57 protein-coding genes and 4 pseudogenes (2 of these 61 only partly in view) are annotated in these 57,671 nt (G+C 38.4%); 41 read left to right on the forward strand and 20 right to left on the reverse strand.

Annotation, left to right across the window (positions count from 1 at the left end; genetic code table 11):
* From KHA99_RS30920 to KHA99_RS20380, 3 genes and pseudogenes are all read right to left on the reverse strand, one after another.
* Window positions 1–1,189: pseudogene (locus KHA99_RS30920) on the reverse strand (IS1182 family transposase) (its annotated part extends 203 nt beyond the left edge of the window); the annotation flags it as partial.
* Window positions 1,186–1,491, reverse strand: coding sequence for a hypothetical protein (locus KHA99_RS20375; RefSeq protein WP_213119312.1), 306 nt, complete (start codon window positions 1,489–1,491; stop codon window positions 1,186–1,188). The pseudogene KHA99_RS30920 and the gene KHA99_RS20375, both read right to left, overlap by 4 nt.
* A 319-nt stretch (window positions 1,492–1,810) precedes the next feature.
* Window positions 1,811–3,046 (reverse strand): IS110 family RNA-guided transposase, encoded by a 1,236-nt coding sequence (locus tag KHA99_RS20380; RefSeq protein ID WP_213119313.1) that lies wholly within the window; start codon window positions 3,044–3,046, stop codon window positions 1,811–1,813.
* Window positions 3,047–3,496: 450 nt separating this feature from the next.
* Between KHA99_RS20380 and KHA99_RS20385 the strand changes: the two genes are divergently transcribed.
* From KHA99_RS20385 to KHA99_RS20395, 4 genes and pseudogenes are all read left to right on the forward strand, one after another.
* Window positions 3,497–4,009, forward strand: coding sequence for a GNAT family N-acetyltransferase (locus tag KHA99_RS20385; protein ID WP_213119315.1), 513 nt, complete (start codon window positions 3,497–3,499; stop codon window positions 4,007–4,009).
* 745 nt (window positions 4,010–4,754) lie between these two features.
* Window positions 4,755–5,248 (forward strand): annotated as a pseudogene (locus KHA99_RS30925) (MGDG synthase family glycosyltransferase); the annotation flags it as partial.
* A gap of 144 nt (window positions 5,249–5,392) precedes the next feature.
* Window positions 5,393–5,938, forward strand: coding sequence for a glycosyltransferase (locus KHA99_RS30930; RefSeq protein WP_249366847.1), 546 nt, complete (start codon window positions 5,393–5,395; stop codon window positions 5,936–5,938).
* 472 nt (window positions 5,939–6,410) lie between these two features.
* Window positions 6,411–6,884 (forward strand): divergent PAP2 family protein, encoded by a 474-nt coding sequence (locus KHA99_RS20395; protein WP_213119316.1) that lies wholly within the window; start codon window positions 6,411–6,413, stop codon window positions 6,882–6,884.
* 91 nt (window positions 6,885–6,975) lie between these two features.
* On the opposite strand, the pseudogene KHA99_RS31660 reads toward KHA99_RS20395, so the two are convergent.
* Window positions 6,976–7,047, reverse strand: a pseudogene (locus tag KHA99_RS31660) (DNA-binding response regulator); the annotation flags it as partial.
* 154 nt (window positions 7,048–7,201) lie between these two features.
* On the opposite strand from KHA99_RS31660, the gene KHA99_RS20400 reads away from it, so the two are divergent.
* From KHA99_RS20400 to KHA99_RS20460, 13 genes and pseudogenes are all read left to right on the forward strand, one after another.
* Window positions 7,202–7,786 (forward strand): undecaprenyl-diphosphatase, encoded by a 585-nt coding sequence (locus KHA99_RS20400; RefSeq protein ID WP_213119317.1) that lies wholly within the window; start codon window positions 7,202–7,204, stop codon window positions 7,784–7,786.
* A 382-nt stretch (window positions 7,787–8,168) separates the two neighbouring features.
* Complete coding sequence (locus KHA99_RS20405) at window positions 8,169–8,429, forward strand: hypothetical protein (protein ID WP_213119319.1); 261 nt, start codon at window positions 8,169–8,171, stop codon at window positions 8,427–8,429.
* 45 nt (window positions 8,430–8,474) lie between these two features.
* A pseudogene (locus tag KHA99_RS20410) lies at window positions 8,475–8,927 on the forward strand (GNAT family N-acetyltransferase).
* Window positions 8,928–9,458: 531 nt separating this feature from the next.
* A complete protein-coding gene (locus KHA99_RS20415; RefSeq protein ID WP_213119321.1) occupies window positions 9,459–9,695 on the forward strand; it encodes a heterocycloanthracin/sonorensin family bacteriocin in 237 nt (78 codons plus the stop codon).
* Between the two features lie 565 nt (window positions 9,696–10,260).
* Window positions 10,261–11,022 (forward strand): alpha/beta hydrolase, encoded by a 762-nt coding sequence (locus KHA99_RS20420; RefSeq protein WP_213119322.1) that lies wholly within the window; start codon window positions 10,261–10,263, stop codon window positions 11,020–11,022.
* A 233-nt stretch (window positions 11,023–11,255) separates the two neighbouring features.
* A complete protein-coding gene (locus KHA99_RS20425) occupies window positions 11,256–11,474 on the forward strand; it encodes a Fur-regulated basic protein FbpA (protein WP_213119323.1) in 219 nt (72 codons plus the stop codon).
* A gap of 71 nt (window positions 11,475–11,545) precedes the next feature.
* Window positions 11,546–12,082 (forward strand): NADPH-dependent FMN reductase, encoded by a 537-nt coding sequence (ssuE, locus tag KHA99_RS20430; RefSeq protein ID WP_213119324.1) that lies wholly within the window; start codon window positions 11,546–11,548, stop codon window positions 12,080–12,082.
* Window positions 12,083–12,127: 45 nt separating this feature from the next.
* The gene (locus tag KHA99_RS20435; protein ID WP_213119325.1) at window positions 12,128–12,286 is read left to right on the forward strand and encodes a hypothetical protein; all 159 of its coding nucleotides are present in this window, start codon (window positions 12,128–12,130) and stop codon (window positions 12,284–12,286) included.
* 31 nt (window positions 12,287–12,317) lie between these two features.
* On the forward strand, window positions 12,318–12,665 hold the full coding sequence (locus KHA99_RS20440; RefSeq protein WP_249366791.1) for a hypothetical protein: 348 nt from the start codon (window positions 12,318–12,320) through the stop codon (window positions 12,663–12,665).
* Window positions 12,666–13,273: 608 nt separating this feature from the next.
* Window positions 13,274–14,644, forward strand: a complete 1,371-nt coding sequence (locus KHA99_RS20445) for an LLM class flavin-dependent oxidoreductase (protein ID WP_213119326.1) — start codon at window positions 13,274–13,276, stop codon at window positions 14,642–14,644.
* The gene (locus tag KHA99_RS20450; protein WP_213119327.1) at window positions 14,625–15,395 is read left to right on the forward strand and encodes an ABC transporter ATP-binding protein; all 771 of its coding nucleotides are present in this window, start codon (window positions 14,625–14,627) and stop codon (window positions 15,393–15,395) included. The genes KHA99_RS20445 and KHA99_RS20450 overlap by 20 nt, the downstream gene beginning before the upstream one ends.
* Before the next feature lie 13 nt (window positions 15,396–15,408).
* Window positions 15,409–16,248, forward strand: coding sequence for an ABC transporter permease (locus tag KHA99_RS20455; RefSeq protein WP_213119328.1), 840 nt, complete (start codon window positions 15,409–15,411; stop codon window positions 16,246–16,248).
* A gap of 57 nt (window positions 16,249–16,305) precedes the next feature.
* On the forward strand, window positions 16,306–17,325 hold the full coding sequence (locus KHA99_RS20460) for an aliphatic sulfonate ABC transporter substrate-binding protein (RefSeq protein WP_213119329.1): 1,020 nt from the start codon (window positions 16,306–16,308) through the stop codon (window positions 17,323–17,325).
* A gap of 133 nt (window positions 17,326–17,458) precedes the next feature.
* Here KHA99_RS20460 and KHA99_RS20465 read toward each other — a convergent pair whose 3' ends face one another.
* The 3 genes from KHA99_RS20465 to KHA99_RS20475 are packed head-to-tail and all read right to left on the reverse strand — an operon-like array spanning window position 17,459 to window position 19,648.
* Window positions 17,459–18,292, reverse strand: a complete 834-nt coding sequence (locus KHA99_RS20465; protein WP_213119330.1) for an RnfABCDGE type electron transport complex subunit D — start codon at window positions 18,290–18,292, stop codon at window positions 17,459–17,461.
* Entirely contained in the window at window positions 18,270–19,184 is a 915-nt protein-coding gene (locus KHA99_RS20470) for an FAD:protein FMN transferase (RefSeq protein ID WP_213119331.1), read from the reverse strand. The genes KHA99_RS20465 and KHA99_RS20470 overlap by 23 nt, the downstream gene beginning before the upstream one ends.
* A gap of 8 nt (window positions 19,185–19,192) precedes the next feature.
* Entirely contained in the window at window positions 19,193–19,648 is a 456-nt protein-coding gene (locus KHA99_RS20475) for an FMN-binding protein (protein ID WP_213119332.1), read from the reverse strand.
* Between the two features lie 225 nt (window positions 19,649–19,873).
* Between KHA99_RS20475 and KHA99_RS20480 the strand changes: the two genes are divergently transcribed.
* Window positions 19,874–20,548 carry a response regulator transcription factor gene (locus KHA99_RS20480; protein ID WP_213119333.1) on the forward strand — a complete coding sequence of 225 codons (675 nt, stop codon included), beginning with the start codon at window positions 19,874–19,876 and terminating at the stop codon, window positions 20,546–20,548.
* A gap of 1 nt (window position 20,549) precedes the next feature.
* Window positions 20,550–21,821 (forward strand): sensor histidine kinase, encoded by a 1,272-nt coding sequence (locus KHA99_RS20485; RefSeq protein WP_213119334.1) that lies wholly within the window; start codon window positions 20,550–20,552, stop codon window positions 21,819–21,821.
* 161 nt (window positions 21,822–21,982) lie between these two features.
* On the opposite strand, the gene KHA99_RS20490 is transcribed toward KHA99_RS20485, so the two are convergent.
* Window positions 21,983–22,081, reverse strand: coding sequence for a YjcZ family sporulation protein (locus tag KHA99_RS20490; protein WP_213119335.1), 99 nt, complete (start codon window positions 22,079–22,081; stop codon window positions 21,983–21,985).
* Window positions 22,082–22,262: 181 nt separating this feature from the next.
* Here KHA99_RS20490 and KHA99_RS20495 point away from each other — a divergent pair, with 181 nt between their 5' ends.
* Window positions 22,263–22,694 carry a DUF2383 domain-containing protein gene (locus KHA99_RS20495; RefSeq protein ID WP_213119336.1) on the forward strand — a complete coding sequence of 144 codons (432 nt, stop codon included), beginning with the start codon at window positions 22,263–22,265 and terminating at the stop codon, window positions 22,692–22,694.
* A gap of 727 nt (window positions 22,695–23,421) precedes the next feature.
* Window positions 23,422–23,577: a hypothetical protein gene (locus tag KHA99_RS20500; protein ID WP_213119337.1), complete on the forward strand. Its 156-nt coding sequence runs from the start codon at window positions 23,422–23,424 to the stop codon at window positions 23,575–23,577.
* A gap of 236 nt (window positions 23,578–23,813) precedes the next feature.
* On the opposite strand, the gene KHA99_RS20505 is transcribed toward KHA99_RS20500, so the two are convergent.
* Window positions 23,814–24,026: a heterocycloanthracin/sonorensin family bacteriocin gene (locus KHA99_RS20505; RefSeq protein WP_213119338.1), complete on the reverse strand. Its 213-nt coding sequence runs from the start codon at window positions 24,024–24,026 to the stop codon at window positions 23,814–23,816.
* A gap of 335 nt (window positions 24,027–24,361) precedes the next feature.
* Here KHA99_RS20505 and KHA99_RS20510 point away from each other — a divergent pair, with 335 nt between their 5' ends.
* Window positions 24,362–24,706 carry an avidin-fold protein gene (locus KHA99_RS20510; protein ID WP_213119339.1) on the forward strand — a complete coding sequence of 115 codons (345 nt, stop codon included), beginning with the start codon at window positions 24,362–24,364 and terminating at the stop codon, window positions 24,704–24,706.
* 219 nt (window positions 24,707–24,925) lie between these two features.
* Here KHA99_RS20510 and KHA99_RS20515 read toward each other — a convergent pair whose 3' ends face one another.
* On the reverse strand, window positions 24,926–25,435 hold the full coding sequence (locus tag KHA99_RS20515; RefSeq protein WP_249366792.1) for a hypothetical protein: 510 nt from the start codon (window positions 25,433–25,435) through the stop codon (window positions 24,926–24,928).
* A gap of 216 nt (window positions 25,436–25,651) precedes the next feature.
* Here KHA99_RS20515 and KHA99_RS20520 point away from each other — a divergent pair, with 216 nt between their 5' ends.
* On the forward strand, window positions 25,652–26,146 hold the full coding sequence (locus tag KHA99_RS20520; protein ID WP_213119340.1) for a DinB family protein: 495 nt from the start codon (window positions 25,652–25,654) through the stop codon (window positions 26,144–26,146).
* Between the two features lie 277 nt (window positions 26,147–26,423).
* Here the strand turns inward: KHA99_RS20520 and KHA99_RS20525 are convergent, their stop codons facing one another.
* The 4 genes from KHA99_RS20525 to KHA99_RS20540 form a co-directional block, all read right to left on the reverse strand.
* The gene (locus KHA99_RS20525; RefSeq protein ID WP_213119779.1) at window positions 26,424–26,786 is read right to left on the reverse strand and encodes a VOC family protein; all 363 of its coding nucleotides are present in this window, start codon (window positions 26,784–26,786) and stop codon (window positions 26,424–26,426) included.
* A 666-nt stretch (window positions 26,787–27,452) separates the two neighbouring features.
* Window positions 27,453–27,668, reverse strand: a complete 216-nt coding sequence (locus KHA99_RS20530) for a helix-turn-helix domain-containing protein (RefSeq protein WP_213119341.1) — start codon at window positions 27,666–27,668, stop codon at window positions 27,453–27,455.
* 10 nt (window positions 27,669–27,678) lie between these two features.
* A complete protein-coding gene (locus tag KHA99_RS20535) occupies window positions 27,679–28,167 on the reverse strand; it encodes a DUF2975 domain-containing protein (protein ID WP_213119342.1) in 489 nt (162 codons plus the stop codon).
* 34 nt (window positions 28,168–28,201) lie between these two features.
* Window positions 28,202–28,684 (reverse strand): DUF2975 domain-containing protein, encoded by a 483-nt coding sequence (locus tag KHA99_RS20540; RefSeq protein WP_213119343.1) that lies wholly within the window; start codon window positions 28,682–28,684, stop codon window positions 28,202–28,204.
* Window positions 28,685–28,906: 222 nt separating this feature from the next.
* Here KHA99_RS20540 and KHA99_RS20545 point away from each other — a divergent pair, with 222 nt between their 5' ends.
* Together KHA99_RS20545 and KHA99_RS20550 are read left to right on the forward strand one after the other, a co-directional pair.
* Entirely contained in the window at window positions 28,907–30,319 is a 1,413-nt protein-coding gene (locus KHA99_RS20545) for an FMN-binding glutamate synthase family protein (protein WP_213119344.1), read from the forward strand.
* Between the two features lie 2 nt (window positions 30,320–30,321).
* Window positions 30,322–31,737, forward strand: coding sequence for an FMN-binding glutamate synthase family protein (locus KHA99_RS20550; RefSeq protein WP_213119345.1), 1,416 nt, complete (start codon window positions 30,322–30,324; stop codon window positions 31,735–31,737).
* Window positions 31,738–32,152: 415 nt separating this feature from the next.
* Here the strand turns inward: KHA99_RS20550 and KHA99_RS20555 are convergent, their stop codons facing one another.
* Genes KHA99_RS20555 through KHA99_RS20565 form a run of 3 tightly spaced genes read right to left on the reverse strand, consistent with a single transcriptional unit; the run spans window position 32,153 to window position 35,830 of the window.
* Window positions 32,153–33,316 carry a Ger(x)C family spore germination protein gene (locus KHA99_RS20555; protein ID WP_213119346.1) on the reverse strand — a complete coding sequence of 388 codons (1,164 nt, stop codon included), beginning with the start codon at window positions 33,314–33,316 and terminating at the stop codon, window positions 32,153–32,155.
* 1 nt (window position 33,317) lies between these two features.
* The gene (locus KHA99_RS20560; protein WP_213119347.1) at window positions 33,318–34,748 is read right to left on the reverse strand and encodes a spore germination protein; all 1,431 of its coding nucleotides are present in this window, start codon (window positions 34,746–34,748) and stop codon (window positions 33,318–33,320) included.
* The gene (locus KHA99_RS20565; RefSeq protein WP_213119348.1) at window positions 34,745–35,830 is read right to left on the reverse strand and encodes an endospore germination permease; all 1,086 of its coding nucleotides are present in this window, start codon (window positions 35,828–35,830) and stop codon (window positions 34,745–34,747) included. The genes KHA99_RS20560 and KHA99_RS20565 overlap by 4 nt, the downstream gene beginning before the upstream one ends.
* 424 nt (window positions 35,831–36,254) lie before the next feature.
* On the opposite strand from KHA99_RS20565, the gene KHA99_RS20570 reads away from it, so the two are divergent.
* Window positions 36,255–36,629 (forward strand): hypothetical protein, encoded by a 375-nt coding sequence (locus KHA99_RS20570; protein ID WP_213119349.1) that lies wholly within the window; start codon window positions 36,255–36,257, stop codon window positions 36,627–36,629.
* A gap of 63 nt (window positions 36,630–36,692) precedes the next feature.
* On the opposite strand, the gene KHA99_RS20575 is transcribed toward KHA99_RS20570, so the two are convergent.
* Window positions 36,693–37,268 (reverse strand): hypothetical protein, encoded by a 576-nt coding sequence (locus tag KHA99_RS20575; protein ID WP_213119350.1) that lies wholly within the window; start codon window positions 37,266–37,268, stop codon window positions 36,693–36,695.
* Window positions 37,269–38,125: 857 nt separating this feature from the next.
* On the opposite strand from KHA99_RS20575, the gene KHA99_RS20580 reads away from it, so the two are divergent.
* The 5 genes from KHA99_RS20580 to cshA all read left to right on the forward strand — a co-directional run bounded on the left by KHA99_RS20580 (window position 38,126) and on the right by cshA (window position 42,610).
* Window positions 38,126–38,722 (forward strand): hypothetical protein, encoded by a 597-nt coding sequence (locus KHA99_RS20580; RefSeq protein WP_213119351.1) that lies wholly within the window; start codon window positions 38,126–38,128, stop codon window positions 38,720–38,722.
* Window positions 38,723–38,738: 16 nt separating this feature from the next.
* Window positions 38,739–39,368: a hypothetical protein gene (locus tag KHA99_RS20585; RefSeq protein WP_213119352.1), complete on the forward strand. Its 630-nt coding sequence runs from the start codon at window positions 38,739–38,741 to the stop codon at window positions 39,366–39,368.
* Window positions 39,369–40,068: 700 nt separating this feature from the next.
* Window positions 40,069–40,338, forward strand: a complete 270-nt coding sequence (locus tag KHA99_RS20590) for an HU family DNA-binding protein (RefSeq protein ID WP_213119353.1) — start codon at window positions 40,069–40,071, stop codon at window positions 40,336–40,338.
* Window positions 40,339–40,564: 226 nt separating this feature from the next.
* A complete protein-coding gene (locus KHA99_RS20595; protein ID WP_213119354.1) occupies window positions 40,565–40,765 on the forward strand; it encodes a cold-shock protein in 201 nt (66 codons plus the stop codon).
* Between the two features lie 393 nt (window positions 40,766–41,158).
* Window positions 41,159–42,610: a degradosome RNA helicase CshA gene (gene cshA / locus KHA99_RS20600; RefSeq protein WP_213119355.1), complete on the forward strand. Its 1,452-nt coding sequence runs from the start codon at window positions 41,159–41,161 to the stop codon at window positions 42,608–42,610.
* Window positions 42,611–42,688: 78 nt separating this feature from the next.
* On the opposite strand, the gene KHA99_RS20605 is transcribed toward cshA, so the two are convergent.
* A complete protein-coding gene (locus KHA99_RS20605) occupies window positions 42,689–43,594 on the reverse strand; it encodes a LysR substrate-binding domain-containing protein (RefSeq protein WP_213119356.1) in 906 nt (301 codons plus the stop codon).
* Window positions 43,595–43,731: 137 nt separating this feature from the next.
* Between KHA99_RS20605 and KHA99_RS20610 the strand changes: the two genes are divergently transcribed.
* The 4 genes from KHA99_RS20610 (at window position 43,732) to allB (ending at window position 48,656) form a co-directional block, all read left to right on the forward strand.
* A complete protein-coding gene (locus KHA99_RS20610) occupies window positions 43,732–44,784 on the forward strand; it encodes a carcinine hydrolase/isopenicillin-N N-acyltransferase family protein (RefSeq protein ID WP_213119357.1) in 1,053 nt (350 codons plus the stop codon).
* Between the two features lie 47 nt (window positions 44,785–44,831).
* Window positions 44,832–45,572: a maleate cis-trans isomerase family protein gene (locus KHA99_RS20615; protein ID WP_213119358.1), complete on the forward strand. Its 741-nt coding sequence runs from the start codon at window positions 44,832–44,834 to the stop codon at window positions 45,570–45,572.
* A 259-nt stretch (window positions 45,573–45,831) separates the two neighbouring features.
* Entirely contained in the window at window positions 45,832–47,235 is a 1,404-nt protein-coding gene (locus tag KHA99_RS20620; RefSeq protein WP_249366793.1) for an NCS1 family transporter, read from the forward strand.
* A gap of 44 nt (window positions 47,236–47,279) precedes the next feature.
* The gene (gene allB, locus KHA99_RS20625; RefSeq protein ID WP_213119360.1) at window positions 47,280–48,656 is read left to right on the forward strand and encodes an allantoinase AllB; all 1,377 of its coding nucleotides are present in this window, start codon (window positions 47,280–47,282) and stop codon (window positions 48,654–48,656) included.
* Between the two features lie 216 nt (window positions 48,657–48,872).
* Here allB and fabF read toward each other — a convergent pair whose 3' ends face one another.
* The gene (fabF, locus tag KHA99_RS20630) at window positions 48,873–50,108 is read right to left on the reverse strand and encodes a beta-ketoacyl-ACP synthase II (RefSeq protein ID WP_213119361.1); all 1,236 of its coding nucleotides are present in this window, start codon (window positions 50,106–50,108) and stop codon (window positions 48,873–48,875) included.
* 122 nt (window positions 50,109–50,230) lie between these two features.
* Between fabF and KHA99_RS20635 the strand changes: the two genes are divergently transcribed.
* The 6 genes from KHA99_RS20635 to KHA99_RS20660 all read left to right on the forward strand — a co-directional run.
* Entirely contained in the window at window positions 50,231–51,097 is an 867-nt protein-coding gene (locus KHA99_RS20635; RefSeq protein ID WP_213119362.1) for a helix-turn-helix transcriptional regulator, read from the forward strand.
* Window positions 51,098–51,735: 638 nt separating this feature from the next.
* Window positions 51,736–52,233, forward strand: coding sequence for a DinB family protein (locus KHA99_RS20640; RefSeq protein ID WP_213119363.1), 498 nt, complete (start codon window positions 51,736–51,738; stop codon window positions 52,231–52,233).
* A 1,007-nt stretch (window positions 52,234–53,240) separates the two neighbouring features.
* Complete coding sequence (locus tag KHA99_RS20645) at window positions 53,241–54,497, forward strand: amidohydrolase (protein WP_213119364.1); 1,257 nt, start codon at window positions 53,241–53,243, stop codon at window positions 54,495–54,497.
* Between the two features lie 63 nt (window positions 54,498–54,560).
* The gene (locus KHA99_RS20650) at window positions 54,561–56,153 is read left to right on the forward strand and encodes an ABC transporter substrate-binding protein (protein WP_213119365.1); all 1,593 of its coding nucleotides are present in this window, start codon (window positions 54,561–54,563) and stop codon (window positions 56,151–56,153) included.
* Window positions 56,154–56,332: 179 nt separating this feature from the next.
* Complete coding sequence (locus KHA99_RS20655; protein WP_213119366.1) at window positions 56,333–57,286, forward strand: ABC transporter permease; 954 nt, start codon at window positions 56,333–56,335, stop codon at window positions 57,284–57,286.
* Window positions 57,287–57,314: 28 nt separating this feature from the next.
* Window positions 57,315–57,671, forward strand: the start of a protein-coding gene (locus tag KHA99_RS20660; protein WP_213119367.1) for an ABC transporter permease. Its footprint extends 546 nt past the window's final position; only the first 357 of its 903 coding nucleotides appear in the window; its start codon is at window positions 57,315–57,317; its stop codon lies off the right edge, out of view.

Raw genomic sequence — 57,671 nt, forward strand, 5'->3', positions numbered from 1 at the left:
AGTGAACCTGCCGGTTCCCCTTCGCCTTTGTGCACAAGGCCTTCAGTGGACAATCACTACAGTCTTCACATTCGTAGATTTTGAAGTCCTGTACAAAGCCGGAGGCATTCTTTTTCTTCATGTACTTCTTGAAGGGAACACGGCGGCCGTTCGGACAAATGAACAAGTCGTCCTCTTCTACATAATCCCAATTCTTTGCATTGTATGGATTGTTCCGATAGCCCTTTGTTTTTTCCTTCAAATATGTATTGTACGGAATGAGGAATTCGGCAATCGGTTCTGTCTCGCTGTCCCCAATCAAGTAGCGATAGTTTTCTTCGCTGCCGTAACCTGCATCGGCAACCACTCTCTTTGGCATAGGAAGGTTTGTTTGCCGGTAGGCTTCAAGATGCGGAATCAGGCAACGTGTATCAGTCGGACGTTGATGGACCGAATAGAACAGGATGAATTGATTTTCAGTGGCCATCTGAACATTATAACCGGGCTTGAGCTGACCATTCTTCATATGCTCATCCTTCATCCGCATGAAAGTTGCATCGGGATTGGTTTTGGAATAACTGTTACGGTCGCCGAGTAGTTCTTTTTGGTGTTGGTATTTCAGATAGCGGGGGATGAAGTTCTCCCGGACAAGTTTCAATGACTTTTTCAATCCTCCAAGTACACGCCGCTTTTCCTTCCTGACTTCCTTTTCGGTCTCCGTTTCCCAATCTACCTTTTTCCGTTCGACTTCCTCCTCCAGGACGGATTCGATCATTTGAAGCTTTTGCTCAACCGTTAATTCTTTCTTAGACTCCTCCGCGTGGAGGTCTTCATTCTCCCGATTCGCAACGGACTGGATCTGTTGGTACATTTCCTCGATTTTCGCCAAAAGCTTCGTTTCATTTTTATTGATAGCTTTTTTCCAAACATACGTATGTTTATTGGCATTGGCCTCAATTTTCGTACCGTCGAGGAAGTAGTTTTCCAGGGTGATGAACTTTTCCTCCATCAGTTTGAGAATCATCTCCTCAAAAAGGGAAGGCAAAAGTTCCGCCATCTGGTGGGTTCGAAAACGATTGATTGTCCGGTAGTCGGGTTTTTGCATCGCCGCGAGCCACATGGCGGGAATGTTCTCCTCCAGCAGCTTCGCAATCTCCCGGCAGGAATAGACCTTCTGGGAATAGGCATACAAAAGCACCTTCACCATCATTTTCGGATGATAGGAGCTTCGTCCACCGCCTTTATAGTGTTGGTAGAAATATTATCCTCAATGGACTCGACCATGCGGTCGATGACACGGGCAACATGATGTTCAGGGATCAATCCCTGAAGGTCGAAGATAGCCATGCCTTGTTGGTTGTTGTAAGGGATAAACACTGGTTTGAAGTGGTTGCGGTCTGTATTTGAGGAATCCACATCCGTCTTAGGTTGGAATGGTTTTTCCTCAATTGATAATGGAAGAGAAGTCTGTTCGATGGTATAATTTTGGGTAGTGATCATTTGATTACTCATAGAAAATCGTCCTCCTATTAAAGTGTTGTGTGGTAACTTCATTTTATAATAGAGGACGATTTTTTTGTATTTATAAGTAGAAAAAAGGCTGCCACCAAAGTCATTTTTTAATGACTTTTGGGACAGCCCCATCCATTTTTAAGGTTTAAAATTTATGACAATGTGAATAATTTCACTTAAACTAAACCAGCTAATAGTTTGCCAACATTTTTCAATAAAAACTTAAAATATTTCATGCTATACTAAAAATGTTCATGCCAAATAACCTTCCTAATCCTAACTATTGGAAGGTTTTGTATTTTTTGGTTTTATTTTTGTTTTAAGCTATATCCTGGAAAGTGGAACTGCTTTTTAAAAGTGCATATATCCATTGTAAAAGCTTATTTGCACAAGCTATTATTGCTACTTTATAAGGCTTTCCTTCTTCGCGTTTCTTATCATAGAACTCCCGTAATCGCTTATTTCGGGGTATGATATTATCTGTCGTTTTCTTTTTACGACAATCACGAATGGCACATTTAACAGCCATAAACAAAGCATGCCGTAATCTACTGGACCCCCTTTTAGTGATTCTGTTGACGGTTCCCTTGAATCTACCAGACTCAAAAATACTGGGGTCAATTCCGGCAAATGCTACGAGCTTTTTAGGGTGATTAAACCGATCAATCTCACCGATTTCAGAAATAATCGTTGCCGCGATTTTTTCTCCGATACCAGGGATTGATTGGATAATCTTATATTCTTTGATTTCTTTTGCTAAAGCATCTATCTCTTCCTCGAACGTAGATAGGTGCTTTTGATTTTCTAAAAGCATTTTAATATACATTTCTAGGGTTAAAATATGGCTTTGATATAAGGTTTCCTGAAAAGGATTCCTTTCTGCTGCAGCTATAAGTTTCTTTGCCTTTGTTTCAGCCCACTTATAAGAACGACTTTTACATAACTCATTGATTTTAGCTGCTAAAGTTTCTTCGCCAGCTAAAAGTACATCGTTAGATGTGGGGTACTCTAACAAAGATTGTAAAGAAACAACTGAATATAGGTCCCCAAAAACACCTTTAAATTCAGGGAAAACCTGATCAAGAATTGTTTGGAATTGTAGTTTTATTTGAACGACAATACTTGTTAGACTTTCGTGTTGTCTTGTCAAATTACGAAGGTTTAATAGTTGGATCCCACGTTTTTTATAAGGTTCTAAGTCCTCCTTATAGTACAGTTCACATAGATGATTAGCATCGATTATATCTGTTTTTACTTTGCGTAAACTTGAGCTCTTTGCCCGATAAGAGATTAATGGATTAACAATGATTAACAAATAATTTCTGTCCTCAAAATACTGGACAACAGGTGTATGATAATGCCCTGTAGCTTCGAGTACAATCGGAGGTTTAACCCCAGTTAAACTTTCAATTTCTTTAAGAAATTGATGTAATTTTTCTAGTCCTTCAAGGGTATGGGCTACTTTAAAACTACTTTTGTATGGCTTTTTCTTTTCCAAGTAAGCTTGAACCTGACTTTCTCCTTTAGCTACATCCAGACCAATGACTGGATTCATTATTAAATCTCCTCCTCTAATAAAATTAATTCACCGGTACCCCTAATCCTTCTTGTAGTATCATAGCTTCGCTTGTTATACGAGATCTACGTCCCAACCAGCCTCAAACATGTTTCTACAAGTAGGGGGCGAACTGTTTACTTGACGGGATCTAAGCCCCACGGGTGCTTACGTTCTACCCCGGCTACCGTTATCATAAAACCATATAAAAAATGGTCAACCAGAAATATCTGGCTGACCTTATAATACGAACGGGTGCTTTAATGAGAGTTGCATTGTCGGGGTGAAGGTCGAGAATTAGGCCAATATAGCGTCAGCCTTACTTGGGTTGGCGTTTTTTTCTTATTAAACTACGAAGCAGGTTAGTTAAACAACAAAATCATTAAATAGAGGAATTTTAGATTTAGTAAAGAAAGAGTAAATAATAAGTATTGAGGGGATGAAGAATATTTGGAAGCAAGCAACCATACCATTCAGATAAAGCCTTGGGAGGATAATGACCTTGATTTACTTTTTCGAATAAACGCTCCAAAAATGATGCAGCATCTTGGAGGTCCAGAGAGTAAAGAGCAGATTTTGAAACGACATAAACGATATCTAGAACTTGGTAATAGAGGACGTATGTTCAGCATAATATTGTTGCCAGAATTAGAATCAGTAGGTTCTGTGGGGTACTGGCAGACTACTTTGAATAATGAAAGTGTATATGAAACTGGATGGAGTGTTCTAACCCCCTATCAAGGGAAAGGAATAGCTACAAAAGCAGTAAAGTTAGCAATAGAAGAAGCATCTAATGAGAACAAATATAAATACATACACGCATTCCCATCGATTGATAATCCTGCTTCTAATGCAATTTGTCGGAGGCTTGACTTTCAGTTAATCACTGAATGCGAATTTGAATATCCTCCAGGAAGCTTTATGAGGTGCAATAATTGGCGTTATAACTTAATTGGAGAATAGCTGATTTTTCAGTTTTAAAAAAACTTTGTGAAGAAAGGTACTTAAACAAACGGGTAGCGTGAGTTTAACAAAGGGCTGCGGTGGCGGCTCTTTTTCTTGGTGTGCCAGGCATGGCAACTATCTAGGTGGTGAAAGTCCACTGTGGGGGTACACATGGACCAACCACTAAGGAAGCGTAAGGTACTTATCGTGAGGTAAGGGCTGGAGGAAGCGTGGAATAAAATCTTGACTCGACGAACAGAAGTCTGATACTAAGGCTCTATAAAGGGATTAGGCTCCCAAGCAAGTTAAAGTCCAAAAGATGTGCGTAACTTTGTAGAGTAAATCAGGCGAGTAAAAGAGGAAAGATAGTTGTCTTAACCTGGGAGGTCTTGCGGATGTACAGAAGTACAGAAGTACAGTCGAAAAAGGTTAGTCATTTAGTTGTGTTGTTTATTTTCTTTTTGTCCGACCACCAAGTAAAGGGATTTTATCACCGTCAAAGACGATCTTGATATCTTCAAAGTGAAAAAATCCATCCTGATCGGGATCATTATCCAAAACGGCCCAAAAACCTAGCCTTTCTGAAGATCCCTAGCTTCACTACTTTTTCTTTTTTATAGACCACGTGGAAATAAAGGCTGGTTATATATAGAAGTACCAGAATAAATAAAAATGCAGAACAATTGGCAAATCTAATATTAGGAAGGGAATGTACTCGATATAGTGATAAGTATAAAGATACCATTTTAAGGAGTGGAAATCGATGAAGGTAGCAAAAAAGGAAAAGATATTAATTCTAACTGGAAATTATGGAGCAGGTCATGTTCAAGTAGCCAATGCTCTACAAGAAGCTATACAAATTCGATTTCCTACCCTAGAATCTGTAATTGTTGATTTTATGGAATGGGTCCACCCCTATTCTAATCAGGTTAGCCGTTTCTTATTTTTGCAGGGAGTGAAAAATTTTCCGGAAATCTATGGCTATATTTATCAAAAAACACGCAAAATGAACACTTTATCAAACATGATGAAGAAGATTTTATCAACTGGAATTGGACGAATGAAAACCTTAATCGATGAAGTTCAGCCAACCGTTGTAGTCAGTACTTTTCCATTAGCGGCCGCTGTAATATCAAAGTTAAAATCCTATGGCTTAAGCAATGTATATCCGTGACAACGATTACTGATCATACCGATCATAGCAGTTGGATTTATCCTAATACAGATCAATATTTCGTCGGCTCTAAAGCAGTTAGTGAAGCACTGATAAAATTAGGTGTGGAAGACGATCAGATTACAGTTACAGGGATTCCGATTCGACAGCAATTTTTTCAAACTTTTAACCGCGAGAAAATTTGCGAGAAGTATGGTTTAGATTGTCATATGCCTACGGTTTTGGTAATGGGAGGTGGTTATGGCCTGATTGGTGAAGGTGTTTCTACATTTCAACAGTTTGAAGAAATACCCAAGCAAGTACAGTTGTTTATTGTTTGTGGGTATAATGAAAAACTTCAAATTCAATTGAAAGAAATGCTAAAGGATTCCAAACATCTGGTTCATGTGACTGGTTATATACATTATGTTCACGAGATCATGGCTATTTCCGATGTTATGATTACAAAACCGGGAGGAGTCACTACGTTTGAGGCGATTGCCATGAAATTACCTATGCTGCTTTATAAACCAATTCCTGGTCAAGAGCAGGATAACGCTAATTTTTTAGTTCGATCCGGTGTGGCAATAGAGGCAAAAAATGAGCATGAATTAACTGATCTTTTAACCAAAATACTGTGCAATGCGAAACTACTACAAGAGATGAGAGGAAATTCAAAACGATTTCATCCTAAAGAAGCTGCGTTTGCGTTGGTTGAAGTCATTGAGGCAATTAATCGAACAAAGGAAAACCAGTATCCTATAAAGGATTTTATGTATTCGCTTAGTTATTAAGTCAATAAAGGAGCGTTCAGTAAATGACTAAGATTCTTCTTCTGGTGGTTCTCTTACTGACATTGTACTGGTTGGTTCCCTTTATCCTAACTGCGGGTATGGGGATCGGAGCTGAATACCATCCATGCATTAAAAGAAGTCTTTAAAGAACTATCAAGAAAAGGTATGACCTATTCAAGAATTGACGGATTATAGTACTAGAACCGTCCATTTGGCTTATTCCTAAAAAAGGTATTGTTGCAGGAAATTGTAGGGTGACAGTCCTCCCATGATTCCGGTGAAAAACTTCTCATAACCGGTGCGGTGAACGTTACAACAAACAGTGGTAAAGAAGAAAGTAGAATTAATATTTACATTTATTGATCTATTTTAGTAATTAAAACTTCGACTTTTTAAATGATTCCATTTTTTGTAAGATTATTTCTATATTAACATTTTTATTTAAATATCTTTTTAAGCATTAGGAGGAAAAATGTTTTTATCTTATCCCATATTAGCTTCTCTTTTAGGTATGCTAATTGCTCAATTTGTAAAAATCCCAATTCATTTTTTAACATCAAGGGAATTAAAATGGAAATTGATGTTTAGTACAGGTGGTATGCCCAGTTCTCATACAGCTACAATTATCGCTTTGACTACAGCGGTTGGAATAACTTCAGGTATTTATTCAAATGATTTTGCAATAGCCCTTATGGTTTCCCTAATCGTGATGTACGATGCTACTGGGGTTCGAAGGCATGCTGGTTATCATGCAGAAGTCTTAAATAAATTACTAGTTGATTTCAATCGTTTAATTGTAGCTCTTAAAGATCCCAATTTAGAGAAAACAGAGTACAGAGCAAAATTAAAAGAATTGTTAGGACATAAACCCGCTGAAGTGTTCTTTGGAGTCATTACAGGAATTTTAGTTGCTGTTTTAACTTTTTATTTCTATCCATTTAAATAATTAAGATATAAAAAAATGACCTCATAAGTTTGGTCATTTTTTTATATCTGACTCTTGTTTATAGAGATTTATGAAATTAAGATTTTATATTTCGTAAACAGCCACTAATTCGAGCTAAAAGTTCTTCAATTTCAAAAGGTTTTGTTACAAAGTCATTTGCTCCATTGTTTTTTCATTTTAAGGATATTTTAATGTTTTATTCAGAAAACAGTAAGTTTAAATGGCTATACTTAAGTTGCCCAGTTTTTAATGGGTGTTTCGTTTTTAATTTTGATCTTTTACTTTCATTTCTAGATGAAGGGGATTGAGGGGTTTAGATGAATTACAAATTATTTCAAGCTATTAATCAAAATGCAGGACATCACCACTTTTTAGATGGTCTGATGGTTTTCGTTACTAAAGATGCCTTGCTTATTTATGCGTTAGTTTTACTTCTCATGTGGTTTATTGGGAAGGAAAAATATAAATATACAGTTGTATTTGCTGCAATTACTGGAGGATTGGGGTTATTTATTAATTTTATCTTAGGACATATCTATTATGAACCACGTCCATTTGTAACGCATCACGTTAATTTATTGATTCAGCATACAAAAGATTCGGGATTCCCTAGCGATCATTCAACAGGTGCATTTTCTCTTGCACTTGCGGTATTATGGCGAAAGCATCGTAAAATTGGATTTGGAATGCTCTTATTTGCTATTTTAACTGGAATTTCTCGTGTATATGTAGGGCATCATTACCCTTTTGATGTACTAGCAAGCGTTATTGTAGCAATAATTACAAGTAGATTTGTATATGCATTTAGTTCTGTATTTAAACCAATTGCACGGATAATTATTAGCACTTACAACCGAATTCCACTGTTCCCTAAAACTGAACAACAAAGTGTTTCAAAATAATACAATTAGAAAAACATCGGTTTTGCCGATGTTTTTTTTGCTTTAGGCGGATTTTTTCTTTAATCACCTAAAAAAGACATGTTCAATTCACTCAGTAAATCAATACTTTTATTCACTACTAAGAAGGTTTCATTTTTTCAATACAATCAATAAGAAGTCTGAACTCAAAACGGCTCCTTTTAATTCGTGAATTCTAGTCTTTTAGAATAATTGCTACTGTTTTAAGAGAGTTAAAACAATTAGCTTAATAAAAAGCCATTTCCTAATCTAGGGAAAACATCTTTCGAGAGTGTATCACATGCCTTCTTCATGTTCCTTTATTATAAATTGATCTACATATAGCAATACTAATCATAAATTATGTAATGGAAGGATCACGGCTATGAACAGCAAAATAGAAATACATAAAGTTCTAGAACGATTGGTAGGATTCGAACAAAAAATCAATTTCCAAACCCCCGTTGAGATAACCCCTGATCTTCAAGCCTACCTGAATTACTATGGATTTCATTTAGAAAAGGTGGATTATCATTTCGGAAAAATTGAAATTGACGAGACCAAAATTATGGTACAAATGTTTTCACCGGAGCCAAGCAAGCAAAGAAAGAACTGGGCGGACAGTGGTATTGTTTTTACCGATTAGGGGCGGAAATATTAAAGATTAAACTTTAGAGGTGAGTTATGGAATCTGGTGATTGAAGATGACCTTCCTATTTTTTTCACGCACCAACAGGACCGTGAAGCGAACCATATGGCTGCCTTTACGAGTAAAGATCCAAGTGATTGGGATCGTTTCATGACACACTGGAACAAAATTCTTGTGGATCAGAACATTATGAAGCAGACAATCATTTACGAAGATCATGTGGTTGGGCATATTTCACAATTCGAGCAGTTTAGAGAACGAGAAGTTAGCTATTGGATTGGAAAGGAATATTAGGGCAAAGGAATCGCAACCAAAGCTATAAGGGAATTTCTAAAACACATTACAATTCGTCCTCTTTATGCTCGTGCTGCGAAAGATAATGCCGGATCTCTTAAGGTTTTAGAGAAATGTGGATTCGTGATTACTGGTGAGGACAGTGGGTACTCTAATGCACGTGGCGAAGATGTGGAGGAGTTTATTCTCACCCTCAAATAAAGAAATCAAGAAGTTTAATGTTAATTACGTTATAGGGTGCTTTTCTTTAGTAAGAAGGTGTCTTTTTGATATGCCCCTACACATCAACGGATTAGATTTTGTTAGGTAAAAAAAGATTGTGAAGATTTCCACTTAAACGAACGGGTGCGATAGTTGAACAATAAATGGGCTGCTTTGGCAGTCCTTTTTATTTATCGTTATTAAAACATAAGTAGCAGTTTAATTGATCACAAGGGTTGCTACGGTCGCCTCATTTTAGATTAACAGCAAAAATTAACTTGTCATATTACAAATTATTAGCAATGAAACAAGAATCTTGGTTTAGCTTATCCATAAATTGTGTTTCTTTATCAACATTCTATAAAACCTAAACTTGAAATAGGCTCTTTAATTAGGAACAGGGACCTAAGAGGAAACATAATTTGTTGAAGAGAGTACAAAAGATTATCTAATGTTTTTACACAAAACTGACAATTTACTGTTTTATTCTCTTTTCGGGTTTAATCTGTTTAAAATAAAGGGGAGGTAAAAATGCAAAATTTTCAAAATGGACTTCAAGGCTTGGGAATCGATCCTTTTCAAGTTGGTATGCTAGCACCAATTAATCCACAGAGCCTGGATATGCGCCTGTATGGTGGGATGCATTGTGGAGGTTTTCGCTGCGGAGGTTTTCATTGCGGAGGTTTTCACTGCGGAGGTTTTCACTGTGGGGGCTTTCGTTGCGGCGGTTTTAGCTGCTTTAACTGTGTCGGCGCTGTTGTTATTTAAAAATTTCCGGAAAAATTTTTTGAAAAGATGTGTCCCTGCAAATCTCGCAGGGGCATCTCTTTACAGTTTATTATATTGGACAAAGAATCGTACATAAACAGATAATTCGCTAGTAGTAACTTTGGTTGTTGCTCGTTGTCGTTGCCGATAGTTGTAGAATATCCGAAGAAAAAAGCACCCCTTTTTGAATTGCCCCGTACAAAGGATGCCTGCATCTAGTTATTTCGTTTGGCTTTAACTTTCTTTTTTTGAAATCAATATCCTGCCACTCTATTTTTTTCCATTACCTCTTGAACTGAATGTAATTTTTTCATTATTCTCTCTACATTCCTGATGGAAGGGTATAGATATTCATTATTGTGCTTCCTTCAGTGAAATAAAATATGTATGAAATGAGACTTCAGGAAAGAGGGTTAGAATAAGCCCCTCGAGGATGATTATAACATTTTGAGACACGAGAACCGTCCCCATGTTTCATAATTCCTAGTTGACAGGTAGGGATAATATGAATTATAATCCTGTTAATTAGAAAAACGGAAATGATCGTTTAAGGAGGGGACGCGGGATGAAAGAACAATATCCTGTTTTGGCTGGAGCGGAGTCATTTTTTATAGAAGGGAACGATACTGGTATCTTAATTTCCCATGGATTTATGGGCACTCCTCAAAGTGTGCAATACTTGGGACAAGAATTTGCCAAACTTGGTTATACGGTTTATGCCCCAAGGTTAATAGGTCATGGAACACATTATCGGGACCTAGAGAATACTACGCATCATGACTGGTTTTCAGCTCTGGAAGCAGGTTACAAGTTTTTAAAGGAACGCTGCTCCACTATTTTTGTCATCGGTCAATCGATGGGAGGGGCATTAGCACTCTGGCTGGCAAATAAATATGCAGACATAGAGGGAGTCGTTACCATAAACGCTGCTTTAAGTTTACCAGACTATGAATATTTGGTTGGGAAATCAAAACCAAGATTTCTTCCTGAGGGTTCGCCGGATATAAGATTACAAGGTGTTCATGAAATAACCTATAACAAAGTCCCGCTTCTGTCCATTCATGAACTCCAAGCGCTCATGAAGAAAACACCTGATATCATCCCAACGATCACACAGCCTATCCTTTGCTTTAAATCGCTCGAGGATCATGTAGTTCCTCACGAATGCACAGATTATATATTCAACCATATTGGTTCTACTCATAAAGAAGTGGTGACACTTTATCATTCTTATCATGTGGCATCGATGGATTATGACAGGGATGAAATCATCAAGAGCTCACAAACATATATAGAGAAAATTATTGAAAAAAAAGTTTTAGTTTAGACTATAGTGACCGTTGTGGATGGTTCTCGATTAATGATGCACGAGAACCGTCCTCGTGCATTAATTTGTAGTTGACAATGATGGAAAATGCTGATAAATTATAATTCAAAGTTACCCAATCGGAATAGTAAAGGTTCGATCAGTCTACTGAAGGCCTTGCAATGTTGAAATCACATGATTAAACATTGCAAGGCCTTTTTGTCTACATTAACTAAATATAAGGGGTGTTTTAAGTGGGGAACCTTCTAAGGAAAGCGGTGGAACAAAGGCGGCAGAGATTAATAGATAAATTGATTGCTTTTAACGTTTATAAGAAAGCTGATAAACATCTTTTTGAATTATCACTTACGGAATTGGAGAATGAATATAGGCGATTTATACAAACCTGCCATCCACATACGAATCTAGGGTTAATCAAATGGCATAATAAATATGACCGATCAGGCATCTGAAGGTCCTTAATTATTATTAGAGTTAGGGGCCTTTTTATTTTTAAATTTTTAAAAAGAGGGAGCAGATATTGATGACAAACATTTTAATTATTTCTGGAAGTCCAACGAGCGTTTCACGTACCGCCGCCGTTGCTTCATTTATCGACCGCATCCTAGTTAAAAAGGGAACAAAGGTAGAGCACCTGTCCGTTAGGGACCTGCCCGCAGAAGCATTGCTTCACGCACAGTTTAGCCATCCAGAAATCAATAAAGCCCAAAAATTGGTGGAGGATTCGGATGCATTGATTGTAGTAAGTCCGGTCTATAAAGCAAGTTACCCCGGGATTTTAAAAAGCTTTTTTGATTTGATTCCTGAGAAAGGCCTTGCTGGCAAAACAGTGCTGCCGATTGCATCGGGTGGTACCCTTGCACATCTATTAACACTGGAATATACATTTAAACCCTTATTTTCAACATTGGGAGCACGGGAAATTCCACAAGGTGTTTATATAGTGGACGCACAGATTAGCTATACAGGTGATGAAATCAAATTTGTCGATCCGCAACTCGAAGAACGGCTGGCATCAGCAGTACTGGAATTGCTGGAGAAGGTAGTGGCCATTAATTAATACAAATTTTTGGATACCAAAAAAGAATTTCTTGGAGGTATACCAATGAAATCACACGTAAACAAATTCATTTTAGTCATCTTAATCCTGTATTTATTTTTATTAATTGCCTGGACTAAACAGCACGCAACAACAAAGACCATCCCGAAAAACGTCGAAGCTACTATATTAAATATCAGCAACCAAAATCTTGGTTTAGGCTGAATTTGATGAGAATAGGAGGTATTTAAATTAAATGCAAAAGAACACCATAAACAATCTGGATTTATCATTGTCAGCCGAGAATAACAATTTAATAACAAACCATTTTTTAAATCTTCCAGACCTTCACTTCTTTCATAAATGCAACCAGCAATACCGTATTAATCGCGGGGTGTATAACATGATTGATGATTGGTTTTTCGAATATGGTATTGTTCAGATTGCACCTAGAAGGATTTTTATATTAGCATTTCTGGATTTTGCCTACCAGGAAAATAAAACCCAATCAACTAAATTTTTAAGATTTGGTCATGGAGGACTAATGAAAAAACTAAATGACTTCATTAAAAATCATGAGAAGGGTTCCTACGGACAAAACTGATGAAAAAAGCAGAGGAAGTGTCCGTAAACAGGGTTCCTACGGACAAAACTGATGAAAAAAGCAGAGGAAGTGTCCGTAAGCAGGGTTCCTACGGACAAAACTGATGAAAAAAGCAGAGGAAGTGTCCGTAAGCAGGGTTCCTACGGACAAAACTGATGAAAAAAGCAGAGGAAGTGTCCGTAAGCAGGGTTCCTACGGACAAAACCGGTGAAAAAAGCAGGGGAAGTGTCCGTAAGCAGGGTTCCTACGGACAAAACTGATGAAAAAAGCAGGGGAAGTGTCCGAACCAAGGGTCGCTTCGGACAAAACCGGTGAAAAAAGCAGGGGAAGTGTCCGAACCAAGGGTTCCTACGGACAAAACCAGTGAAAAAAGCAGGGGAAGTGTCCGAACCAAGGGTCACTTCGGACAAAACTGGTGAAATAAGAAGGGGAAGTGTCCGAACCAAGGATCGCTACGGACAAAACCGGTGAAAAAAGCAGAGGAACTGTCCGAACGAAGAGCCCCAACAACAAAAACCGCCGATCGTACAAACGAAGGCCTGCCTTTACAACTCAAAAGGTAGGCCTTTTTATATAAAAAAATAATGTAAAAAAGGGAGACGATTGTAATGAATAATCAAAAGCGTCAAATGAATTTAGGGGCATTTTTTATGATTCCAGGCCATCATGTAGCATCTTGGAGGCATCCTGAAAGTCCCACAGAACAGATTCTATCTTTCGATTTATATAGGGAACTGGCAGAAACAGCAGAACGCGGCAAATTTGATATGATCTTTTTCGCAGACGGTTATGCGGTAAATGACCGAAATGGCGTCGGCATTGAGCAGAGCGTCAACGTAAGACCTGATCCGTTAACACTGCTTGCCTCACTAGCAGCAGTGACTAAGCATATTGGCTTGGCAGCCACTGCATCCACAACCTACAATGAACCTTTTCATCTCGCACGGAAGTTCGCAACTATTGATCATCTTAGCGGAGGGCGTTCTGCCTGGAATGTGGTGACATCCTCAAGCGAGGAAGAGGCGCTGAATTTCAGTAAGGAGCATCATCTGCAGCATGGGTTGAGGTACGAACGAGCCGAAGAATTTGTAGACGTGGTCAGGAAGCTTTGGGATAGCTGGGAGGATGATGCCCTACAAATCAACAAAGAATCTGCGAGATTTGCTGACCCCAATCTTGTGCATCACTTAAACCATAAGGGTAATTGGTTTTCCATAAAAGGACCATTAAATATCTCAAGACCAGTCCAAGGACATTCGGTGATAATCCAAGCAGGCTCTTCGGAAGCAGGAAAAGAACTTGCGGCGAAGACGGCAGAAGTCATTTTTACAGCTTGGCAGACCATCGGTGAGGCGCAAGCCTTTTATCAGGATGTAAAAGGCCGGTTAAAGAAATATGGCCGAACGGAAGACTCTTTGAAAATCATGCCAGGTGTGTTTCCGGTCATCGGAAGAACAGAGAAAGAAGCAAATGAAAAGAAACAGCAATTAGTTGAATTAATTCCGGAAAAAGTCGGAGTAGGGCTGTTGTCATCACTTATTAGCTTTGATTTATCGAGCTATCCAGTAGATGAGCCGCTGCCAGAATTACCAAATATCAACGATATAAACGGAGCAAAAACAAGATTCCAGCTCATTAAGGATTTAGGAGATCGAGAGAATTTAACGATCCGTCAATTATATCAGCGCGTGGCGGGTGCAAGGGGACATCGAGAGATTAAAGGAACACCTGTTCAAATCGCGGACCAGCTGCAGGAATGGTTTGAAAATGGTGCAGCGGATGGCTTCAATATTATGCCGCCGTATCTGCCAGGCGGCTTGGAGGATTTTGTTGATTTGGTCATTCCAGAACTACAGAACAGGGGACTGTTCAGAGAAGAATATACGGGACGAACATTACGAGACCATCTGGGCCTAGAAAGACCAGCTAATCATTTTGAAAAAATAAAAGGAGACTACTATGACACTATTAGAAATTAACCAATTAAATAAAACCTTTGTAAAAGGAAGGGATGTGACTCATGTTTTAAACAACATTGATTTACATGTCAAAAATGGTGAATTTATTACGATTATCGGGCCAAGCGGCTGCGGAAAAAGTACTCTCCTAAAAGCAATGGCGGGATTGGATATAGAGTACTCAGGTGAAATCAAGTTAGATGGAGAAAGGGTGACCGGTGCAAGCATCAGGCAAGGTGTTATTTTTCAAGAACCTCGACTGTTTCCTTGGCTGACGGTTGAAAGGAACATTGCGGCTAGCCTTCCATTAACAAATAGTGAAGTGAAACAGAATGTAGATAAGCTAATCAAGCTTGTCAGGCTGGAGGGATTTGAAAAAGCGTATCCAAAGGAACTATCAGGCGGTATGGCGCAGCGAGTTTCGATCGCGAGAGCCTTACTGAGAAAACCAAAAATTCTCCTGCTGGATGAACCCTTTGGCGCATTAGATGCGTTTACTAGGTCGCATATGCAGGATGCGCTCTTGGATATTTGGAAGGAAGAGAAAACGTCGATGGTCTTTGTGACACATGATATTGATGAAGCGATTTACTTGGGAAATAAAGTCATCATTATGAGTGCACGGCCTGGTACGATTCAAAACATAATCAACATCGATTTGCCATTTCCACGAAAAAAATCAACCAAGTCCTTTCAAGAGTTTCGGCAGCTCGTGTTAAGGGAATTCGAAAAAGTGGAAGAGTTAGAGTTAATCGATAGCGCCGGAATTTAAAGGAGGTTCAAAAATGAGTAACCAATCAGCGATATCTTTGGATAAAGTAAACTCCTCAAAAAAGAGAGTTTTAAAAAGTAAGAGAGACCTAGGCAAGGTAACCATCATGTTAAAAGGATTTATTTTTCCAATTGTCATTTTGGTCATTTGGGAACTGACAGGGGCTTGGGGCCTGATATCCCCGACTTTATTGCCAAGACCCAGCGCGATCCTTACAACCTTTATTGATTTAGTTTTAACTGGTAATTTAATTGAGCATTTTAAAATTAGTTTATGGAGGGCTTTAGGTGGTTTCATATTAGGCGGGACCCTCGGACTGTTGGTCGGAGTGGCGGTTGGTTTTAAAAAGAATATTGAACAAACGGTAGATCCGACCATCCAAATGCTTAGAACCGTCCCTACATTGGCGGTCATTCCATTGTTCATATTATGGTTTGGGTTTGGTGAGGTATCGAAAATATTATTGATTGCAAAAGGGGCATTCTTCCCGCTCTATGTGAACACATTTTTAGGTATCAGAAGTGTAGACTCAAAATTGTTTGATGTGGCAAAAGTATTGGAGTTTAATCGCTGGCAGCTGATTACACGATTGATTTTACCTTCAGCGCTCCCAAACATACTATTAGGATTGCGATTGTCCATAGGCGTTGCGTGGCTGGCGCTGGTTGCGGCCGAATTAATGGGCTCCAGTGAAGGAATCGGCTATCTCATCATGGACGCACGGCAATTCTCGCAAACATCGATTGTGTTTGTAGGGATTATCATTTTTGCTGTATTTGGTAAAGTTTCAGATTCCATTGTGAAAGTATTCGAAAAAAGACTATTAAAATGGCAGGATAATTTCAAGGGGTAACGGGGAACCTTTGGTTTTAATCCGACTAATCATATATGTTTAAATGGAGGTAATTAAATGTCCAAAAAATTAGTGCAATATTATAGCTTACTAGCCGTCATTATTTTACTTTTACTAAGCGGCTGCGCAGCATCGTCTTCAAATTCTGAAACTTCATCAAAGGCTGCGAATAAGGAAATTGTTGTGAACATAGGGGTTCAAGGGAAAACAGGAATCCTCACTTATGCAAGAGATCATAAATACTTTGAAAAAGCATTTGAAAAAGAGGGAGTAAAGGTTACATGGAATGAGTTTGCAAGCGGACCGCCGCATTTTGAGGCATTGGCTTCAGGCCGGCTGGATTTTGGGTCTGTGGGAGGTACACCAGTCATTGCCGGGCAGTCAGGGAATGTCGATTTTAAGGCCATTGGTGTTACAGCTGATGGGAGAAAGGGAAACTCTATTTTAGTACCGAAAGGAAGCTCCATTAAAGAATTGAAGGATTTAAAAAATAAGAAAATAGCTGTCGCAAAAGGGAGCAGTGCTTATAACTTTTTATACATGGCATTGGATCGTGCCGGCTTAACCGATAAAGATATCGAGATTATTCAGCTCCAGCCGGATGAAGCGCGGCCGGCATTGGATAATGGCTCCATTGATGCTTGGTCTGTGTGGGAGCCATATGTGACGACTGCAGTTTTTCAAACGGGAGCAAAGGTATTAGCATCAGGAGAGGACTTGAATATAAATGCACCTAGCTTTCTGATTGCAAGAACAAAATTTACCGAAGAACACCCCGATTTAACCGTCTTATTTTTAAAAACATACGAAGAGGTCCGCAGGCACTACGTCGAAAACCTTGACGACGTAGCAAAGGAAATAGCGGAATCCCAGAAGGTGGACGTGAAAATCATTCAAACGGTTCTGAAAAATAGTGACCCTATTTTGTCTCCGGCAACAGCTGAATTTAGCAAAGCACACCAGGAGCAGGCTGACTTTTTATATTCTGTTGGCGGTATAAATAAAAAGCTGGATACGTCCAAAGTAATTGAGAACAAATTTGTAGAGAAGGCGTTGAAGGAATTAACAAACAAATAGAGTGAATGAAAGTGTTTCTATCATATAACTAAAATGTATATTATGGCAGATAGGGGCTCCTCAAAAGCCCCTTTAAACTTATTTCCTATTTATCAGTGTGGGGGTAATAAAATTCCCACGGATTGAGTTCACTCTATCTGAAAGTTTGCAAACCTCTATTCTTTATTACATTAGAACGGCTCATTGAGGCCTTTGAAGCTAGTCGTTTTTTGAGGAAGGAATACAAATTTCCGATCACTAACCCGATGTACAAATAAGTCAATCCTCCAAAAAGTCCATAAATGAGCGTTCCCGCCACTGCCGTGAGGATACCGAATATCACTTGATCTTTATCTTTTCCCGGCGATGTAGGCGGATCTGTAAGCATAAAAAAGCCAAAGAAGAGCGTAGCATTGATAAAAGGTGGACGGAGGGCATCCGTTTCGCCTCCAATATTGAAATAACCGATAAGGAGCAATAGTAAAAAAGATGTACCAAAAAATGCAAAAATCTGAGGGTACTTATTTACTCGGTTAGTAATGGCGTATCCTCCCATTAGAAGAAACGCTATCGTCCAAGCGGGAAGATCTCCGAATGCCCCCCACCAGCTTTGTCCAGAATGAAAAAAAAGGACAGATAAAAGCAAACCAATGGCTGCAGGATTAAAGATTGGCTTTTTCTTATAGACCAGAAGATACTTGGATAAAATGGCCATAACAGCCGTTGCTGTAATGACTCCTACAGATGACGTTGTACTTAAGATTAAGGAAATAATTAACCCAGTAATAATGGCACTATCTGGCATGCTCCATTTTCTTTTTTTCACTGTACGACAAAGAATGTCCACGATGACCGAAACGAAAACAGCCACAAAAGCATTTTTAATACCCATTATATCTTTAGACCCAATTGAGGCTATCAACAGGTAAATAATCAAAGCAAAGGTCACATAACCTTTTGGTGTTTTAAGCCATTTCTTTGCTGTCATTTTGTGTTCCTCCAACTCTCACAATTTGTAAATCAGATGTAATGAAAAGTCCCCTTAAGCCAACTCTTTCGATTAATGTCTTTCCTTTTTCGCGACCAAACAAAAACGCCGTGGTTGAAAAGGCATCCGCCAGCATGGCAAAAGGCGCAATAATGGTGGAACTGACGCAATCATTTGGAGAATATCCCGTTTTTGGATTGATAATATGATGCATCCCGGGAATGTTGGTATTCTTTCGTTCATAACTTCCAGAGGTACAAACTGCTTCATTCGAAATTTCAATCACATCAATAATTTGATCTTTTTTCATGGGATGTTGAATTCCTACTTTCCATGGGCGTCCATTCCAATCCATTCCTCCGGCAAACAGATCTCCTCCTGCATTAACCATGAAACTTTCAAAATCTCTTAGTTCATTAGCAGCCAAATCGATGGCAAACCCTTTAGCAACCGCACCTAAATCAATCACAAGAGGTTTGTTTAAATATAATGTATGGTCATGTTCATCTAAAATAATATCCCTAAATGTAGCTGTGGAATCGGCAGAAGGCGTTTCTATGGATTTACCGGTTAAATAATGTCGATTATATCCTTGCTCCTCCATGGCTTTTCCAATGGCAGGATCAAATTCACCATCCGTCCATTTAGCCATTTCCAACGCAAACTTCAGAGGTTCAAATAAAAACGGGCTGATTTGTACCGGTTTTTCAATAACCCGGCAGGCAGTCATTAATTCACTGTCAGGACTAAATCGACTGCAGGCCTGTTCTACTTTCCGGAACGCTTCAAAAGCCCTGTCCACTTTTGTTTCAACCAGCTCTTTGGTTACTGTTCCATTCATCACTACCTGTATTTCTACAACTGTATCCATAAATAATTTCGCTTTTTTCATTTATTCTCCTAACTATTTTGAGCTTGATAGAGTGCGTCTTGAACTGCGTCTTGAAAAGCTTGGGTACTGTATGTTGCCCCTGAAACATTCGATACTTGTGCATTTTGATTTTGTAAAACTTCATCTGGCAGCCCGACGACATCACTTTCAGAATAATGCATAGCAAAATCGCTAATTTCAACATCCGTAATTTTATCGTTTTGGATTGTTACTGCGACTTCAATCGAACCGCGTCTATTCTCTCCCATGCCCGTAAAGGTACCATTTTTATATAATGATTTTTTTGGCTGATTTTTGGATTCAGCCACACTTGGGTTATCTGCATTTGTTTGAATATTGATAGGGGGATGTTGTCTCAATGTCGTTTTCGTCGCTTCAGCTTCCGTAGAAAAATAACCGGTGGCGTAAACAGCAGCAACCGCCGCTGAACACAAAACGACCCACTTTCGATCCATTTTAGCCATTAAAAGTCCTCCTAAATTTTTCTTTTTGGTTTTTAATGATTAACATTAGTATAATGAGGCAATCTTAAAATTCTCTTAGAAAGATGAAAATTCTTTCCAATAAAAATTTTTTGTAGGGAAGTTCCAAAAACAAGAATGTTTCTAATAAAAATTAAATACTTCTTTGATAAAATATATAGTTAAAATCATTGTTTTAATTTTTAGAATAAGGAATAAGGTGAGATTATGCACATTTTAGTCATAGAGGATGATTCGGCTCTTCGAAAAATCGTATCAACAATCTTAGAAGAAGAAGGATACGAGGTGGATCAATCTGCAGACGGAAAAGAAGGGTTATTTATGTCCCAATCTGGGATGTATGACTTACTTATTATTGACCTCATGTTGCCGGGTTTAGATGGAATTTCACTTATTAAAGAGCTGCATGCGAAGGGGATGAATGTTCCAACCCTCATTTTAACGGCAAAAGATAGTGTTGCAGATAAGGTAAAGGGTTTAGATGTCGGAGCAGATGATTATTTGGTAAAGCCTTTTGCTACTGAGGAATTTTTAGCAAGAGTAAGATCCGTCCTTAGGCGTGCGGGAAAAATTGGCCTTGAGGGCAAAATTATCTATGGTGAAATCACTTTGGATACGAACCTATTGCAATGTTCAATTGGGGAGAATACGTTAAAGTTAACTAAAAAAGAATATGAATTACTTTATTATTTAATACAAAATCAGGAAAAGATTCTCATGCGTGACCAAATTTACGATCGTGTTTGGGGGATTGAATCTGATGCGGGAGAGTCGGTTGTTGATGTGTATATCCACTATTTACGAAAAAAATTAGCACCTTTTGGATATGGCGAAATCATTCGTACCATACGAGGTGTAGGCTATATGCTTACGGAGGAATAAGATGTTTGAAAAGACAAGGCAGCGATTAGTATTATTGAATTCCATTGTCCTCTTAATCATATTAGGCAGTTTTGGAACATTCCTTTATTTTTATATGGAATATCGTTTAAATAGCCAGGTAGATGAAACATTACAACATGCTAAAAAACATATTACCAGAGAGCACAAAGGTGATATGTCTAAATTTATAAAACCTGAAGAAAATGACGATGATCAACGGACGATTTTCCTTTTTTGGGGAAAAAACGATATCCTTCAGGCTGAAATCCCTAAAAATATATTTTCAAAAAAGGTTAAAGCTGAACTGTTAAAAGAGAGAAATTCAGAGTCAACAAGTACCGTTCATATTGGAAGTTTCTATTATCGAACGATTAACATTCCAATTCATAATTCAATAAGCATCAATGGCAGTACAAAATATGTTGAAAGAATACAATTAATTTATAATTTGAAACGTGAAAGAGAAATGTTGGAACATCTTTTAATATTTATTGAATTTGGAAGTGTAATAAGCGTTGTTGTAGCCATTCTAGCAGGGTTCTTTTTAGCAAATAGAGCATTAGTGCCAATACAATTGGCATGGAACAAACAATCTCAGTTTGTTGCAGATGCCTCACATGAATTACGTACACCTCTTGCTGTTATGAAGCTGAATTTGGAACGTTTGTTTCGGCACCCTAAAAGCAGTATTGAGGAAGAAAGTGAAAATATCTCACAATCTATTAGTGAAATTAAGTATATGACGAAAATGATTTCCGAGCTTCTTACATTAGCGCGATCTGATTCTAATCAGCTGGAGATGATCTTTAGTACAGTTCAATTAGATACCTTATTAAATAAAGTGGTTCAAGACTTTTCGGAATTGGCCAAGCTAAAAGGCATAAACCTGATCTCTAATATCCAAAGTCCAGTAGAAATTTTAGGAGACAAGGAAAGGCTTTATCAATTATTTATGATTATTTTAGATAACGCATTGAAATATACTCCCGATAACGGGCAAATTACCGTTCAATGCAATGTAAAAGGATCTAATGCCCATATTGTCATTGCTGATACAGGGGAAGGGGTCTCTAAAGAAGACCTACCTTTGATATTTGACCGCTTTTATCGAGGTGATAAAGCGAGGACTAGAAAATATGAAGGTACAGGTCTTGGACTTTCCATTGCCAAGTGGATTATTGAATTACATGGCGGGAAAATCCGTGCAACGAGTGAAATGGGAATGGGGACGCAAATTATTATGCATGTCCCTCTTAACAAACGGCATATCTGAACTCACTGTTCCCGTCGGAAGAACGAATAAATGATGGTTCTTTAAGGAAAAGTATAATAAAAAAATTAGTACAAACTTTTTTCCTTATATATGTAGAAAAATAGAAGCGCTTATCGACGCTTCTATCCTTAAAATGAGTCGTTACAATTTTGATTCTAAGCTTAGTACCCTCTCATAAACTGTGTACCAACGATAATCAATAGGACGAAAAGTACTACGATTAAAGCAAAAGATGTGCCCATTCCATGTCCGTCAGACATAAATGTATCACCTCCTTTTATCTAAGGGATAGTACATGCTATGCTGAAACGAGTATGAGTGAAATGGACAAGCATGGAATTATACTGACATAATAATATTTTTGTGGATTAATTCGAAACAACAAAAGATAGGATAAAACCTCTCACACGCTTCATAATAAACCTTGAGGATGTGAAACGAATGGACAAAGAAGAGGTAGTCATTGAGGAATTAAACACATTATTAAGAGGAACCTATATGGGAATTCACGCTTTTGAACATCATATCCAAAAGCTGGAGGAAACAGCCATAAAGCAGAAGTTTCAGTCCCTGCAGCAAGAGGCGAAGCAATCGACCAAAGTTCTCGCCGAACGGATTCAAAATTTACACGGAGTTCCCGCAGATAGTGAAGGAGTCTCAGGCAAGCTGAAAACCTACATGCATAAGATGATGGTCCCCAATGAAACAGAGGGGATCATCCAGGATGCTTTAAAGGGAATGGAGCAATATGGCGTTGAGTATTCAGAAGAACTCGTAAAGGGAGACCTGGACCCCGAAAGCAAACGCATCGTCGAAGAAGTGATCAATACAAACCGCAGGATTGCACAGGAGTTACGAGAATTGCTGCATTAAGTGATGCATGGGGACGGTTCTTATGCATCACTTTTCAACCACCTTCGGACAAAACTGGTGTAATATCCAGAGGAATTGTCCGAACGAAGGGTAGCTTCGGACAAATCTGCTGAAAAAACTAGGGAACTGTCCGAACGAGGGGTATTTTCGGACAAAAACGGTTAAAAACAAAGAGGAATTGTCCGAAAAAGGTTAACAAAAAACAACAAAAACCCCCGATTGTACAAACGAAGGACTGCCTTATACAAATCAAAAGGCAGGCCTTTTTAATTAAAAAAATAAAGGAGACGATTGTAATGAATAATTAAAAGCGTCAAATGGCTCTAGGGGGTGTTTTTTATGATCCCGGGCCATCATGTTGCTTCTTTGTTGCATATTAATAGAAGCATTTTAATTATCATTGACTAGAAAATATGTAATCTTTCATTTTCCCAAATGTATATAATGACCAGTTTTCGAGACGAGATTAGTAAACAAATAACCATGAGGAACAAATCAAAATAGAACTGTATCCCGATTATTGTTGTGTTAATGATTAGGGTGCAGTGTTAAGCCGCCTTCGCTTTTTTAATCTGCAGTTTGCAGACCGTACAATAAGATACAAATAAATTTAACAAATTTCCCCATAACCTGTTAAAATGAAAACATATACTACTAGTGAAACTCAAATGATGTTAACCCGGTGGATTGCCCAAGGAAAATGTGAAGGTGATAGGGGAGATATATATTGAAAAAGAGGTCAAGGTTGCGCAGACGTATTCGGGAATGGCTAAATAAAAGACGAGTGCGGAAAGAAGAAAACCCGCTCCCTAGTTTTTCAAACCGTAGTATAAATGACCGTCAGCAGCAATTAAATAAGCCGGAAGAATTGTCTAATGATTAACCAACTAACCTAAGGAAATGGCGGATATCAGCTCTAAATAAAATAGGTCCAAACAAAAATGACGTGTGCTAATACACGTCATTTTGAGTTCTATTAAGAAATCATGAATGAAAAATTAAAAAGGTAAAGTGTATCCTCCACCCATTGGTTTGACATTAAATTTGACCTAATAAAAACATGAACTTCTTTTCATAAAAAACATTTTTTTGATGAAATTTACCATCCTCCAAAAACAACTAAATAAACATCATGCCGCCGCACATCATGCCGCCACACATCATGCCGCCACACAACATGCCGCCGCACATCATGCCGCCGCACATCATGCCGCCGCAAGGCATACCGACAAATATTCGCGGGTCCTGACTCCGAGGATCCATAGGTATTAACGGACCAACGTGGAAATTACCCATTCCCAAAGTTTGAAGTTCATTATGAAAATTGAACATTTTTACCTCCTCTGTATATTTAATAATTAGGTTTTACTGACACTTAACAAGAGATTTGAATGAAGAAATTATGTCAGCAATGTGTTATTAAGAGATACTACGTGTACTCTCTTCAACAAAATATGATTACAATTAGGTGTTTGTTACTAGTTAAAAAGCCTATTTCATGGTAAAAGTATCATAAAATGTTGTGTCTGGAAGCAACGATGGCGGCTAATTTTATTTAACTTGTTTTATTTCTTAACGAAGGAAACTTGTCAACTTTATCCTTGGAGTTCATATGAACAAGAATAAATAAGAATGTATTTAGGACAAGAAATTAGGGGAGAAAAAATATGATAAATTATAACAATCGTACATTTGTATCAATTGATAATACTGCTAACGGCGAAGTATCTTCAAAAACAACTTTTAGATATAAGCAAGAAGGGAAAATTATCTCAGCATCGTACAGTGGAGGAGAAATCGTCAAAGGATTACTAATTGGTATTGTTAATGAAGATGGTTGTTTAGAGTTTAGGTATAATCACATTAATATAAAAAATGAAATTAGAGGAGGAGAATGTTTTTCAACTCCTGAAATCCTGGCTAATGGGCGAATTAGGCTATTTGAGAAATGTAAATGGCTTGATGTTGAAAAAACTGTTGGAAATTCAATTATTGAGGAAGTTGTAATATAAATTCAATAGTTATTATTAAACAGACGGGGCGATTGTTCAATAAGGGCAGTCGCTTTTTCACTAACGGAGCAATTTAATTTAAGTGTAATTATTCACAATCTGTATTTTTAAATGTCCTTTTCCTCCACACAAAAAGAATCACACCAGATGAAAAAGGAGAATGAATTCATTATGAAATCATCCCCTTATAGTTTGAAAATGCTATAGTGATATTACTCCTCAATTACTAGCTAAACGTTTTTCAAAATCCGCCTTAAACAACAGAATAGCATCAATATTTATAGCAAAATCGTGGTCACTGATATTAAAATTAGTTAAAAACTCGTCAGACCTCTCACGAACCATAATTGTCGGACGGATATTGTCCCCAATAGTGTCCTGAGTTACACCACTTCCATAAATATACCAGTTAGTTTCAGTAGGCTTATTTGCTGCATTTTTAGATAAGTCATTTTTTATGATTTCACATAAATTATCCATAAAATCTTCATTAAGATTAATGTTTTTTCCATATTCACCATCAACAGTTATATCAGCATCTCCATACCAAATATTCCTGCTTGTTCGCTTTCCATCATTTGAAGTGTAAGTTTCATCAAACAAAATCTTCATTTTCATTACCACCCCGTTAAAATACAATTTCTTCACAATTATACACCAATTAGAAATTGTTAAATAGCTTGCTGTTAGTCTCACTAAACTTGTAAGAGTTAGGCAAGCTAACTTCATAGTAAGGTTCCTCCTAAAGTTGTGAGTTGGAGTGGTGTCTATACTCATATCTTACTGAGTAGCCCTATTTTTTCAAAATCGAAAAATAACGATCTACAGGAATGCTAAAGGGGTTAGTTTAAAAACAGGACATTCAATATACTATGTAGAACATAATATGATGACGTTGTATAAATATTTAGAAAAAACAGTATATAAAAATTAGGAGTGTCGGTTATGGTTCATGCAAAAGATGTTTTATCGGATCAGTTGTTGGCAAATGCTAATGATCCTAGTTGGTACATACCATTTTCAGATTCAGTAGAAAGATTGTCTGAGGAACATGCATTTTGGAAGCCAAACGAAGAAAGTAATAGTATTGCTGAAATTGTGCAGCATCTACTATATTGGAATCAAACATGGCAAACAAGGTACCAAAAATCTCACGTTGATGCTGTGCTTCCCATAGGAAATAATAATAACAGCTTTATTATTCCTGAAAATCATACTTTTGCTAACTTAAAAGAACAACTATTAGAGGTGCTTTTACATTGGCAAGAGTTATTAACTGAAGAAAAAGTTGAGAGTGATGTTAATGGTTTTCCTGGAAACGTGAAATGGTGGGCAATAATCGGAAATGTGTCAACTCATAACGCATATCACATTGGTCAGATCATTTATATCCGGAAGTTGCAAAATAGCTGGAAAATAGATGCAGGAGAAGATGAATAAATAAAAGTTGCACTAGCACCTACTTGAACTTAAGGGTGCAAGAGTTGAAGATCTAGGCTGTCATTATGGCGGCTTATCTTATTGTGCTAACGGGTGCTTGAGTTTAACAACGGAGGTAGCTGAAGCACCTCCATTTCTTATTGAACAAAAGAGCAGGTTTGTTTTAGGTGAATAAACAATTTTTTAAATAAATAAGAGTGCGGCGGACCACTCAACATAATCACTCTTGAGATTTAAAAAAATCCTTTTTTTATCGCTCTCCTATTGCTATATTGACTTATCTTTCTACCAATTCTAGCTTCTCACCATTCGGACCTTGGAAAAAGGCGATTTTAACTGTATCATTTAAAATGCTTCGAGGTTCTTCATCTACTAATTTGACGCCTGCTTCTTTAAGGCGTACGAGTTCAGCTTCAATGTTTTCAACAGTAAAGGCCAAGTGGTTCACGATTCCTTCGTTTTCCACCTTGCCGCCGTAGACAAGTTCAATCTCTACACTCTTCTGCTCTGGAAAAAATAAAAAGGCAAGCTCAACAGTGTCATTTAACCACTCTCTATTTCTTAATTCTAAACCGAGGATGTTTTGATAGAACGCTAAAGACTCGTCCATGTCATTGACCATAATTCCCACATGTTCCATTTTCACAATGCATTCCTCCTAACGGAAATAGTATGTATCGTACTTTTATAAAATAGTCTTTATTTGACAGTACCAATAGTGAAAAATGTAATTTTTATATGTAGGAAATTTCTTTTTCAAGTAATGGGGAGGATCGTTTAATAAGAAATGATGCTGTACACCAGTCTTCTCTTGATTATTCAACAAATAGGGATTGGTCGTTGATGTTGGGGGAAAACTATCCCCGTCTGTGGGCAGGCGAGGACGGTTTTTGTTTTTTTAAACCTCGGGATCTATGTACTTTACAATTTGCTCGCAAATTTTATGAGTAAGCAGGAAATCCTCAATAGAGGGTTTGGGCTGCCCAGCGAGCAAAATAAAAGTGTCCCTCCGGTAAAAATAAGCCACTTATTTTGCCCGTGCAACCCAAGAAAAGAAGACCACTCTAGCTTCTTTGTATGTATTTTTCAGTAGTCTCGCACGGTTCTCATGCCTCATTTAAAGGCAGGTGTTTCTCATGAGAAAATGGGTTTAGATAGTACTATTGTATTAATCTTATTTGGAAATGGGGATTTGATTGGTGTTTTCCTTAGTATTAAGTATAAGCGAAGGCGGTCCAACCAAGCTGCCTTCGCTTTTTTTCTATTCAGTTTGCAGACCGTCGAAGAAATTTGTTGTCTATTATTCTTAAGTATCTTGGTCACTTTTATATTCTAAAATGTCTCCAGGCTGGCATTCTAATGCTTTGCAAATAGCCTCTAAAGTGGAAAAACGAATCGCCTTGGCCTTTCCATTTTTCAAGATAGAAAGGTTTGCCATCGTAATTCCGACCCTCTCCGAAAGCTCCGTTACGCTCATTTTCCTTTTAGCCAGCATCACATCAATATTAATTATGATCGACATGGTTTTCACCTCACACTATTAGATCATTTTCAGATTTTATATCAACCACTACTTTTACAAGTTTTTGGAGGACGCCAACAAAGGTTGCGATTATGCTTGAAGCAAAAGTGAGCATAAATCCCAAGCTTATAATACCAGTTATGTCTTCACCTGTACCTGCACTCAAAATAACTACAGAAATTATTCCAGCTCCAATAAATGCGATGATGGTAATAGTACAGCGTTTGATTACCTTCAATGCCCTTAATGATAATTCCGTGAAAGCATTGTTTTTATCAATGTAAACTAAAAGTTTAAATGCTTGATACAACGCGATGAAAAAGGGCGTAGAGAATAAATAAGCAGCTAGTAAAAAGGGATATTGCAAGTAAGCAGTCTCTGGATGCGCTTCTGCATCTCTACTGGCTATCTCAGGCAGCAAAAATATACACAAACCAAGTACCACCATTCCGATCAGAATAATAACTCCCTTTAGGAAAAAAGTTGCCCATCGGTTCATAAAAAACACCTCACAAATGAATTGTAATACAAACCTAGACCGTTAAGTCATTTTCAGATTTGATATCAATCGCTTCTTTTAACAGTTTTTGAAGAACAGCTGCAAAGACAGCGATCACCATGGAAGCAAAAGGTACAACCATTCCGACAAAGATGACACCAGGGGCGTCGTCTTTCTCCGCAAAGAGATAGAAGAGCGGCAAGACTAGCACATGTAAACAACTGATGGTTATGGCACAGTATTTGATATTCTTTAATGCCTTTACAGATAATTCGGAGAAAGCAATATTTTTGTCAATATAGCGTAATAGTTTGAAAGCCTGATACAAAGCAAAGTAAAAAGGGATCGCAGATGCGTAAAAAACGATGGAGACGAGATATTTTATAGAAGCAAACCCTGGAAGCAATTTTGTAGCAAGTTTCCCTAACTCAGGAACCAAAAATATGCACAAAGCAAGAACTGGGATTCCAATAAGAATAACAGCTATCTTTAAGAAGAGTGTTGATACCTGTTTCATAAACAGCACCTCACATATTTATTGTTAATGTGAATGTAACATGAAATTTATTGATTATCAATAAATTTTTATTTTTTATTATGATATTTTTGCTGTTATAAATACATAGTTTTTAAAGCTTGCTCCAATATTTTCTTAGTATCATCATGATATTTATAGAATTAGCATTTTTTGGAATATAATAGTATTGTTTGAAACTATTTAGATTTTGGAGAAATAACGATGGCGAATATTTTATATTACTTGACCTTTGGGATCGTTGCGTTTTTTTTTACCATTTTTATATTCATGCTTTTTGGCTGGCGTTGGATCATGAAGCGGATGGTGAAGCAAATGGGAAAGATTATTTTAACAGACAGTTATCAAGAAAATGTGATGGAATTGATGCCCGGTCTCCGGCATATGGGCATTCAAAATATGCTCGAAAATAGCCTGCGGGCAGAAACAGGCGATGTTCTCCACCGTCCGCTTGGCTCATCAAAGAAATGGCCGCATTTAGATTCGATTACCTTTATACCTGCCCAAACATCACCCTTTCCGATTGATAGTGAAGAAAATGTTGATGTAGAAGTAACCATTGGGCCCCAAGCAAAAAAACCGATGAAAATAAAAATCCCGTTAATGATCAGCGGCATGGCCTATGGGATTGCACTCAGTGAGGAAGTGAGAGTTTCATTGGCACAAGCGGCGAATAATGTTGGAACCGCCATTAATTCTGGTGAGGGGGCCGTTTTGCCTGAGGAACTCAATGTCAGCGGAAAATATATTTTACAGTTTTCCAAAACAGATTGGTCAAAGGAGGAAGAATTAATTAAGCAGGCCGATATGATCGAAATTAAGTTGGGACAAGGCGCATTATTCGGCACAGGCGGGAAAATCTCTCCTAATAATTTAACGGGTCGTGCCCGTGAACTGATGGGGTTAAAGGAAAACGAGGATGCCGTGATTTATGATAATTTTGTTGTAGATCAAACGCTGGATGATTTGAAAGAACTTGTTGATGAGCTTCGGAGTATAACAGGTGGTGTTCCCATTGGCGTAAAAATGGGGGCTGGCGGGAAAATTGAAGAAGATATTGATCATTTAATCTATATGGGTGTTGATTATATTGCAGTTGATGGAGCACAAGCTGCCACACTCGGTGCCCCCCCTATTTTATCTGACGACGTTGGAATCCCAACTCTGCATGCGATTGTCAGGGCTGCTAATCATCTAGAAAAGAGAAACATGAAAGGTAAGATTAGTTTAATTGCTTCTGGAGGACTTCTAGTACCCGGGCATTTTTTAAAAGTGCTCGCCCTTGGAGCAGATGCAGTATATGTAGGCTCCTCTATGTTATTTACTGTTTCACATCCGCAATCATTGAATGCCCTTCCGTTTGAACCGCCAACACAAGTTGTTTGGAATCAAGGGAAATACAAGGATACATTTAAGATTGAAGAAGGGGTAAAATCCGCAGAGAAATTCTTAACATCGTGTACAGAAGAAATCAAGATGGCATTAAGAGCAATGGGTAAGCGTTCTTTAAAAGAGTTATCAAATAAGGATCTGGTATCCTATGATGAATTGACTGCCCAAATGGTGGGAATTCCGTTTTCCTTTGATCCATGGGAAGAAAAACAATTGGAGAACTGACTATGGCGAACATTTTATTTTATTTGACTTTTGCACTAATGTCCCTATTATTTGTCATAATTCTATTCATGCTTATTGGTTGGCGCTGGATTATGAAACGAATCGTGAAAATGGCTGGTAAAATTATATTATCTGACAGTTATCAAGAAAATATTATGGAACTGCTACCAGGCCTTCGGCATATGGGGATTCAAAATGTGCTGGAAAATAGCTTACGGGCAGAAACGGGAACTGTCCTTTTTCGCCCGCTCGGCGGCTCTGCAAAAAAATGGCCGCATTTGGAACCCATTACTTTTATCCCGGCACAAACATCACCATTTCCCATTGATGGTGTGGATGAGGTAGATGTTACCGTTACCATTGGACCAATGGCAAAAAAGCCAATGAAAATTGAAATTCCATTGATGATCAGTGGAATGGGCTTTGGGATTTCACTTAGTGAACAAGCTAGACTTTCTTTGGCTAAAGCAGCAAATAAGACAGGAACTGCGATTAACTCTGGTCAAGGGGGAATTCTACCCGAAGAATTAAACGCTGCCGGAAAGTATATTTTACAAATTGCTAAAACAGATTGGGCAAAGGAAGATCACTTATTGAAGCGTGCTGATATGATTGAAATTAAATTAGGACAGGGCGCTTTAGCGGGTATGGGCGAAAAAGTTCCGCCACAAAGGTTAGCAGGCCGTGCTCTTGAAGTAATGGGACTTAAGGAAAATGAAGAAGCAGTCATTTATGAAAACTTTTTCGAAGATCAAACATTGCTAGATTTAAAACAACTTGTGGATGAACTTCGGGTACGATCAGGTGGAGTCCCCATAGGTGTCAAACTTGGCGCAGGTGGGAAAATTGAAGAAGATCTTGATCATTTACTCTATATGGGGGTTGATTTTATTACCATTGACGGCGGACAAGCAGGCATGCACGGGGCACCGCCTATATTGTTTGATGATTTTGGAATCCCGACATTACATGCTGTAGTGCGAGCTGTGAACCATCTAGAAAAAAGAAAGATGAAGGGGAAAATTAGTTTAATCGTATCAGGAGGCATGTTAGTCCCCGGACATTTCTTAAAAGTGCTTGCACTAGGAGCCGACGCTGTATATGTAGGCACCGCCATGCTGTTTGCTCTTGCACACGATCAAGTATTAAATGCCCTTCCATTCGAACCACCTACACAAGCAATTTGGTATGACGGCAAGTTCAAGGATCAATTTAAAACCGATGTAGGGGAAAAAACAGCGGAGAAATTCCTAACAGCTTGTACTGAAGAAATGAAAATGGCATTAAGATCAATGGGTAAACGCTCTTTGAAAGAGTTGTCAAAAAAGGATTTAGTTTCCTATGATGAATTGACGGCTAGAAAGGTCGGAATTCCGTTTTCCTTTAGACCATGGGAAGACAAGCAATTTGAGAATTAGTCTCGATAGAAAAAGGTTAATCCCCCAGCCATAGGATGGGGGATATTTTCGGTGGTTTCAGGCACCAAATAACAGCCGGAGTCTTTCTTTGACAGGAATACCTAACTCGCCCTCAATAAATTTTTCCATTTTTGAACCTATTTGTTTTGCATAGCTCATCATGCCATATTAACTAACAGATGAATGTACTCCCAATAAATTGATTCCGTAAATTGGTCAAGTTGTGGTTGAGGTCCTGCTATAAACGATCGAGCAGGCGGAATAGCCATGAACCCGGTCGAATAAAGGAGTTAAACTGAATAAGATTACTTAGATATGAACTTGAGTTAACGGCAACGGCAGTTTTTTCTTGTTAAGCTAACCAGCACTTGACTCAAGAAGAAGTGAGGGAGAAGACTAACCAATTCAATAACCATCATTCCCGAATCATGATCTTCCGATTTTTAAATGAACCTGAATGCTCCAGCGTAATGTGCACTTCAATTGACTTTATACTATTTTGACGGAGCAAAGTATTCTGATCTTTTAGCTTTTTCCAATCGGAAGGATATTTTCTGTAAAGCTGGTGTTCTAAGTTGAAAAAATCAATCTTATGTTTTAAGCCTAATTGATATAATTGCCTAACCTCCGTTATGATCCCCTTTTTCACGAATTCCTCCATAGCGGCCACATTGATTGTATTGTTCTTCATGCGATTACTCACAACACCATTGGCAAGGTAGCGAATCGTAAAGCGAAAATGGCCGTTTTGTTTTTCAGGTACGATTTTTACCGTTTGGTCTTCAAGTACCGCAAGAAATTCGGGACTTTTTCCGTTTGGCAAAAGTATGGAAGCTCGTACGGTCTGCGGATTCAGCCAGCGCATTCCTTTTAATTTCTCATAAGGAAAATGTCCTTTGTACTTTTGATTGTCTAAAAAAAACGCTCCATCGATTTCTAATTTCGCGTCGTTCTTTTTATTTTTCTTCCATTGTTTGTCATTGATGGCGAGCGAAGGGATGTAAGTGGTGCGGCCAGGTTCAAAAAAATCCCGCGCAAATTGATATAACTTTACCGGCTTAATGGTAGAGCTTTGTTCATAAGAACTTTCCGGACTATGCAGAATCGTATTTAATGAGTTTTGACTAAAAAAACCAGCTGCAGAGAGGATATCAATCATGGAGTCCTTTGTCCCGAAAATCCATGGAGTTGGCCGGAATTCATAATAACGTGTCAAGCCATCAAAGACACCACCCATTCCTTTTTTTAACGCTGCTTCACTCAATACGATGGCAGTGACATGTGCCCATAAAAACCGTTCTTGCGCTGTCTGATAAGCTTTAAAAAACGCATCAATAAACGTTGCCCCACTTGTCTTGGAAACATAAACTTCAGGAGGCAAATTGCCGCCACCTTCCCTTTTCGCAACAGAGGTCAAGCCCAACATTTGAATATAGACATAATATTTCCCATCGCGAAAATCAACACCAATGGCGGTTGCGAAGTTTTGATTTTCAATTTCCCCGATGTCATGGGAGCAAGCTGGGACGAGAGATAGAATAAGAATGATAGAAAAAGCCATAAGTAAACTTCGTTTCATATTACTTTCTCCGCTTCTGCAAAAATGAAATGCCAAATTTTTTACGGTCAAATGGGTTTACAAACAATGCTGCCAAATATTCTTTGAATGATAACGAGGCAATGGGTTCGAGATAAGCTATTTTAAATGACTCCAATTTGGAAAGGTAAATAAGAATGCTTAAGAATCCGACAATAAGCCCATATATACCTAAAAAAATGGATATCAGTAAGTTATAAAGCCGAAGAATGCTTACGATTCCAACTAATGATTGGTTCACTAGTGTGTAGCTTGCGACCGCTGTTAACGCAATAATCACAATCATTGTGGGGGAGGCAAGCCCAGCTCGAATCGCAGCATCCCCTATAATGATACCTCCTACAATGGAAACCGTTTGACCAAGAACGGTCGGCATTCGAATTCCCGCTTCTCTCAACAGCTCAAACAAACCTAGGATAAAAATCGCTTCAAGTCCGATTGGCAGTGGCAATCCTTCACGCGAAACAACGACAGTGGCCAAGAGGGCAAAAGGCAATTGATCCATATTGATAGAAGAGAGTGACACCCAAAACCCCGGCAGGAAAATAGCGACTAAGAAACCGATAATTCGAATAGACCGCCCAAACACAACAAGATAGTAAGGAAAATGAACATCCTCAGGCGATTTAATCAGCTCAAAAAAATTAATAGGCCCAATTAATACGGAAGGGGATCCATTTACTATTAAAATAAACCGTCCCCGCAGCATGCTTTCAATGACAAAATCGGGACGCGTGACATAATCCAATAAAGGAAACAAAGAAAACGACCGATCGGAAAGCCATTGTTCCAATTGACCACTGCTGACAACACTTTCACTTTGAAAGTCAGCAAGCCGCTTTCTGACTTCTTCAATGATGTCTTTATTGGCTTTATCATGTAAATAAAGCAATGAAACCTCGGTTTTACTTAACGATCCTACAGTAAAGGACTCGCAATAAAGCTGTTCTGACTTCATTCTCTTGCGTATCAAGGAGATGTTAACATTCATCTCTTCGGTAAAACTATCCTTCGGTCCTTTAATCGAAACCTCTGTCGTCGATTCCTGCGGTTTTCGTTGTGGAACCTTGCTTATATCAAACACATGAAAAAGAGGAGCCCCTTCCCGATACACAATCAGCGAACCTGAAAACACATGATTGACCATGTCATTCATGCTTTTTACGTGCCGGACAGGAGGGAGCACATCAAAATCCCTTCGTGGTTCTTCGCTTCCGATGCTTAGAATAATGCGGTTAAAATATTCGTTTAACTGTGTGGAGTCAAGCATTCCTTTGCAATAAAACGCTTGAAGTTTATCGTCTTTTTCAACGGGGATAAAGGTAATATCCGCATAATGGCAAAAAAAACTATTCACCTCCTCGCAGGACAATGCTCCTTTTTCCAAAGCATGATCGTATTGTTTCATGTTCATATGTTTTGGGTTCCTTTCTTCATGGGCAGATAACTAATGATCAATAATATCAGCGAAATGAACACTGAAAATATAAGAGCCCCCGGATAAAAGAATTTGCCGATCATCGTTTGCACCCACATGTCACTTATTGGAATGACCGTCAATATTCCTAGAAGAAGCGAAATAAGGACAAACACGTACTTTTTTTTAGGAGCAGGCGTTTCAGCTTTCACCATATTTGCAAGCAAATAAAGACCTAAAGAAATGCGGATGATTTCACCGCTTAATAATTGAAACACTGCTAAAAAGTCAACATGGGAAATATATTCTCCCAAGGTGATGAGACGCCATTGTTCAAATGCTGGGAACCGCATGTCAGCCGCAACCGCTGGACCAAATGAAGATAATGACCCCATTGTAGGGCCAAGAATCAGACCAGCCAAAATCGTAATGAGAAAGAAAAGGTTCCCCAACGTAAACGATTGCTTTAAATGGTGCTGGAGAAGCAAAAGCACAAGCAAATCCGCACTTCCCCCAAGAACAATGATGGACCCTTTTACGATCGGTTGGTAGCCATGGATAAGGACCGGGAAAAGGTAGGAATATTCTTTTGCTGGGATAGTAAAACAAGCGACAAAAATGCCAAGTAACCAAACAATCGGCAATAAAACGGCTGAAACATAGACTATCGATTTTAGACCACTATAGGCGGACCAGACACTAATCAACAGGAACGGTAGCATGACAACAAAGGATGGAGTTTGCGGCAGAAAATAAATATGAACGGATTGAATTAAATCATAAAATGAAATGGCACTAATTGCGAAAACATACACCACAAGGCTACTATTGAAAATATAAGAGATTTCACTTCTTGTTCGTGCTTTGACCCAGTCATAAAGACTTAATCTCTGTTGATTATTTTTCATGATCAAAAATAGAACCATACCCCAAATGAGTAAAAAGACGTAGGCAACTAATACACATATCCATGCATCACGCTTCCCTGTTGTTAGCAAATGAGGAATGATGAGCACATGATTCGAAATACCAATGAAAAGAATGAGAACAAAAATTAATTGAGTCCTAGAAAATTGCACGTAAACACCACCTAAAATTTCCTGCTGTTGTTAGGTTTAGTTTGTATTTCCAAATTATGCATGGAACAGATGGGCTTTATGTGTTAACCCGAATAAGGAATGAAATGATATGGATCATAAAATGCTCATCAATTTACTAACTGGCAAACATGACTCTTAATCTAGGATTACGCTGGATGACTACCTTCATTTATGCTTGTCCTGAGGAAGTATTGTTTAGAGGATTTATTTTACAAAAAATGGCTAAAACACTTAAGTTTTTATAGGCAAATCTATACTGTTCCTTGCTGTTCGTCTCGATCCATTTTCCTGCCTAGTTTATACAAACGACAACTTTTGTGGAAATAATTGGAGGTATCTTGTTATCTGGTATAAAATATCCTTAAACAGGTGTCATCCCTCGATATAAAGGCAGGTGTTCCACATGAGGAAATGGGTTAAATCTATTTCTATTGTATTAATCCTATTTGGAGTCCTATTGATTTATCTGAAGGATGTTTATTACCCTTCGCTTCCGATCGATTCAGTTTCAAAATCCGAAGTAATAAACAAGGTTCACAAATCGGATGGAAATATAGTTAAAATTGCAGAGGAAGATAGTTACCAATGGTATATTTCAGAAATGAAACAAGGGAAAGCTTATGAGAATTTAAAAAGTTTTATGGAAGAGAAAGGCTGGTTTTTTAAAGAACAACTAGGTTCGGGTTTCGTTTTTCAAAATGAACAAGGAGAAATCATGGTTTCAAGTGAAATGTGGACTAGGAAATTTGTAATCTTTCATTTTCCAAAAGGTATATAATAACCAGTTTCATGACGAAAAGAACCGCACCCAAATTATTACGATTAGTGTGCAGTTTAATTTTTACAATGAAAAGTTTTCTATAATCTTTGGAATTATTTCATTAAAAATCTCAAGAAACATATTGAACAACATGACGGCCGCGGGTATGACAAGAATGGCAAAGCTTATATAAGCAAGTTTCAACATGCCATTTGAATGGTTCACCCAATTGGTTATCCGATTGATGGACCAAACATGAATAAAAGCCCCTATAAAAAACAATACAGAAAACAACGAGATTCCTAATGGGGCTTGCGGCCCAAATAATTCGTTGTTTGGGTTTGACAAAAACATTGGGACCCCAAAAATAATCAAGCTTAACAATCCATAGTAAAATCCCTTTCGGACCAAGCTCATTCTTGAGGTTTGAAAAATAATCGTATAAAGGATACTGTTGGCCAAGGTAACGGCAATCCCCAAAACAACAAGCAGCAAGGTTCCGGATAAATGAAATCCACTCGCCATATGCGGGAAGAAAAACGCAATGATTCCCATCACCAATCTCAATAAAACCCCGTAAAGAATCCCTGTAAACAGCGCTCCCATAAAGGAAATACCAAAATTTCTTATGATTCTTTTCCACCACTTCGAGCCCATTTCCTGCACTGCTTTAGCTCTTTGCTCCCCCTTTATATAAATCACCCCATAATCAATTTTTAATCAGGTCTCTGCCATATTATATTTATGCCGAGATGCGTGTCACTACCTGCTGAAATAAAAAAATTTTCAGTGTTGCTAGGATTATGGGAAGTAGGACTAATGAAAAAAGACCGACGCAATTTGGCTTCTAAAAAACAATTGGTCGCGTAGAAAGGGTATATGAGCCCAAACCGTTGATGTTATCAAGCATTTTGGTCGCATAGAAAGGTTTTATGCGCCCGAACCGGTGATAGTTTCAAAAGTTGGGTCACATAGAAAGGTTATATGAGCCCAAATTGCTGATGGCTTTAAAAGTATGGTCGTATAGAAAGGTTATATGAGCCCGAACCAGTGATGGTTTCAAAAGTATGGTCGCATAGAAAGGCTATAAGCGCCCGAACTGCTGATGGTTTTAAAAGTATGGTCGCATAGAAAGGCTATAAGCGCCCGAACTGCTGATGGTTTCAAAAGTTGGGTCGCATAGAAAGGTTATATGCAACCGAACTTCTGATTTCAAGGATAAAGGCGTATAGATAGGCTAGAAACATCTAAACGTTAGATTATTTGGAACTTATGCGAAGCAATGTAGGATAAGGGGAATTTTGGATTTAAATTAGGTTTACCATTTATGGTAAGCCTGTTTTTTTCTTTTGCGTTAAAATGGGAACAGGTTGGAAATTTAGTAGAAAGGGATGAAATTGGATAGGTTTGAAAAACACATTATTTCATAAATTCAGCATAAAGAGATTGTCTCTCTTTATCTGTTAATCTAATTAAATTTTTCAAAATACTAATTAAAAGGGGAGAGAACAAGTATGAAAAAAATCACCAGCCTTTTTCTAGCTGCTATGTTGCTATTCTTAGTTTCATGTTCAGCTGAAAAAACAGACAAACAACCTAAGGAAACAGAAAAACCAAATAGTGAGGCAGTGAATGTTGATAAAGGACTATTAAGTGTCACAATCACTTTGCCAGCCAGCATGTTTGAAGATCAGAACGTTGACGAAGTAGTGGCAAATGCCCAAAAAGAGGGTATTACAGCAACGAAAAATGAAGACGGTTCAGTCACCTATAAAATGTCTAAATCAAAACATAAAGAAATGATGCAGGAAATGAAAACGACTGTCATCCAAACGGTCAACGATGCCAAAAGTGGCAAAGATTTTCAATCTATTAAAGACATAACTTACAAGGATGATTTCTCTGAATTTACTCTTATAGTAGACAAAGCAGCTTACGAAAACAGCTTTGATGGATTTGCCGCACTGGGTCTTGGGATGTCTGGGATGATGTATGAATTATTTAATGGAGTTAAGCCGGAAGAATATAAAGTTACCATCAACATTAAAGACCAGGCGACTCAAAACGTATTTGACCAAATCGTTTATCCAGATGCATTAGATAAAAAATAGAAAAGGGGAAACAGTCATGAAAAAGATGGGTTTATTTCTAGTATCCTTAGTAATCATTCTTGCACTAGCTGCCTGCGGGCAAGACACGAAAGATGTGGCAGTCAAGGATACAGCCGCCGCAAAACAAGAGCAGCCAAAGAAGAATGAAGAAAAGAAACAAGAGCAAACGGTATCAAAACTAGGTTCCCGCACCAACCCGGTCCCATTTCAAAAAACGGCTACTGTAGATGATGAATTGTTTAATGATGCGGGAGAGTCTTTTCCCATCAAATTTGATTTAATGATGGAGGAAGTCACTCGTGGTGACGCAGCTTTCCAAACATTAAAAGCAATGAACGAATTCAATGAGCCAGCACCAGAAGGTTATGAATGGGTAGTAGTTAAAGCGAAAGTAAAATTCACAGAATCAAAAACACAAGATTTATCCTTTAACATTGATGGAATCATGAATTTTAAGATGGTCAGCGAGAGTGGCGACATCTATTCTGGCGATGCATATGGTACAACAGATCCAGATTTTTCATTTGAAATGTACGTAGGAAATGAGAAAGAAGGGTATATTGCTGGACTAGTCAAAACTGGAGAAAAGGCGCAGCTCCGTTATGAAGAGCTTATGGATGGACAGGTTTTCTTCAACCTACAATAATAATAATGGAAGTGAAGGCGATTAAATCGATCTGCCTTCGCTTTTTTCACTTTACAGTTTGCAGTAAAAATCCTTGTGGGATCCAGATTTCTATACTTTCGTTTAACTCTCGAACCCTAACATTCCAAAAAAGTTTGCTATTTAGGCCAATTTCAGATGGTATCCACTAATTTGGGATGATCATTATATATAATTAAATATGGAGTAAATAAAATCTAATTAGCTTAAGCGTTTCAATATCAAACCTTTTCTTTTGCATAAGTTTTTACTCCAAATACATAAAGCATAATGGGGAAAAATCATTGACACAAAATGAAGACTAATGATATTATGAAATTTTTGATAAATAAGAAAGAGTGTGGTATCCTTAAAAAGGTAACAAATATTGAATGATTTCGTTTCTTAAGTTTTTTTCCATCGCTATCCAGTTCCTTTAACTCATATTTTTAAAGGACCTCTTTATATCCTCATAATCGATTGTTTCTTATTTTCTCCGTACAAATCGATATTTTCCGAATGAGTTAATTAAAGTAATTTTTGAGTTTTATAATCCTGATTCACACTGGCACGGTCAAGGAGCCGTAAGGATGAGAGAGAGGCAGGGCTTTCATTGTTTTAGGTAAGAATCCATATTTTATGTTTGGAGAGGTTTTAAATACCACTAGAAAAGTGAGTTTTTTACAAATTGGAGGGATAACTTTTGAACAAAACTCAATTAATAAATGCAGTATCAGCGAAGTCCGAGCTATCTAGGAAAGATGCAGAATCAGCTGTAGAGGCAGTATTCGATATCATCACACAATCATTAGTTTGCGGAGATTCTCTTGCACTTTTAGGGTTTGGTAAATTTGAAGTTTGTCAACGTGAAGCTCGTACTCGTATCGACCCTAAAACGGGGGAAGAATCGATCATTCAAGCCGGCAAAGTTCCTGTTTTCCGGGCAAGTAAGTCATTAATACAGAAAATATAGGTTTAAGGGTTATCACAATTTAAGATATGTGCCATGTTGTTACGAAAATCAGCATTTGGTCCTTAAACTTCCCTTCTTGGATGGCTTCATATTAAACAAAATATACTGAATAAACTTTCATCTATCTAGATAATAATATAATCATACCAAGATTTCTTAAAAACCTTGGTGGGGTAATTATCATTTAACAATTGTGTACATTTTTACACAATAGGAGGCAGCAAAATTGGAAAAAGGTAAAGTAAAATGGTTTAACAGCGAAAAAGGTTTTGGATTCATCGAACGTGAAGGTGGAGAAGACGTATTCGTTCATTTTTCAGCTATCCAAGGTGAAGGCTATAAATCATTAGAAGAAGGTCAAGAAGTTACTTTTAACGTAGAGCAAGGTCAACGTGGACCACAAGCTTCAAACGTTCACAAAGCCTAATTATAAGAAGAACGAATAAAGAGGCTGGTCCTAAAAGTTACACTTTTGGGACAGCCTCTTTTTTAATAAAAACAAAAAAACCCCACTCACGAATGAGTAGGGGACATGTAACGGTAAATCAAATGGTACACTCAGTGTAGCATACTATCACGAAATTACCTAATTTGAAATAGGATGAATGAAAAGTTGGCTCTTTTTATTTACTTTTCTCGAACCTATCAACTGTCATTTGAAAAAGGAACCTTACAAAATCAGGTACCTCAATTTACCGTACACCCGAGGGTGCATTCCTTAACTTTCCTAATTAGCTTGTAAAAATCAACACAGACGTGCATTCAATCAAGGAGTTTAGTCCAATCTAAAAAATAGTAAACACATAGAAGGGGTTTTGATATGACAACATTTCATGAAATGGGTATTAGTGAGCCCATTCAAAGAGCGATTACAGATATGGGATTCGAAGAAGCATCTCCTATTCAAGAGAAAGCCATTCCCATAGCTTTGACGGGTAAGGACATTATTGGTCAAGCGCAAACAGGTACCGGAAAGACGGCTGCCTTCGCTATACCGATTTTGGAGAAAGTGGATACGAGTAAAAAATATGTTCAGGCGATTGCAATTGCACCTACAAGAGAATTAGCTATTCAGGTTTCAGAAGAGATCAATCGACTGGCGAAATACATGGGCATAACCTCTCTCCCGATATATGGAGGGCAGTCGATAGATCGCCAAATTAAGGCATTAAAAAAGGGACCTCACATTATTACGGGAACACCCGGAAGACTTTTGGACCACATAAAACGTAAAACGCTAAAGTTAGACCGCATCTCTGTGGTGGTTTTGGATGAAGCTGATGAAATGTTAGATATGGGCTTTCTGGAGGATATAGAACGAATCCTAAAAGAGACCCCTGAAGAAAAGCAAACCTTGCTGTTCTCCGCAACCATGCCAAAACCGATTCAAAATCTTGCGGAAAGGTTTATGAACGATCCAGAGTTAGTAAAGATGAAAGCGAAGGAAGTTACCTCTCCAACTGTAAAGCAAATTTATTATGAGGTTAATGAACGGGATAAATTTGAAGTGCTTTGCCGTCTGCTAGACGTGGATAACCCAGAATTAGCAGTAATTTTTGGAAGAACAAAAAGACGCGTCGATGAATTAAGTGATGCATTGAATAAAAGAGGATATCTTGCTGATGGATTGCACGGAGATTTAAATCAACGACAGCGAGATGTTGTGATGAATAAATTTCGCGAGGGTAACATTGATATTTTAGTTGCAACCGATGTGGCTGCGAGGGGAATTGATGTTTCAGGGGTTACCCACGTCTACAATTTTGACATTCCTCAAGACCCGGAAAGTTATGTTCACCGAATCGGCAGAACGGGGCGGGCAGGTAAGACTGGGTTAGCTATTACATTTGCTACACCGAGGGAAACCGGACAAATCCGCAGTATTGAAAAAGCATCGAAAGGGCATATCCAGCGCAAATCTATACCGACGGTAGCAGAGGCAAGGGAGTCTATACAGCAAGCGGCAGTAGAAAAGATGATGCAATTGGTTGAAGAGGAGCAGTACACACAGTTTAAACGTGCAGCAAGCGAATTGCTAGATCAATACGACTCCATAGCGTTAGTTTCAATTGCCTTGAAACTGTTGTCCAAGGAACAGAGGGATGTTCCCGTTCAGCTAACTTCCGAAGCACCGCGATATGCCAATAAGCCTAAAATAAAAGGCCAAGAGAAATCAAGGAGACACTCTAATGGGAAAATGGAATTTGGAGCAAAAGGGGGAAATAGCAAACGTAAGAAAACATCCATGTCCTCTCGAAAAAAGAAAGCATAATAAAATGAATACAGGGGATTTAGGGGTCAGTCCCCCGGTGAATTAAAGCATTAACGCACCGGGGGACTGACACTAAAATTAATTTTTTTCGACAGAAGCAACATGTGTATTCTTGGAAAAAATGATTTCCTTAAACATATCGACATTTTTATTCGCACATAGGGTAGGTTTTGTCACCCAGTAAAATTTTTGCACCATTTTATGTCCGGAAATTCTCATGACTTTTAGGGTACCTTTTTGCACTTCACTTTTTACAGCCGAATAGAATAAAATTCCTACTCCTAACCCATTTTCTACTGTACGTTTCATTGCCTCAGTATCTCCGATTTCCATCGAATTCGAGGGGGTAAATTCTATCCCAAGCTGTCTCAAGGTATTCTCCGCAAGCTTATGAGAACCGATCTCCATAATAATGAAATTTGCCTCAAGCAACTCTTTGATCCCTAATTCATCGTCTTGCGCCCAAGGATGATCCGGTGAGAGGATTAACACGATCTCGTCTTCCGCGAATGATTCTTCTATCAGCGAATTCATCTTTATTTCCTCCACGACAAGTCCCACATCAATTTCATCATGTAAAAGTCTTTGAATAACTTCTTTCGTTCTCCCAACCTTAACTTGAATAACATTTTCTATCATCTGTTTCTTACACTGGGAGATAATCCTTGGAAGAAAATATGTACCAATCGTTAAACTTGTCCCCACTTTTATTGGGTTATTACTGGTCTGTTGTTCTTGGGTTGCAAGGAATGATTCGTCATATAATGAGAGAATTTTCTCCACATAGGTTACTAATGTTTCGCCTGCAGGAGTTAATGAAATATTTTTCGAGCGAATAAATAATGGAACATTGTACAACTTTTCTAGGTTTTTAATATGTTGGCTGACAGCAGGCTGGGATATATGTAACTTTTCTGCTACTTTAGAAAAATTCTTATCCTTCGAGAGAGTTAAAAAAATACGATACATTTGCTCAATGTCCATTGGATTCCCTCTTTCTTATACCTATAAGCATTGACTTATAGGACATATAAAAAATCAGTATTTCCGTAATAACTTAATTTTAATTATAATCCAATTAATCGAATATTCAATTATTTTTAAAGTTTAGGGGGAGAAAAGTGAAAATCATCTTAAACCTAGTAATAGTAGGGGCCATTCTTCTTATTTTTGGCTCCGATCACTCGGTATTAGCTGCTTGCACCATAATGGGAGCAACTGGTACAGCGACTCTTGGAAGGCGTGTGTTTCTGGCATCTACCAGTGATAATCCTTACCTTGAAGGCCCGAGGAAACCTGTCGTTGTCACCATCCCAAAAGATGGGGGATATAAATTTGTGCATACCCCTTGCCTGATTAAAGACCCTTCCGGGGAACTGGTTGATATCGGTTCGGATAGGGGGATGAATGAAACTGGTTTTTCCTGGACGAGAGCGTGGGTGGTTCCTAAAGAAGGAGAAAATCCTGAAAAATTACATGCTGTGGATTGGTTTTTAAAAATGGGAGCAACGGTTTCGACGGTCGATGCGGCCATCACATTTGTGAAAGAGAATCCAAAGGGATTCGGCACTCAGGGAAATTACCTTTTTGCGGATAGGAATGGGAACATGGCTGTTGTAGAAGTTGGCTATAAGACGGTTACTGTGGCCGAGACCTTCACGAGTAAAGACTTGGGAATAGCAGCAAGAGCCAATAGGTGGGAAACGGATCCGATGGTACCACTCGATGATAGCAAAAGAGGAAATACCATTCATTTTGATACCTCTGAATTCCGTTATCATCGAGCGATGAGTCTCCTAAAAGAAAACGCATCGCAAATTGATGTAGAAACGATGAAAAAACTAATTAGTGATCGCACTCCTGACCCAAGAGCACCGCATGAAAAGTCGATTTCCAATCATGGGCTTCAAAGCGGGACAGTCAGTACTGAGATTTATGATCCACAAAATCTTACTTTCTGGTATACATACGGCTGGCCAGATGGAGAAGTGGATAATGTTGATTCAGCTATCTTTGGTGAAAATAAAAACACCTGGGGCAGATGGATACCGTTTGTACTAACCGAACTAGAGGAGGAAGGGTATTACACTGATTGGGCTGGTAACATCACTCCAATCGGGGCTAGATATTTAGGAAGAAAAATTGGCAATATTGAGAGCGCTTTATTTTTTTAAAAATGATTTGGATGCCGGTAATAAAAAATTACAGGAGGAAATTCAAAATGAAAGAACCTAAAAAAATTGGCATGCTGACACCATCATCGAATACCGCTTTGGAGCCGATTTGCTCAAGAATGCTGCATGATGTACCTGAGGTAACTTGTCATTATAGCCGTTTCGAAGTGACGAAAATATCACTGGAGCAGGATTCATTAAGTCAATTCAATATGGAACCCATGCTTAGGGCTGCAGAATTACTGGCACATGCCGAAGTCGATGTGATTGCATGGAACGGAACATCAGGAGGATGGATCGGTTTTGATGTAGACCGAAAGCTTTGCGAAGAGATTACGAAAAGGACAGGAATCCCGGCAACCACTTCCATGTTATCGCAAATAAGAGCGTTCAAAGAGCATGATATTAAATCCGTACACCTTGTCACTCCGTATATTCCTGAAATTAATAGATTAATTGCGGAACAATATAAGAATGAGTGTGGAATAGAAACGGTGAATAGTTCCGGACTTAATATTACACACAATCGTTCGTTTAGTTTGGTGCCTCAGGAAAGAATTGAAGAACAGATTAAGGAAGTAACTGTATCTCCAGCTGAAGCTTTAAGTATCGTTTGTACGAATTTTCCTGCTGTTGCTAAGGTTAACTATTATGAAGAAAAGTACAAACTGCCAATGTATGACACGATTAATGTACTTATTTGGGAATGCTTGAAAATGGTAGATATAGAACCTGCCAATGTAAAAGGGTGGGGAGAATTGTTTTCTAGGGCAACTGTAAATGAATAAATGTGAAACCATGATGGTCTTAATCTATATTTCTAGAAGAGTAGCAAACAAGTCTCTTCTTTTGGCAGGTGGTGCAGTAAGAAATGAAAACGCTTTATTAGTATGAATAAACACGTACAAGAATCAATGAGTTGCCATTAGAAAGTGGTGTGGATGGACTAGCTAGAACCCATATTTTACGGGAACTTCAGGTGGTAATGAAATTCTCAACATAAATCTGGTCATAAGTATCACTTTTTAAAATAAAGGGGGAGCTATGATGACAAGTCCAGTAATTCAGCCAAATCAAGAAAGTCAACCAACACAAGGATATGACATTACAGGCGTAGAAGAAAGTTTACGGCCAAATGACCCTGAAAAAAGAATCATGAGTCCACTAAGTTTTGGATTGGCGTTCACAGGGGATGGAGTAAGTCTAGGTAATATGGCGATAGGAACGGGATTGGTTGTGGCTGGAACCGCAACCATGAATTTCTTGCAAACAATGGTGTCATTACTGATTGCAACGACAATTATCGGCGCTGCTTTTCTAATGAATGACGGTTTTGGCTATCGAAATGGTGTACCATATGTCATTCATTTAAGAATGGCGTTTGGGATGAAGGGCGCCATTCTTTCGTCCATCCTGAGAGGCGTTCCTGCGATTGTATGGTATGGGTTTCAGTCATGGATCGGAGCAACTGGATTAAGTGAAATCATCAGAATTGCAACGGGAGGAAAAATTAATAGTATTCCTATTAGTTTTGTCATTCTTGTAATCATCCAAATTGTTTTATCTTTAAAAGGTTTCCACACCATTAAGTGGTTGAACTCTCTAATTGCAATCGTCCTAATGTCCTCATTTGTTTATGCAGCTGTAGTAGTGTTAAAAGACCATAGTGCAGTCATTCATTCAACCTGGGTAGAAGCAAAAGGAACATGGGGGCTCCCATTCTGGTCATTCACAATGGCCTTCCTTGGAAACTACGCTGCGCTTTTTCTAAGTGCATCTGATTACTCACGTGAATTAAAAGTAGGAGTATCAGCTCCTAAACGGTTTTTCATGTACTTTACTCCGGTTACGGTAACGTATTTTACGGTCATGAGTCTTGGCGTTATGCTTGCTGCTGCAACAGGCCTTGCGAACCCTGTTCAAGCGTTCGCAAAAATTGTTAACAATGATTATATTACGTTCATCGTTTCCGTTTTCGTTGTTCTTGGAGCTGTTGCTGTTAACCTGATTGCAAACATTGTTCCGGCAGCCTACATCATTCAATTGTTTACAAAAGTAAAATATAAAGTTTCTGTCGTGATTGCAGGCTTGCTTGCAATGGTATCTTTCCCTTGGAAATTGATTCAGCCTGGTTCATCAGATGGACTCCGAATCTTTATCCTAACCTATTCAGCCTTTTTAGCACCAATTACGGCAATATTAGTCGTTGACTATATACTATTACGAAAGAAAAAGGTAGATATTCATGAATTGTACAATCCGAATGGTCAGTTCAGCGGGTTAAATATGGCTGCAGTGATAGCCATGGTCATTGGCGCAGCCAGTGCCTTTACTGTCGTCGATCTTGGTTGGCCGATTGGATTAGTGGTGGGCGGAATTTCCTACTACTTGTTGAATAAATATGGATTTAAACAATCTGTATTTAAAAAAGGAACCATTTTTGAGAAATAGAAAATTAAATTTCACCAGAAATATAATAGAAAGGATGAGGGGAAATGAAGTTTGATTTGGTGATCCAAAATGGAAGTGTCGTTTTAAAGGACTCTGTTGAAAAAGTGGATATCGGTATTAAGAATGGCAAAATTATTGAGATATCCCAACATATTAACGAATCTGCCAAAGAATATGTCGATGCAACTGGTCAATATGTCATGCCAGGGATGGTGGATGCCCATGTTCATCTTTCTGAGCCGGGAAGAGATTGGGAGGGGTTTGAAACAGGAACCAAAGCCTTGGCCGCCGGCGGAACCACTTCTATTGTTGATATGCCATTAAATGGGCTTCCAGCGACTACGAATAAAGAAGCATTAAGACGTAAATTAAAATGTGCAGAAAATAAAGCCTATGTGGATTACGCTCTGTACGGAGGACTAGTACCTGGGAACATCGAGGATCTCGAGGATCTATCCAACGAGGGAGTTGCCGCATATAAATGCTTCATGGCGACAACGGGCACTGATGAAGTCGGTGACTTTAAAAACGTGGATGTCTTCACACTGTATCAAGGCATGAAGAAATTGGCTGAATTGGGGCATTTTTTATCGATTCATGCTGAAAATGCTGAATTTACAGATCAATATGCCTTAGATAAAATGAAACAGGGAAAGGTAACAATAAGGGATTATGTGGAGTCAAGACCTGTTATAGCGGAAGTTGATGCTGTCAGCCAGGCGTTATTTTTAGGAAAAGAAACGGGATGCAAGCTCCACTTTGTTCATATCAGCAGCAGGCGAGCGGTAGAGGAGATTATTAAAGCCCGCGAGGAAGGCCAGGATGTAACGTTAGAATCCTGTCCCCACTATTTCACGATGGATTTGGAAGCCTTTGAAAAAATTGGCCCTGTTGCTAAATGTGCTCCGCCATTACGCGAAAAGGAAGAGCAGGATCAATTATGGGAAGCACTTTTGGAAGGGAAAATTGATTTCCTAACATCCGATCACTCCCCGTGTCCGCCAGAAATGAAGCAAAGTGACACCAACAATATTTTTGAAATCTTCGGAGGCATCTCGGGCTGTCAAAATAATGTTGATTTAATGTTTGACGAAGCGGTCAAGAAGCGCGGCCTATCTGTTCACCGTTTTGCTCAACTGATTGCCACAAATCCGGCTAATAGATTTAACTTGAGACAAAAGGGCAGTATTGATTTGGATAAAGATGCTGATATCATCCTGCTTGACCCGAATCAATCCTATCAGGTAAGGAAGGAAGATTTATACTACCGTCATCCGCACAGCCCTTATCTCGGGCGGACAATTAATTGTCGTGTCACGAAAACCTTCGTAAGAGGACAGCTTGTATTTGATCTTGAAAAAGGGATCGTTGGCCAACCAGTTGGGAAATATCTTTCCGCAAATAGTTTAGTAGAAATTTAAATCAATATATCGTGATAGTAGAATGGCGTAGGAAGAATTCCTGCGCCATTTCTGTATGGAGTGAGGATGTAAGAGAGAGCGGAGCCGACTCTACAGGGTTCATCTTAAGAAATGGTGATCAATCGTCATTAGCTTTTATTCAACAATCGGGCCATTTAACGGAATAAATCTAACCGTTTCCTTAAGAAACGGTTAGATTTACGAGAGAAAGTTTATTCACTCGTATTTCCTTAAGACAATTGCCGCATTATGACCTCCGAAACCGAATGAGTTAGACAGACCCGTATTTATTTTCACTTGGCGAGCAATTGATGGTACATAATCGAGATCACATAATGGATCAGGATTTTCTAAGTTTATTGTTGGAGGAATTATACCTTCCTTTAAACTCATTGCTAAAGCAATTGCTTCAACCCCGCCTGCTGCCCCTAACATATGACCGATCATAGATTTATTAGCTGTTACTGGAATCTGATAAGCTTGTTTACCAAACAGCTGCTTAATAGCCATTGTTTCGGAGATGTCTCCCACTTTTGTACTTGTTGCATGGGCACTAATAACATCAATTTCTTCTGGCGATATATTTGCATTTTTTAAAGCTGATCTCATTGCAAGATAGGCCCCTTTACCTTCCGGATGTGTAGCTACGATATGGTGTGCATCTGAACTTGCACCATATCCAATGACTTCTGCATATATCTTTGCCTCTCTACGTAGAGCATGAGATAAAGATTCTAAGATTAGAATTCCAGCTCCTTCTGACATGACAAATCCATCTCGATTTTCATCAAATGGACGACTAGCTTTAGTGGGCTCATCGTTTCTTGTTGATAATGCTGTAGCATTACCAAAGCTTGCTATTGATAAGTCTGTTATAGCTGCCTCTGTTCCACCTGCAAACACAACGTCAACTTCTCCAGAACGAATAAGTCTAAAAGCTTCACCAATAGCTGTATTTCCAATTGCACAAGCAGAAACGGGCGACAAAGAAGGGCCCATTGCGTTCCACTTGATACTAATTTGTGCTGCAGCAGCATTAGAAATCATGGCTGGTACTAGGGTCGGGCTAACTCTTCTTGGCCCCTTCTGTCTAAGCACATCAATATTTTCAATTAAGGTTTCAATTCCCCCTATACCTGAACCTACATATACGCCTAACCTTTCTACATCTATATGATCTAGGTCTAACTTAGAATCTACCCAAGCTTGTTCAGCTGCAGCCAAAGCAAATTGAGAAAAACGATCTAAACGTCTAGCTTCGTTCTTTCCTAAAACTTCATCTGCATCAAAATCTTGGACGATACCTGCAATTTTTGTCTTATGATTAGTAACATCAAATGTATCGATAGTGGATATACCAGATTCCCCGTTAATCAAATTGTTCCAAAATGTTTGGATGTTGTTTCCTATTGGAGACACTATCCCCATACCGGTAATCACAACTCTTTCCACTTTTCATCCCTCCAAATAAATAATTTACTTGTATTTTACATCTCCTTTATCCTATTACAAGTGATAGTTTATCCTGGTATAATTACTAATAGGTTAAATTGATAAGTTGAGGAGTTTTAAAAATGAATGATAAAACTAGGCTTGAAGCTTTGTCGACATTCTTAAAAGCTAAGCGTGCCCAAATTAAGCCAGAGTCTGTTGGTTTGCCTGCCGGAACCCGGAGAAGGACACCTGGATTACGAAGAGAAGAGGTTGCACAATTAGCAGGTGTGAGTACCACTTGGTATACATGGCTAGAGCAAGGAAGAGATATAAAAGTTTCTTCAATCGTACTTGATTGTATTTCTACAGCTCTACAATTAAATAACGATGAAAGAGACTACTTATATGACCTGGCATTAGAGGCAAAATCAGAAATTACAAACCAAAAAAAGAATCAATCAGAGCTTAGCCCTTCTTTAAAGCGAATACTAACTGAATTAACATATTGTCCGACTATCATTACGGATCGACATTGCCATATAGTAGGCTGGAATCCTGCAGCTGCTCATGTTTTTTTAGATTTTGAACAAATACCGAATGATCAAAGAAATTTGATTCGTTTAGTGTTCACTAGAAAAGAATTAAAAGCATTGGCCGTCAATTGGGAACATTTTGCGAAGGGTTTTCTTGCTATTTTCCGTACCTATTATGGACACTATTTAGGCGATGAATGGTACAACCAATTTATTAAAGAAATGAGTTATTCACATTCAGAATTTCAGGATTTATGGCAAGAAAGTCAAGTAAGTAAGGCTCCAGAAATGATAATTGAATTCAGACATGCTAAAGCAGGCAAAATGTTGTTTAATTTAACTTCTCTTCAAGTTCAAGGTGATATGGATTTACGGTGCAGTATTTATACACCAGTAGAGGAAACAGATACAGAAAATAAATTAAAGCGATTAATGAAGAGGGTTTCGGTTGAAAATTCGGTACCCGTAAACTAGAAATATAAAATGCAGTGGCTTACGGTGAGCTTTTCCCTGGTAAGGTAGATAGCTCTCACCAAATTGATGAATTTATAGAAATCGATGATTTAATCAAAGCGACAGCCATATATGCCAAAGCATTACATGAATTAAGCCACTTATGAAATCAAAGGCCAGGTAAGTCGTTTAGCCAACAGGTCAACCAGAAAAATAAAATGTACCCTATAGAGTAGACACTAAAAAAAGCCTGCCCTAGGGTACTTTATTTGTCATGATGAAGGAATAAAAGCTGGATGGGCCGAATAAGTCATAGTGATCATGGTTTTGTTGTATTCTCAAAATAAAAGAATGGAGTATTTCATTGAGAATATTTTTTCGTTATATGGCCGACAGTCGAAAATGAAGGTAATTTTATGCGTATGAATGGCTTTTTTCGAAATTAATTGAGGATTATTGTTATCGTCACCCGGAAATTTCGGAATACCCTGCCATGTTGGAGAGAATTAGAAGCTGGAGAGAAAGGTATGTCCAAAATGGAAGGGACCACTTGGATTTGGTTTTTACCTTTTTAGGACCGATTAATTTATACTATAGTCAGATTTTTTCTTGTCTTTTAACTTTGAAAGATTACACTAAACAGTGAGGAGATTGGTTGTATGCAAGTTGTAACCAAAATGTTTTTAGAACAACTCGACATGCATTTCCATGAGAATGATTGGTTTGCATCCATGGATCAGGCGCTTCATGGAGTCATCGCAGCTGAGGCAGCATGGACAAGTTCGGGAATCAGCAATTCGATTTGGCAGATTGTCAACCACTTGATATTTTGGAATGAAGACGTAATCCATCGAATTAAGGGCACAGAGAATCCGCATAAGGCAGAAGACAATGAAGAAACCTTTGGAAATCCTGGGGATCCAGAAGACGAAATTGGTTGGGCCCAGACAGTGCAGCGCCTTAATGAAGTCATGAATAAATTAAAAACGATCATTGCGGACCTTGACGATGAAAAGTTAAAAGCTCCGTATGCAGCTAACAGGTACTCTATTGAGCGTTTACTCAGCAATATCATGATGCACGATACGTATCATCTTGGACAAATTGTTCTGTTGCGAAAGTTGCAATCCTCTTGGAGTGGAGTTGATTGGTCCTAAAGCACCATAATTCAGTGACCTTCTTCGCCCAGCCGTAAAAGAAGTATTGACGGTGTGAAGCCCTTTTCATTCTCTATGGTGAAGCGGGTGATTTTCCTGCTTTATGGATGGCTAAACGGGTGTGTTAGTCAAATAAATTAGAACGTATTTGCAGAGCGATTTTTCGCATATTTCATTGTTCAACAGTCGGGCGCTTTTCTTATATAAGAAGGCGTCTTTTTGCATGTACAACACATTTAGGGATAGTTATTAGAATGCAAAAAGGCGGAAAATCAGTTAATTCTCCGCTTTTTTACATTCTAGTATTATTTTTAAGGCCTCAATGAGCCCAGGTAGTTTTTCATAATTTGGTTGATCGTTGTTATTTATGATCTCATTGATCCTGTTTGGATTCGGGTTTCTGCCTCCTCAATAGTAAACAGAACAACTATCTCCATTTTCCATCGTCCACCTCGAATCTTTTCATTATTATATGTGAAAAAATTAAAAGTGTTTGCGCTTTTCCCCATTTTAATCGTAGGAGCAAAGTTTAAGAATAGACTACTACTTGATTACATATTTTTCTTTTTTTAAAGAGAGTTAATAAATAGAGGTGATAAAAAATGGGGAATTTACTAAGCAAGGCGGACCAATATAAAAACCATTCCAAGCGAGAACGAATGAGTGGATTATTTTCTTTACCAATTAAGTTATCACTGGTTTATTGTACTTTGTAATGAAATAGAACTTTCAAATGGGACTAGATTATTATGTATTGAACAAAAAAGCGTTTCTGTACATAGCAGAAACGCTTTTTCTAAAGCAAGAATAGAATTCAGTTTAAATTCTATTCTATTAAGTCAATGATTAAAAAAACTCATTATCAATATTTATAAAACTAATTTTATTTATTATCTTAACTTTGATAATATTCTAATAACTTAAAAAACTATTGTCAAAATATCTTACATGATTCTAATTTATACCATTATTTTACTTATATTACAAGAGATAAGGAGGAATTCTTCGTGAATGTAATAGATTTAAGAAGAGATTTTCACCGTTATCCTGAACTAGGCTTTTCTGAGTTCAGAACCGCTTCCAAAGTGGTTGAGGTCCTAAAGTTTTTAGGGTTTAACGTTTTATTTGGTGAGGACGCAATTGATTCTGACTCTCGTCGTGGGGTCCCATCTAAACGTGAATTGGACGAGGCATATGCAAGAGCACTAAAATACGGCGCCAATCTAGAAATAATTGAAAAAATGAAAGGCGGCAATACCGCAGTCGTAGGAGAATTGAAAGGAAAAAAGGAAGGGCCTACAGTAGCTTTCCGATTTGATATGGATGCTTTACCAATTCATGAGAGCAGCGATGAGGATCATTATCCGCACGCAGAAGAATTCTCCTCTGAATTCTCTGGAACTATGCATGCCTGTGCACATGACGGCCATACGGCCATGGGGCTGTTACTAGCTGAAAGATTAGCAGACCGAGAGTTTGCTGGTACCTTGAAACTAATTTTTCAACCTGCTGAAGAAGGAGGACGAGGCGGATATGCGATGTCCCAAAAAGGGATTGTCGATGACGTGGACTTTCTGTTTTGCTCTCACCTTGGATTAGATTTACCACTAGGAGAAGTTCATGGAGGAAATTCAAAATTTTTAGCTTCTTCCAAAATGAAAGCCTATTTTTACGGTGTTCCATCACATGCTGGCGGTACGCCTGAAAAAGGGCGCAATGCCTTATTAGGAGCAGCAACTGCTCTATTAAATATCCATGCCATCCCTCGTTTCAGCGGTGGAACCACTCGGGTGAATGTAGGAATATTGGAAGGCGGAACTGCAGCAAATATTATTCCGAGCGAAGCTTCTATGGTCATTGATGTCCGGTCTGATAAAGCAGAAATAAAAGACGAACTAGAAGAACGGGTGAAGTCGATTGTAGAACATAGTGCCCTGATGCACGGATTAACATCTAAGATAGACATAATCGGTGAAGCGACCACAATCCAACCTGATCCAGAGTTGGTTTCGGTGGTGCTCGAAGAGGCAAAGCAAATCGATGGGTTTACTTCTTTCAAAGAAGATTGTGACATTAGCCTAGGCAGCGAAGATGCTTCTTTCCTTATTAAAAGGGTTCAAGATAGAGGAGGAAAGGGAACTTACATGAATATTGGTTCCCCATTACCGGCGCCGCACCATCATCACAAATTTAATATTGATGAGGCTGTTCTGCCGCTAGCCGTTCAACTGTTAGTAAGAATTGGAAAACGGATGTTAACTTAGAAGAATAGTTCTAAATCTAACATACCGATTTCCGAATTTTTAAATAAAAAAGGGGGTTTATTTATGACAAAAAGGTTTAAAAAGCTCAGTTGGTTAATCACATGTCTGTTATTGCTCTCAATGGCCTTAATCGGTTGCAGTAGTGATTCAGACAAACAAACGAAATCCGCTAGCGGTGAGGCTGTAACGAAAAAAGGGGGAGATCTTCACGTTGCGATTGATGCTCAGCCGCCAACATTAGATCCCCAAATCTCTACCACCACTGCTACAAAAGAAATCGCCAGACACATCTTTGAAACCTTATTGGTGTTAAACCCGGATTATGAAGTGCAACCGATGTTAGCAGAATCCTATGACGTAAGTGAGGATGGTTTAACCTATACCTTCAAATTAAGACAGGGTGTTAAATTCCATAATGGTAAAGAGATGACTGCAGAAGATGTAGTCGCATCGATGAACCGCTGGTTAACCAAATCAACACGGGCTGCGAATGCGATTGGAAAAGGCCAATTTGAAGAAGTAGATAAATATACGGTTCAATTAAAAATTGAAAAGCCGACCATTGGTGTATTAGATGTCATTGCTTCCACCAACCAATTTGCTGGCATCATGCCGAAAGAAATTATTGACAATGCTCCAAAGGACGGGATAACCGAAATTGTCGGGACCGGACCTTTTAAATTTGTTGAATGGAAACCAGACCAATATATTAAAGTGGCAAAATATGATGATTACAAACCTGTAGATGCACCATCGGATGGATTAGCAGGTAAAAAGGAAGCTTTGGTAGATAACATTATATTTGAAGTTGTGACTGATGGCTCTACTAGACTAGGTGGAATTACAACAGGTCAATATCAAATTGCTTATCAAATCCCTTCTGATAACTATGAACAAATTAGCAGTTCCTCTGATATGAAACCAATCTTAAATTTATATGGGGGTCTGTCCTTCGTATTTAACAAAAAACAAGGGCCATTTACGGACGAAAAACTTCGTCAGGCAGTAAACACAGGGATTAATAATAAAGACGTATTGATTGGGGCGTTTGGGAATAAGAAATTTTACCGATTAGATAATGGATTAATGTATAAAGACCAGAAAAAGTGGTACACAGATGCCGGGAAAGAGTATTATAACCAAAATGATAAAGAAAAGGCTAAACAGTTACTTAGTGAATCAGGCTATAAAGGAGAAGAGATCCGCATTCTAACAACCAGGGATTATGAGTATAGCTATAATTCTGCTGTTGTCATGAAAGAAGAATTAGAAAAGATTGGAATTAAGGTGAAATTGGACGTTGTGGACTGGGCAACATTAACATCTAAACGGAATGATCCAGCTGCATGGGATGCATTTATTACTGGATTTTCTCCAGTATCTTTGCCTACTCAAACGTTACCATTAGACCCTAATTACGCAGGCTGGCCGGCCGATGAGAAACTTCAACAATTCACAGAACAAATTCGTACCGCTGCATCTGATAAGGATGCTTATGCCAAATGGGAAGAAATGCAGGAATATGCTTGGAAAGAGTATGTACCTTACATTAAAATCGGTGATTATTATACCTTCCATGTCTATCGAAATAACGAAATTAAAGGAAATACTTATTTCGAAGGTATGATCCTATGGAATACAAGTCTAACAAAATAATAACTTCTTAGAATAACAAGAGGTAGATTGGTAAGGGGTGACCCCACGAGTAAGACAGTGACCGGAAGGATGTTCAAACATCTCAATCTGGAAATTGTGCAGTGAGGTTTGCCCTTTACTAGTATAAATCCTGCTTGTTATCTTCCGTTACATACTCTGCAAAAGGAGGCTTGTTTAATTTGAAATCGTATATTTTAAAAAGAATTCTTTCTCTTATTCCAGTTCTTCTCATCGTATCGATTGTCGTTTTCATGATTATCCATTTAACACCAGGAGACCCAGCAGCCGTGATACTTGGTCCTGAAGCAAGTCACGAAGATGTCAAGCAATTGCAAGAGGAGCTAGGACTAAATGACCCTGTTTATCAGCAATATTTCCATTGGGTTGAAGGTGTTTTCCAAGGAAACTTGGGCGATTCATTTTTTATGGATAAACCGGTAACGGAGGCGATCTTAGAGCATCTTGGTCCTACCATATCATTAGCCATTTTGTCTCAAATTACAGCTATTCTTATTGCCTTGCCTTTAGGAATTATGGCTGCTAGAAAGCGGGGAACGGCGACTGACCAAACGTTTATGGGTCTTTCCTTGCTGGGCATTTCTATCCCCCATTTTCTCTTCGGATTATTTTTAATTATTATTTTGGCTATTAACTTAAGGTGGCTTCCGGTAGCCGGGTATAAGCCTTTGAGCGCCGGATTTTGGGAACATATTAAATATCTGATCATGCCAGCTATTGCCTTAGGTACCGGCCAAGCCGCACTTATTGCACGGATGACTCGGTCTTCCATGGTCGAAACGTTGAATTTAAATTTTATTAAAACGGCTCGATCAAAAGGACTTCATGAGAGAAAAGTCATCTATAAGCACACTTTAAGAAATGCGTTTATCCCGATCTTAACAGTCATTGGGCAAACCTTTGGAACGCTTGTTGCCGGAGCTGCCGTTACCGAGACGGTGTTTAATATTCCTGGCATTGGCCAATTAATCATCAATTCCGTTGAACGAAGAGACTACATGGTCATCCAGGGTACGGTTTTAATGGTTACTTTAACCTATGTTTTGATCAATTTATTAGTTGACTTACTCTATGGTGTCATCGACCCACGGGTACGACTAAAGAAAGAATCGTAAAAAATTTGCTCTGACTGGAGGAAATCGAATGGAAGTAGCTGTTGAAAAGAGACGAGAATTGAGCGATTTTAGACGAGATATTAACCGAGAACGGAGACGTTTGTTTGTCCGCCGGTTTTTTTCCAATAAATTGACGGTTACCGGAAGTGTCATTATCCTTCTTACCTTACTGGTTACCTTATTGGGACCTTTACTCTCGTCCTATACTCCCTATGAAATGGTAGTAACTAGCAGATTAAAAGCTCCAAGTGCAGATCATCTTTTTGGAACAGATAATTTAGGTCGGGACTTATTTGCACGAGTCGTATATGGGGCAAGGGCATCTATGGGAGTTGGACTTTCTGTTGCCATCATTACATCGGTATTAGGCATGATTATCGGTTTA

The sequence above is a fragment of the Neobacillus rhizophilus genome (assembly GCF_018343535.1).
Taxonomy (GTDB): Bacteria; Bacillota; Bacilli; order Bacillales; family Cytobacillaceae; genus Neobacillus; species Neobacillus rhizophilus.

Excerpts from the sequence above, each read along its gene's own strand:
- KHA99_RS20535 (WP_213119342.1), bottom strand. The coding sequence starts at position 28,167 with ATGAACCGATGGGCAACTTTTTTCCTAAAGGGAGTTATTATTCTGATC.
- allB (WP_213119360.1), top strand. The coding sequence starts at position 47,280 with ATGAAGTTTGATTTGGTGATCCAAAATGGAAGTGTCGTTTTAAAGGAC.
- KHA99_RS20615 (WP_213119358.1), top strand. The coding sequence starts at position 44,832 with ATGAAAGAACCTAAAAAAATTGGCATGCTGACACCATCATCGAATACC.
- KHA99_RS20640 (WP_213119363.1), top strand. The coding sequence starts at position 51,736 with ATGCAAGTTGTAACCAAAATGTTTTTAGAACAACTCGACATGCATTTC.
- KHA99_RS20540 (WP_213119343.1), bottom strand. The coding sequence starts at position 28,684 with ATGAAACAGGTATCAACACTCTTCTTAAAGATAGCTGTTATTCTTATT.
- KHA99_RS20375 (WP_213119312.1), bottom strand. The coding sequence starts at position 1,491 with ATGAGTAATCAAATGATCACTACCCAAAATTATACCATCGAACAGACT.
- KHA99_RS20525 (WP_213119779.1), bottom strand. The coding sequence starts at position 26,786 with ATGGAACATGTGGGAATTATGGTCAATGACATGGACGAGTCTTTAGCG.
- KHA99_RS20635 (WP_213119362.1), top strand. The coding sequence starts at position 50,231 with ATGAATGATAAAACTAGGCTTGAAGCTTTGTCGACATTCTTAAAAGCT.
- cshA (WP_213119355.1), top strand. The coding sequence starts at position 41,159 with ATGACAACATTTCATGAAATGGGTATTAGTGAGCCCATTCAAAGAGCG.
- KHA99_RS20495 (WP_213119336.1), top strand. The coding sequence starts at position 22,263 with ATGGACAAAGAAGAGGTAGTCATTGAGGAATTAAACACATTATTAAGA.
- KHA99_RS20515 (WP_249366792.1), bottom strand. The coding sequence starts at position 25,435 with ATGAAGTTAGCTTGCCTAACTCTTACAAGTTTAGTGAGACTAACAGCA.
- KHA99_RS20585 (WP_213119352.1), top strand. The coding sequence starts at position 38,739 with ATGAAAAAGATGGGTTTATTTCTAGTATCCTTAGTAATCATTCTTGCA.
- KHA99_RS20435 (WP_213119325.1), top strand. The coding sequence starts at position 12,128 with ATGAAATCACACGTAAACAAATTCATTTTAGTCATCTTAATCCTGTAT.
- KHA99_RS20470 (WP_213119331.1), bottom strand. The coding sequence starts at position 19,184 with ATGAAAAAAGCGAAATTATTTATGGATACAGTTGTAGAAATACAGGTA.
- KHA99_RS20460 (WP_213119329.1), top strand. The coding sequence starts at position 16,306 with ATGTCCAAAAAATTAGTGCAATATTATAGCTTACTAGCCGTCATTATT.
- KHA99_RS20465 (WP_213119330.1), bottom strand. The coding sequence starts at position 18,292 with ATGACAGCAAAGAAATGGCTTAAAACACCAAAAGGTTATGTGACCTTT.
- KHA99_RS20475 (WP_213119332.1), bottom strand. The coding sequence starts at position 19,648 with ATGGCTAAAATGGATCGAAAGTGGGTCGTTTTGTGTTCAGCGGCGGTT.
- KHA99_RS20605 (WP_213119356.1), bottom strand. The coding sequence starts at position 43,594 with ATGGACATTGAGCAAATGTATCGTATTTTTTTAACTCTCTCGAAGGAT.
- KHA99_RS20520 (WP_213119340.1), top strand. The coding sequence starts at position 25,652 with ATGGTTCATGCAAAAGATGTTTTATCGGATCAGTTGTTGGCAAATGCT.
- KHA99_RS20570 (WP_213119349.1), top strand. The coding sequence starts at position 36,255 with ATGAGGAAATGGGTTAAATCTATTTCTATTGTATTAATCCTATTTGGA.
- KHA99_RS20575 (WP_213119350.1), bottom strand. The coding sequence starts at position 37,268 with ATGGGCTCGAAGTGGTGGAAAAGAATCATAAGAAATTTTGGTATTTCC.
- KHA99_RS20480 (WP_213119333.1), top strand. The coding sequence starts at position 19,874 with ATGCACATTTTAGTCATAGAGGATGATTCGGCTCTTCGAAAAATCGTA.
- KHA99_RS20545 (WP_213119344.1), top strand. The coding sequence starts at position 28,907 with ATGGCGAATATTTTATATTACTTGACCTTTGGGATCGTTGCGTTTTTT.
- KHA99_RS20620 (WP_249366793.1), top strand. The coding sequence starts at position 45,832 with ATGACAAGTCCAGTAATTCAGCCAAATCAAGAAAGTCAACCAACACAA.
- KHA99_RS20505 (WP_213119338.1), bottom strand. The coding sequence starts at position 24,026 with ATGTTCAATTTTCATAATGAACTTCAAACTTTGGGAATGGGTAATTTC.
- KHA99_RS20445 (WP_213119326.1), top strand. The coding sequence starts at position 13,274 with ATGAATAATCAAAAGCGTCAAATGAATTTAGGGGCATTTTTTATGATT.
- KHA99_RS20405 (WP_213119319.1), top strand. The coding sequence starts at position 8,169 with ATGAACAGCAAAATAGAAATACATAAAGTTCTAGAACGATTGGTAGGA.
- KHA99_RS20440 (WP_249366791.1), top strand. The coding sequence starts at position 12,318 with ATGCAAAAGAACACCATAAACAATCTGGATTTATCATTGTCAGCCGAG.
- KHA99_RS20450 (WP_213119327.1), top strand. The coding sequence starts at position 14,625 with ATGACACTATTAGAAATTAACCAATTAAATAAAACCTTTGTAAAAGGA.
- KHA99_RS20400 (WP_213119317.1), top strand. The coding sequence starts at position 7,202 with ATGAATTACAAATTATTTCAAGCTATTAATCAAAATGCAGGACATCAC.
- ssuE (WP_213119324.1), top strand. The coding sequence starts at position 11,546 with ATGACAAACATTTTAATTATTTCTGGAAGTCCAACGAGCGTTTCACGT.
- KHA99_RS20510 (WP_213119339.1), top strand. The coding sequence starts at position 24,362 with ATGATAAATTATAACAATCGTACATTTGTATCAATTGATAATACTGCT.
- KHA99_RS20395 (WP_213119316.1), top strand. The coding sequence starts at position 6,411 with ATGTTTTTATCTTATCCCATATTAGCTTCTCTTTTAGGTATGCTAATT.
- KHA99_RS20580 (WP_213119351.1), top strand. The coding sequence starts at position 38,126 with ATGAAAAAAATCACCAGCCTTTTTCTAGCTGCTATGTTGCTATTCTTA.
- KHA99_RS20455 (WP_213119328.1), top strand. The coding sequence starts at position 15,409 with ATGAGTAACCAATCAGCGATATCTTTGGATAAAGTAAACTCCTCAAAA.
- KHA99_RS20555 (WP_213119346.1), bottom strand. The coding sequence starts at position 33,316 with ATGAAACGAAGTTTACTTATGGCTTTTTCTATCATTCTTATTCTATCT.
- KHA99_RS20550 (WP_213119345.1), top strand. The coding sequence starts at position 30,322 with ATGGCGAACATTTTATTTTATTTGACTTTTGCACTAATGTCCCTATTA.
- KHA99_RS20485 (WP_213119334.1), top strand. The coding sequence starts at position 20,550 with ATGTTTGAAAAGACAAGGCAGCGATTAGTATTATTGAATTCCATTGTC.
- KHA99_RS30930 (WP_249366847.1), top strand. The coding sequence starts at position 5,393 with ATGGGAGGTGGTTATGGCCTGATTGGTGAAGGTGTTTCTACATTTCAA.
- KHA99_RS20490 (WP_213119335.1), bottom strand. The coding sequence starts at position 22,081 with ATGTCTGACGGACATGGAATGGGCACATCTTTTGCTTTAATCGTAGTA.
- KHA99_RS20650 (WP_213119365.1), top strand. The coding sequence starts at position 54,561 with ATGACAAAAAGGTTTAAAAAGCTCAGTTGGTTAATCACATGTCTGTTA.
- KHA99_RS20415 (WP_213119321.1), top strand. The coding sequence starts at position 9,459 with ATGCAAAATTTTCAAAATGGACTTCAAGGCTTGGGAATCGATCCTTTT.
- KHA99_RS20560 (WP_213119347.1), bottom strand. The coding sequence starts at position 34,748 with ATGAACATGAAACAATACGATCATGCTTTGGAAAAAGGAGCATTGTCC.
- KHA99_RS20420 (WP_213119322.1), top strand. The coding sequence starts at position 10,261 with ATGAAAGAACAATATCCTGTTTTGGCTGGAGCGGAGTCATTTTTTATA.
- KHA99_RS20530 (WP_213119341.1), bottom strand. The coding sequence starts at position 27,668 with ATGTCGATCATAATTAATATTGATGTGATGCTGGCTAAAAGGAAAATG.
- KHA99_RS20380 (WP_213119313.1), bottom strand. The coding sequence starts at position 3,046 with ATGAATCCAGTCATTGGTCTGGATGTAGCTAAAGGAGAAAGTCAGGTT.